We start from the raw sequence: 57671 nt of genomic DNA, 5'->3' as shown, positions 1-57671 counted from the left end.
TTCAGAAATTCAACACACAGGGTGTAGAAATACACAATATCTCTGACAAAACTTCTTTATTAGCGGTTCAGGGTCCTAAAGCAGCAGAAGCTTTACAAAGCTTAACTGAAATTGACCTGGCTTCTATGGAATACTATACTTTTACTAAAGGCATGTTTGCTGGTGTAGATAACGTGATCGTTTCTGCAACAGGTTATACTGGTGCTGGTGGTTTTGAGCTGTATTGCGATAATGAGCATGCAGAGACTGTCTGGAATGCTGTTTTTGAAGCTGGTGCAGCTTTTAATATTAAACCGATTGGTTTAGGTGCACGTGATACTTTACGTTTAGAAATGGGTTTCTGTTTATATGGAAACGACATCGACGATACAACTTCTCCAATCGAAGCAGGTTTAGGATGGGTAACTAAATTCACTAAGGCATTTACCAATTCTGAAGCTTTGCTTGCAGAGAAAGAAGCTGGTGTTAAACGCCGCCTGATTGGTTTTGAAATGATTGACCGCGGTATTCCACGTCATGATTATGAAATCGTTGACGCAGCAGGAAACGTGATCGGAAAAGTAACTTCAGGTACACAATCTCCATCTTTACAAAAAGCAATCGGAATTGGTTATGTAGCTAAAGAGCATGCTAAAGAAGGCAACGAGATCTATATCAGCATCCGTAATACTTCTATTAAAGCAAAAGTAGTAAAGTTCCCTTTTTATAAATAATTAGCCGCCCTCCCTGATCATGCAAAGAAAGATAGAAGTCTGTTTAACGCCTGCCCTTATTGATTTATACGCTATTGAAAATAGTATTGTCGTAGTGATTGATATTTTAAGAGCAACCTCTTCCATAGTTTATGGAATTGACAACGGTGCACAGGCAATTATCCCGGTAGCACAGGTAGAAGAATGCCTGAACTATGCAGATAAAGGTTATTTACTGGCAGCAGAGCGAAACGGGGAAGTAGTTGAAGGCTATGACTTCGGTAATTCCCCGTTTTCTTATACCGCTGAAAAAGTTGCGGGTAAAACTATTGTCCTGACAACCACTAACGGTACAAAAGCATTGCATTTAGCAAGAAAACGTGCCAGCCAGGTTGTGATTGGTGCGTTCCTGAATTTAGAAGCTTTATGTGCCTGGCTTAAAACTCAGGAGAAAGATGTGTTACTGCTTTGTGCAGGTTGGAAAGACCAGTTTAACCTGGAAGACACCATCTTTGCGGGCGCGGTAGTAAACCAGCTCCGCAGTGGCTTTACGCATTATGATGATGCAAGTGTAGCCGCAGAAGATCTGTATCTGCTGGCTAAGGATGATTTAAGGGCTTATATCCATAAATCTTCTCACAGTCACCGTATGGTTGCACTGAATATTGAAGAAGATGTGAAGTTCTGTTTACAGACGAATATCTGTCAGACAATCCCTGTATTGGAAGGTGACCAGCTGGTTGCTTTAAAAACAGGCCTATAAATCTTCGTCCGGCGTATTAATTTCTTTTAACAATTCTTTAAAAGCATCACTGCGCTGCATAGTTTTCAGGGTTTCCTCATAAGCGAGCCAATAAATGGTTTCAGCTTTTTTCATGTCAAACGTACTGATTTCACCCATTCCCTTAGGTTCAATTAACAGGTTACAGAAAGCAGATTTTTGTTCCATATCCTTATTGACAGACATTAATCCTGCTCTGGACATTAAGGCTGTAATATTGGTCATGCTGTCTACGGGTTTCAGGTGATTACAAGAAGACCCGATAATAAAATCACAGTTATTCAGCAGGGGTTCAATTGGAAAGTTATTCAAAATTCCACCGTCTACATACATCTTTCCTTCAATCATAATCGGTTTGAAGATCCCCGGAATACAAGAGGATGCCTGAACAGCTCTGATCAAATGTCCTTCGGTAAAATAGACCAGTTTACCTTCACTAAAGTTCGTCGCCGCAATAGTTAGCGGGATATTCAGGTTCTCTATTTTATTGTCCGGAAAGTATTCCATCAGCAATTGCTCTGTGTGTTCAATGCTCACCAGTCCCAATGCGCCTAAAGATGGCCTTACGAACCGCAGCAGCCTGGTTTTGATAAAGAGATCCAATGCGTGTTCCGGATCAATTCCTGCGGCATAAAAAGCACCAACTATCGCTCCTGCACTTGTTCCGCTGATATGGCTAAAGGTAACTCCTGCATTTTTTAATGCTTTTAAAACACCAAGATGAGCAATTCCCCTGATTCCGCCTCCCGATAAAACAAGTCCTACTTTCTTCCTCATAATCTTACATTTTGGGCTTATATTTTGCCCCATTTAATATCTTCTGCGGATCTGACTCTTTCATGAGCTCCTGCAAAGTAACCTTTGGATTTTCGGTCATATATTTTCTGACCATCTGCCAGCCTATCCATACGCCCAGTTTGGGAGCAGATTCATTTTTCACCCCTAAACCCGGCGTAAAAGGTGCTTCGCTCACATACATTTGTATTTTCTGGTTGTCAGTTTCAAACAGTAATTTGTTTTCAATCAGGTAAGCCCAGATATTTCCTTCAAAGGTTTTACACCATTCCAATTGTTTTGCTGTATAACCTATTTTAAGCGTATCCGGAGTTTTGTCATCCAGTACTTTGTCCATAAAATACAGGATCTTGCCGTTCTCTACCATTTTTGCCAGCAGGGAATGGTCTTCATCTTTTTCAGGGAACAATTCTTCTCTGGCAAAAGTTTCAGTAATTCTTGGCACCACATAGTCTGGCGTGAATCTCCGCGATAAATATAGGGGAACGCTTTTAACAATGGCTCTGTAAAATTTACTGTCTTTACCTAAAAACATATCCAGCCCGATGCCCATATAACCGTCTCCTATAGGAGTTTGAACGGCAAAACCGGAGACGAAAGCAATGAACCTTGGTATCCTGGTTTTAGGGTAATAATATTTAATGTATTTAAAGGTTTGGGTCAGTTCCTTTTCTATAGGTTTCATGTCCCGGAATACGCTGTCAGCTTCCTGATTCAGATCTGTATAAGCCTGATCTTTATATAATGTCGTTAAGATTTCAGCATCGCTGTAACTTCTGTCACCGACCATTCTGTGGATATAATCGTCGTAAAAGTAATTGTATTTTTTACGCAGCATCAAATCAGCCTCTGCCAGTTTTTTGTTCTTCCCCGCATACAAATCCTGGTCGAACCTTTCGATCTTAATAGCTAGCTTAATATCATCCACATTGGGCTTCCCTGCCTGTTTACAGGAAAAAAATGTGACGACACACAGAAAAATTAGATAGATTTGGGAATGTTTAACGTTATAGTTCATTGGTAACAAATATAAACAGATCAGGGAGTAAACCAGCATAGGCCTGCTTCAAAAAAAGACTGAAACTACCTTTGCGTTGCTCTAAAACCCATTACAAACAAATATGATACAAATGAAACAAATATTGACCGGACTTTTACTGACATTTTTAACAACTACTGCTTTTGCACAACAAGGAGCTGATCCTTATTATGGCTTCAGACTGGGCTTAACCGCGCATCCGACTTTTGGCTGGGCTAAACCTGAAAATGGTAAAGGCAATGGTTTCAGTCTGGGTTTTTCTTATGGTTTACTGGCTGATCTGAATTTTGCAGAGAATTATAGTCTTTCTACCGGACTAACAATTACAACTATCAATGGTAAAACGACAGAGATAAACCCGCTTCCTTATTATGATGCGGTGGCTTATCCGAATCCGACACCTTACGATCTGAAGTACAAATTGCAATACCTGGAGGTTCCTTTAACTTTAAAGCTGAAAACAGAAAAGATAGGTGATGTTCGGTGGTATGGACAATTCGGTCTTTCTAATGGTTTTAATATCAGTGCGAGACAGGATGTATCTGTTGCCGGAAAAAGCATTGTAGAGGATGATCATATCAAGAAGAATACAAACTTTTACCGTGCAGGACTAATTATTGGCGCAGGACTGGAATATGATGTTGCAAAAAATACAAGTGTAACTACAGGGTTAACATTTAATAATGGATTTACTGATATTTCTTCTGCTCCGGGCAGAAGTGTACGTAATCATTATGTGGGTTTAAATTTCGGGGTATTCTTTTAGCAGATTATGAAGATAGCATTAGCGCAGCTGAATTACCATATTGGTAATTTTGAGAGTAACACAAAAAAAATAATAGAGCATATCCGGTTAGCAAAGGCTGGTGGGGCTGACCTGGTTGTATTCGCGGAACTGGCTGTTTGTGGTTATCCTCCGCGTGATTTTCTGGAGTTTGAAGAGTTTATTTCTTTATGTGAGGAAGCAGGAAAAGAGATTGCGGAACATTGTACGGGGATTGCTTGTATTGTCGGGCTGCCGGTCAGAAATGAAGAGGCAGCAGGTAAAGATTTATACAATGCAGCCTATTTTATAGAGGAAAAACAGATTAAGTCTATTGCGCGTAAGGCATTGTTGCCTAATTACGATGTTTTTGATGAGTACCGTTATTTTGAGCCTGCGACTTCTTTTGAATGTATTGATTTTAAAGGCGTTAAAATTGCGTTGACAATTTGTGAGGATCTGTGGAATATCAATAATAACCCGCTTTATGTTTCTAATCCGATGGATGAACTGATTAAGGAGAATCCGGACGTGATGATTAATATTGCGGCTTCTCCATTTTCTTATCAGCATGATGATGAACGCAGAGTTGTATTAGCGGATAATGCGAAAAAATATAATTTGCCTTTGTTGTATGTGAACCAGGTTGGGGCACAGACGGAAATCATTTTTGATGGTGGTTCTATGGTCTTTGACCAGGAGGGGAACATGCTGGATGAAATGGATTATTTTAAGGAGCAGCTGAAGTCCTATACTTTTGCTGACGGAAAGCTTGAAGGTCATGTTAAGGAGCATCAGCCGATGTCTGATATTGCCCAGATCCATGACGCGCTGGTATTAGGGATCAAGGATTATTTTGTGAAGTCTGGTTTTTCTAAAGCAGTATTGGGTTTATCAGGAGGTATTGATTCTGCGATTGTATGTGCGCTGGCTTGCCGGGCATTGGGTGCGGAGAATGTGATGGCGGTTTTAATGCCGAGCAAGTATTCTTCAGATCATTCTATTAAGGATGCACTGGATTTAGTGGAGAATTTTGGTTGCAGGCACGAGATAATTTCTATTGCGGACGCTGCGGATGCTTTTGATAGTATGATGGCGGGTGCTTTTAAGGGTTTGCCTTTTAATTTGACGGAAGAGAATATCCAGGCGAGAAGCAGGGGGATTGTAGTGATGGCGATGTCTAATAAGTTCGGTTATATTTTACTGAATACTTCGAATAAGAGTGAGTGTGCGGTAGGGTATGGCACTTTGTATGGCGATATGTGCGGTGCGATTGGCGTAATTGGTGATGTTTATAAGACTCAGATTTATGAGCTTGCTCATTATATCAATAAGGATGGGGAGGTCATTCCTGAAAATACAATTGTTAAGCCGCCTTCGGCGGAGTTAAGGCCGGGTCAGAAGGATTCTGATTCACTGCCTGATTATGATACGCTGGATACGATCCTTTTTCAGTTTATTGAGCTGAAGAAGAGTTCCAGGGATATTATAGCGATGGGTTATGAGGAAGGGTTAGTGAGAAGGATTATTAAAATGGTGAATGGGGCAGAGTTTAAGCGGTATCAGACACCGCCGATTCTGAGGGTTTCTCCGAAGGCTTTTGGCAGTGGCCGCAGGATGCCAATTGTTGGAAAGTATTTAGCGTAAGGTTTTTTTCTATAATTTATTGAGCTGCTTTTTGGCTTGATTTATGGGTTAAATTTGCTGGATTGCTCTGTAGCAGGTCGTTTTAATGTTTTGTGATGAATAGATTGTTTGGCGTTATTGTTTTTTTGTGCTTTACTAATGCAGGGTCTGTGGCTTTTGGGTTTGCTGAACCTAAAGACTCTGTGGAAAGTATTGTTAGCCCGGTGCGGATTAATTTAATGCCGGGACAAAATATGAAAACGCTTGGACGAAGATTATACCTTCCTATCCGATATATTGGAACCGATAGAGTAAAGCTTAAGGTTGTATTTGATACGGGCTCACAGGGGCTTATTCTGGATGCTAAACGATTACTACCGGCTTCACTCGTGGCAGACACTGGAATTGTGATCGGGGATAAGGATTCCCTGGAATTGAACGGTATTACTGTAACCAGGACTAAAACCAAATCCCGTTATGGTGGTACACGCTCGTACTATGGTAATATCGCTTATGCTTCGATTGTAATCGGGGATAAAATGGGCCAGGTCAGAACAAAGAGAATGCCTTTTATTTTAGTTTATAACGGAGTTTATGACCTTACCGGGAAGCCTGCTCAGGTGGATCAGCATTGTGATGGAATTGCAGGGGTAAGTTCAGGTGGAGAAATGAAAGCAGGACCTGTGCTGAAGCGGGAAAATGTCGTTAGCCCTTTCAATTATCTGAGTTATGGTAATCGTATAGAAGCAGGGTTTATTCTTGCACCGCTTGATCAGGTAAAATGGGAGCGGGTTTCTTCTATGGAAGGAACATCAGCAGTGCCTTTATTGACCCTTGGGATAACTGAGCAGGAAAAGGAAGGTTTTGTATTACATCCGCAGCAGACACTGAATGGCCGTTTCTATCCTTATGTAAAAGGAATTATAAGTTATAGTGGCTTAGTGATTTCGCCGTCTTATGTTTTATTTGACTCAGGGAATCCTGCCGGGGGAGTGATCTATGAGCCGGATAACAATAAGAAGGGAAAGATGAATGCGGGTGTGGGCATTCGTTTTGTGAGTGATAAAGGCACTATTTATGATTATGCCTCTAATAACAGCAATTATAAAACAACACTCGATTCACGCAAGAGCAAATCGGTGTCTATTATAGGGATCAATTTTTTTTTAGAGAATTCTTTTATGCTGAATTATGCCAGTCACACCATCGGTATCAAACCTGTCCCGTCTTTGTAAAAGCGGAGCGCAGATAGTTTTCTTCCGGGTGACCAGCAATGGTTATGCTTTTTTCTTTTTGAAGTACGTTTTATACGGAATGAATAAGGCCAGTACTAAACCAATCAAACTCAGGATCTGGGGAATTATATCTCCGCTTTTTACGTAAAACGTAAGCTGATCATTTAAATTTACATCCATTTTCAGAGCATCGCGGGTCCACCAGGTGGATTGTTTGACGATGTCTCCACGTTGGTTAATGAAACCTGATATTCCGGTGTTCGCCGAGCGCACTACCCATCTGCGGGTTTCTATTGCACGAAGTTTAGCATACAGGAAATGCTGATCTTTACCCGAAGTATTTCCCCACCAGCCATCGTTGGTGATGATTGCAATAAGCTGTGCACCATTTTTAACGGATTCTCCAATCCAGCCTCCCCAAAGGGATTCATAGCAGATTACCGGAGCTACACCTACACCATTCTGAGAGTAGAATACACCAGGATTTTCCTGCCATCCCCAGCCAGAAACTGTTCCTCCAAGACCAGCAAATACCGGGGCAAGGAAAGATAAAGCTTTTGGGAAAGGCATTTTTTCTACGCCAGGTACTAGTTTGGATTTATGATAGAACTGAACATTTGCTGAGTTCTCCACCTGCATGGCAGAATTAAAGTTATCGTAATACTGATTGTTGTCCGGATCAAATTTAGCAGAGAGCGTACTTTTATCGTTATAGAACTTAAGACTCTCTATACCTGTGATCAGCGTGCCGTTTTTGTATTTGTTCAGGAAAGATTGTGCAGCCATGTATTCTGTCGTGCTGCGGATACGATCTTCGTTCGCATAACTCGGGATGGCGGTTTCAGGCCAGATGAAATACTCGGTATTGACCTGCGCTACTGAATCTGAAAGATGAACAAGGGTTTTTAACTGCTCTGCAGGAGTGATGCCGCCCATTTTCTCATAAGGATCGATGTTCGGTTGTACCACCACCACATTGATCGGCAAAGTTTTTTCTTTATACCCGTAATATTTGATCAGGGAAATTCCCGCAGGTACAATCAGGAAGATCAGCCAGCCAAGAGCAGGTCTGATTTTAAGATAGCCTGTATTTGCTTTAAAAGCTTTATAGGCCTCAAAAGCAAGGATGTTACTCACCAGTATCCAGATTGATCCGCCATATACGCCGGTAGTTTCATACCATTGGGCAAGCTGGTGCATTCCGGCAAGGCCGTTACCCAGTGTCATCCACGGGAAAGCGAGATCCCAGGTAGCATGCAGATATTCCATACCCACCCAAAAGCTGACTAAAGCCAGGTAAGCGATACGTTTGTTGCTCACTACAGTGCTGAAACGGTAGTAAAGCCAGAAGGCGAAAGTCATGAGTAAAGCACCCAGTCCATAAGGGATCAGGGAAATGACCATGGCCACGGCCGGATTATTATAAGCACTGATTGCGTTGTATACCCAGTAAATGCAGGCCGTATTCCAAACCAGGAAAGTCAGACCTGCTGTCAGGAAAACCTTTTTGCCTGTTTTTGGCTCTCTTTTAGCTATTAAATGATCGAGTGCGATGAAAAGCGGCACCAGACCGACTAATAAAAGAGGAGCAGCAAAAGTATGCGGCGGCCATGCCAGCCATAATAAAAATGCACTTAATAGGGCAAGCAGGTAGGTTTGTATCGCTTTCATGAATGGGGTAAGCTTAAAAAGTATCTAGTATGTCGGCTTTTTTAGCCTCGTATTCTGCCTGGGTAATTAATTGTTTGTCGTAAAGTGTTTTTAGCTTCCTTAACTTCAGCGTCGTTTCATCTTCTGGTTCCTCTACAATTACAGGGGCTACATAAGCTTCCACAGGCTCTTCGGCAGGGATTTCTTCCTGATGAACAGGTACTTCTGCAGGCGGAGTAACAGCGGCTGCCGGAGCTGGTTGCTGAGCTCTTTTTTCTTCCAGTTCAGCTTGTCTTTGCTGTTCCTTGAAAGCTTCCAGTTGCTCATAAGCAGCCTGGTATAGTTTTCTGGCCTGTACCTTAGGGATATATTCTGTAATGATATTTTCTCCATGCTGCGGTACACAGATGAATTTAGAACCAAATATTTCTTCCTTGAAAGAGATCTCTTTAATGCTTTTCCAGGAAATATCCTTGAAGTTCATGGTGATGCCGAAATTTGCAGGCTCACAATAAAAGATGCGTTTATTGCTGACTACGATACAATCAGGAAGAAGATTTACTGCAGGTCTTTTTTGTACCGCAAGGTAGATCAGTTCCTCATTAGTCGTCAGCATATCATTCAGCTTGCCTAAAACTTTTTCAACAGCTTTAGGATCTTGCTCATCGCTCAAAAATCTATCTATTAAAATCATATTATTTATTTTAAGCTCTTTAGGATTAATCCTTTTCGTAAGAGCGCTTTTCTTTTTTAGTTTCTTCTTTACCAGCTACACAAATTACAAACTCACCTTTTAAAATATTAGTTTCAAAGTGTGATTTTATTTCTACCAGTGTACCTCTAACGGTTTCTTCATACATTTTAGTCAGCTCCCTGCTAACTGAGGCTTGTCTTTCTTCCCCAAAAAACTGGGCGAATTCTTCCAGTGTTTTTAATAAGCGGTGCGGACTTTCATAAAGGATGATAGTTCGCTCTTCATCAGCCAGCTTCTTTAAACGGGTTTGTCTGCCCTTTTTAACTGGAAGGAATCCTTCAAAGACAAATGAATCTGTAGGTAAACCAGAGTTAACCAGTGCAGGGACAAAAGCAGTTGCACCCGGTAAACATTCTACGGGCAAATCATTTTTTAACACTTCTCTGACCAGAAAGAAGCCCGGATCAGAGATCGCAGGTGTTCCGGCATCCGAAATCAGGGCTACATTTTTACCTTCCTTCAGAAACTTAATAATCTCTGAGGTTGCCTTATGCTCATTGTGCTGGTGATGCGAATAAGCTTTTTTATCAATGCCGAAATGCTTCAATAAAGGCGCACTTGTACGGGTATCCTCAGCCAGGATAACATCTGCTTCCTTTAAAACGCGGACAGCCCTGAAAGTCATATCTTCCAGATTACCGATTGGTGTAGGAACCAGAAATAGTTTACCGCCTATAGTATTCTCCAAACTCTTGTTATATTTGTTAAAAAAATTAAATAATGCTGCAAGTTAACTATATCCGCGAAAATAGAGAGAAAGTTTTAGAACGCTTAGGTGTCCGTAATTTCAAACAACCTGAACTGGTTGATGAAATTATCAAATTAGATGAAGAACGCAGACAGACTCAAACCTCGCTGGATAACTTATCTGCTATCGCAAATGCCAATGCTAAACAGGTTGGTGAACTCATGCGAAGTGGTAAAAAAGAGGAAGCTGAAGCAATTAAAGCAGAGACTACTTCTAATAAAGAACATATCAAAACCCTTTCAGAGCAACTGAATGTGGCAGAACAGCATTTATACAATGCACTGGTACAACTGCCTAACTTACCTGGTGAACTGGTTCCTGCGGGCGCTACACCAGAGGAGAATGAAGTCGTACTGACGCATGGTGCTCCTGCTGAACTGCATGGAAAAGCTTTGCCACACTGGGAACTGACTTCTAAGTATGATATTATAGATTTTGAACTGGGTACTAAAATTACCGGTGCAGGTTTTCCTGTGTACAAAGGTAAAGGAGCCCGTTTACAACGTGCACTGATTAATTTCTTCCTGGACCGTGCTACTGAGCAGGGATACAGAGAAATGCAGGTGCCTTTAATGATCAACGAAGCTTCTGGTTTCGGAACAGGTCAGCTGCCTGATAAAGAAGGACAGATGTATCATTCTACCGTTGATAATCTTTTTCTGATCCCTACTGCTGAGGTTCCTGTAACGAATCTTTACCGTGATGTAATTTTAAAAGAAGAAGAATTGCCTGTTAAAAATACGGCGTATACTCCTTGTTTCCGTCGTGAGGCAGGATCATATGGAGCACACGTACGTGGTTTAAACAGATTACACCAATTTGATAAAGTAGAATTGGTACAGGTAGTACATCCTGATAAATCTTACGAAGTACTGGAAGAAATGAGCGCTTATGTACAGTCTTTATTGAAAGATTTAGGCTTACACTTCCGCGTATTGCGTTTATGTGGTGGTGATATGGGCTTTACCTCAGCAATGACTTACGATATGGAAGTATGGAGTGCGGCACAACAACGCTGGCTGGAAGTTTCTTCTGTTTCTAACTTCGAATCTTTCCAGACTAACCGTTTGAAATTAAGGTTCAAAGGAAATGGCGGAAAAACTCAATTAGCACACACTTTAAACGGTAGCGCTTTAGCTTTACCACGAATTGTTGCTGCAATCCTGGAAAATTATCAAACAGAAGACGGTATTATCATTCCAGAAGTTTTAGTAAAATATACAGGATTTGATCGTATAGATTAACCCTTGCATAAAAGCTTTAATCAGCTTATAAAAAGCCGCTTTATCTTAAATGATGAGGCGGCTTTTTGCATTTGTTAAGCTATATTTGAGTATGAAATTATCGTTTTCGCTGATTCTGATCGCGCTCGCTTTATCGGCCCGGAGCCAATCCGGTAAATATGAGCTGGTGATCAGCCATGCGAAAGTATTAGACGTTAAATCAGGAAAAGTATTAAATGATCAAACGCTGCTGATCAATGCTGGAAAAATTGTGGATATAATCCATACTTCGAAAGAAATTGCCGGAAAAAAGAATATCAATGCTAAAGGCAGATTAGTTACACCTGGTTTTATCGATACACATATACATCCTACAGATGTTTTTGGAGATTACGATAAGGCCCCTGAATTTCTGGCGCTGGACTCCCTGGGATATCTGCACCGTAAACTATCAGACGCATATCTGCCTTATGGTACTACTACAGCTTTAATATTAGGCCAGCCTGAAAAGTGGTTAACGCCGATTCTTGACTGGCAAAAACATCCTGATCCTCAGTACACCGACTTTTATACGAGTGGGGCTGCTTTAATTTCTGATGAAGAACGAACGCCCTATATCGGGCATGCAGAACTGGAAAATCCGGCGAAAGCCAAAGCTAAAATACTCGAATATCACAGGTTGGGTATTAAACATATCAAATTATATTACCGCATAAGAAAACCTGAAGCCGAAGCTGTTTTAAAGACAGCTGATAGTCTTGGAATGATAACTTATGGCCATATCGGAGATTTTGGTACACATCACCTGCATATAATGCAAGCTTTGAAAATGGGCCTCACCAACTATGAACACCTTGTGACATTGGGGACAGGTATTCTGACAGAAAAGGAATACAGGCAATTTGAAAAAGAATTTACTTCGAACTACGGTCCGGCAGACACAGAGTCCAAAGTGCTGGAAATGTTCCTGGAAGCATTCAGCTATATCGATCAGCATGAAAAACATAAAATGGAAGTCTTAATAGATAGCCTTGCCAGCCAGCATGCTACCTTTTCTACCACTATACAAAGGATGTACGAACAATTTCAGCCTACTTACTTTACACAGCCTGCCGATAAGCTTCTGACCGCAGTACAGCTCAAACGATGCAAAGACAACTTTGCTATATTGATGAAATATGCAAAGCTGATGAGTGACAAAGGAATTAAGCTGCGTATTGGTACTGATGGGGTTAACGGTGGAAAATCCCTGATTTCTGAACTGATTATTATGACAGAATATGGATTTTCAATAGCTGATGTTTTTAAAATAGCCACTTACAATGGGGCAGAGGCTATAGGAATTGCCGGTCAGGTGGGCACTGTTGAAAAAGACAAACAGGCAGATTTAATTATCTGGGATAAAAATCCGTTTGATGATCCCGCAAACTTCAGCGCAGCAAGAACAATTATAAAAAGCGGTGTGGAGTATAAAAACCAGGGAGCAGCAAATAAAAAATCGGGTATTTCAATAAAGAAATACCCGATTTTATTAAAGTTAACCTTGATTTGATTATAAAATCAGGATCAATAATAAGATAATGATAATAATTGCACCAACAGAAAGATAAACACCTCCACCCATAGCACGGGCTTCTTTTTTCATCGTTCTTAACTCTTTGCGCAATTCTTTTTTCTCAGCTCTTGACAAATTAGATTTGTCCATCGCTTTAATTTCTTCCACACGGTTAGTGATTCTTTCTAACTGAACTTTTTGCTCAGTAGTCATTTCAACTTTGTCCTTAACTGTGGCAGCAGATACTGTGTTAACACTTAATCCTACAACGAAGATTAACAAGAATGAGTAGATTAATTTTTTCATGGTTATAATTTAAATTGTGTGGTTATTGACAGACTCAACTTATAACAAAAAACCTACCAAAATGTTGGTAGGTTTCCCGTCTATTCCTGAATAGATGATTATTAATGTATTATCTGAATCGACAACAATTAAAAAACAATAAATAGGTAGTCAGATTTTAAGATACTGTATACAGTAATAGTCACTATTTAATTTCGAAAACAGTATTCATTACATAGCTTAGTTTAATCTTTTTGAAGTCGATTTCCGGTGCAGAACCGCCAGCGTCTTCAGCCATAGCAGACTTCATCATCATTCCGCTTGCACGGTAAACAGGGAAGTTCTCATTACCTTGTTCCTGAATATCAATTACGCTACCCAATTGATTGCCTAAAGCCTCAACCAGGTAAGTCGCTTTTGTTTTAGCAGCCTGTAACGCTTTAATTTTTAAATCTTTCTTTAAAGCTTCAATTTTAGAATAATCATAACTATCAATATTAGTATAGGCTACTCCCTTAGGATCTACCGAACCAATGATTTCATTCCATTTGTTCAGATCAGTAACCTTCAAACGATATTGTTTGCTTACTAAGAAATCAGGATTTTTCTTTTTCTCTGGTGCAGTATTGAAACTTGATAAGCTATTGATCATTAAATTTTCCTTAGGAATACCAGCAGCCTGAATAGCTTTATATAACTGGTTCTCTAAATCAGTAATCTCCACTTTTTTCTTGCTGTTACCATCTTTCAGATACTCTTTCAGCGAAATGCTCAAATAAATAATATCCGGGGTAACTTCCGTTTCGGCTGTTCCGCTAACGGTGATCTTTTTGCGTAAATCTACTTGTTGAGCCATAGCACTAACACTGATTAAAGTAACAAAGGCAAAGACGAATAACTTTCTCATAATAATTTTCAATTTGTGTGTATTTACAGATTAGATGTAAAAACCATGCCGATTCCATAATAATAATGGAAGAATTATAATTTCCTGCAAATTAAGAATATTCCCCCAGCCCGCCTTTATTTATTTTGTTCATAAAAATCCACTGTAAATCAGAGGTCTTTATATCATCACCACGCTGCTTTTACTTATTCCATACTCCGGAAAAAGATTCACAATTAATTATTATTCTTTACCTTGAATCAATAAATACAAGAATAACATTGGAAAATACCAGACAACCGGCCCCCAGAGAATTAATCACGGCAAGTATCACAGCAACTCTGCTGGAACCCTTAACCCAATCCGGATTTACATTTTCCAAAAATCCCCTAACTTTCAAAAGAAACTCCGGTGATTTCACCCAGACCATTACCTTCCAGCTTAACCGCCACAACGAAACCGGTATATCAGCAGAATTCTGGACAATATGGAGCATAACTTCAAAAGCATACTCCAGGTGGTACAGAGCCAAGTACGGAACAAAGCCCCTGAATGACCACTTATTTACCGAACCGGATTGGAATATCGAAAACTGGGAATTCCCGTTAATCAATAACCAACAAGAATATCATTTCCAAATCATTGAAGAAACGCAAAGGCCAGAAGTATTGACTATGCTAAAGAACAACATCCTTAACATTGGAATACCTGCCCTGAACCATTTCTCTGACTGGGAAAATGCTGCCAATAACTTGCTCTCAAAAAACAGCGGCCACCACAAAGCCAGTGATTTCTTTCAGCTTGCCGGTAACCCCGAAAAATCCCTTCAGGCATTGCAAAAAGGCCTGGACTATTGGAAACAACATCCAAACGCCTCAAACTCCGAAGACCTGGACGAAATCCATAAACGTCTTTTTTAACACCTCTAAAACATCCAGCTATTCACCTGATCTTTCTTTCTGTTTTCTTTCTCCAACCAACCACCAAACAAAATACCTTTTCAACCTGATTCCATCTTTCAAGAGCAATGCCTTTTTAATCTCCAGCAATGTGTGATAAATCAAAAAAAAGGCTTCCCCTTTCAGGAAAGCCTTTCAATTAGTTTAAAAGTATTTAATCTTCAACGACCTCATTATTCGGTCCGATCTCTTCCTTTACCTCTTCCTTAAAATACTTTTTCTGGAAGATCAGAATAGCGATTACCCCGACAGATATGGCAGCATCTGCAACGTTGAACACCGGTCTGAAGAAAATGTAGTCTTCTCCGCCCCATACAGGCACCCATTTAGGGAAGATGCCTTCCAGTATCGGAAAGTAAAACATATCCACTACACGGCCATGAAACAGTGTAGAATAGCCATATATCTTGCCATAAGCTACAGAGTCAATGATATTGCCCAATGCACCTGCAAAAATCAGCGCTACATTCAGGACAAGTCCTCTGTGATACTTATGCTTGATCAGGTGATGCAGACCATAACCAATTGCCGCTACTGCAGCAATTCTGAATAATGATAAAGCCAGTTTCCCGAATTCACCACCAAACTCCATTCCGAAGGCCATTCCATTGTTCTCCGTAAAATGTATAATGAACCAGTTGCCAATAATTTTGAATTCCTGACCCACATACATATTAGTTTTAATCCAGGTCTTCAATACCTGATCCACTAAAAGGACCAGGAAGATAACCAGCAAAGGTTTAGAATAGCCTTTCATTATGCTTGTTTCAATTTGGCTTCCATGCTTAAAGTTGCATGAGGTACAGCACGTAAACGTTCTTTTTGGATTAATTTACCAGTTTCGCGGCAAATACCATAAGTTTTGTTTTCAATACGTACTAAAGCAGCTTCTAAATTCTCAATGAATTTTTTCTGACGTGCAGCTAATTGATTTAATTGCTCTTTCTCCAAAGTGGCCGAACCATCTTCCAAAGTCTTGTAAGTACCAGAAGTATCTTCTGTACCATTAGAATTCGGACTGCTCAAAGAATTCGTTAAGTTGAGAAATTCCTCTCTCGCCATACGCAGTTTATCCTGGATTAGTTCTTTAAATTCTTGTAGCTCGTTATCTGAGTAACGGGTTTTTGTAGGTTTTTCCATGTTAATTATTGTTTTGCAATCGAAATCAGTAATTCAACCTCATCGATTACGATTGTGTTTCCTTTATCTAAATTAGTTATCAAATTAATATCATCCGCTAATATTTCAGCGCAAATGTATGCTTTATTCTGTGCTACCGCTGCGGCGATCAAATTATCGTTTTGTAAACTCACGGTAATGCGATCAGTCACTTCGAAATTAAGCTCTTTTCTTAAATTCTGGATTCTGTTGATCAGCTCACGCGATAAACCTTCCTCTTTCAATACGTCGGTTATCGTAACATCCAGGGCAACCGTAAGGTTTCCGATATTTGTTACCTGCCATCCAGGAATGTCTTCCGCAATGATTTCCACGTCTTCCAGTAAAATTACATAGCTGGTACCCGGTACAAGATAAGAACCTTCAGCTTCAAATTTGCTTAAATCTTCCGCACTCATCCCACTAATTGTTTCAGCTACCGATTTCATGTCCTTACCCACCTTTGGGCCCAGAGCTTTGAAATTAGGCTTGATCTTTTTCTTGATGAAACCAGCAGTGTCAGTGATGTATTCAATATCCTTGATATTAGTCTCAGATAAGATGATTTCCTTCACCAGTTCTATTCTTTCCTGGAAAGTTTTGTCCAGAACAGGCAGTAAAATCTTAGCCAGCGGCTGACGCACATTGATGCTTGATTTCTTCCTTAACGAAAGCGCCATCGAAGAAATATTCTGTGCAAGCTCCATTCGCTCGTTCAATTCTGTGTCGATCAGTGAAGTATCACCCTCTTTCCACAAGCTCAGATGCACTGATTGTTCAGCAGTCTTTTTATTAACTGATAAGTTTTGGTATAACCAATCCGCGAAGAAAGGTGCAACCGGAGACATTAACTGAGATACACTCATTAAACAAGTATACAAAGTCTCATAAGCAGCCTTTTTATCCGCAGTCATTTCACCCTTCCAGAAGCGGCGGCGTGATAAACGGATATACCAGTTACTTAAATGCTCATCTACAAAAGTCTGAATAGCTCTCGCTGCTTTAGTAGGCTCATAAGTATTATAACTATCATCCACCTCGTTGATCAGGTTCTGTAACAGCGATAAAATCCATCTGTCAAGCTCAGAACGATCCTTTACAGGCGTTTCATTTTCTTCATCGATCTCAAACTTATCAATGTTCGCGTATAAGGCGAAGAAAGCATAAGTATTGTATAACGTACCAAAGAACTTACGTCTAACCTCATCCAGGCCTTCAGTACTGAACTTCAGGTTGTCCCATGGAGAAGCATTGCTGATCATATACCATCTGGTTGCATCAGCACTGTAAGTATCAATCGTATGGAAAGGATCAACGCCATTGCCTAAACGTTTAGACATTTTGTTACCGTTTTTATCCAGTACCAATCCATTGGAAACGACATTTTTATAAGCAATGCCTTTATTGCCGATACGCTCATTTACTGCTTTGATCTCTTCGCTGGTTTCGCTTAACATTACCGCAATTGCATGTAACGTAAAGAACCATCCGCGGGTCTGATCTACACCTTCAGCAATAAAATCTGCCGGGTAAGCATTCTCAAACTCTTCCTGGTTTTCAAAAGGATAATGCCATTGCGCATAAGGCATCGCGCCACTATCAAACCATACATCGATCAGGTCCAGTTCACGGGTCATTTTCTCTCCTTTTGAAGAAGTCAGGATCACATCATCCACAAAAGGACGGTGCATATCTTTCAATTCAAAAGCAGCTTCCATAAAACCAGCTTCCACAGACTTTTTGATCTCTGCATTCAGTTCTGCGATAGAGCCAATACATTTTTCTTCCGTACCATCCTGAGTTCTCCAGATCGGTAAAGGAGTTCCCCAATAGCGGGAGCGTGATAAATTCCAGTCTACCAGGTTTTCAAGCCAGTTACCAAAACGGCCTGTTCCTGTAGCTTCCGGCTTCCAGTTGATCGTCTTGTTCAAGGCTACCATTTTATCTTTTACAGCTGTAGTTTTGATAAACCAGCTATCCAGCGGATAGTATAAAATAGGCTTATCAGTTCTCCAGCAATGCGGATAACTGTGTTCGTATTTTTTAACGTCAAACGCTTTGTTCTCTTCTTTCAGTTTAATAGCGATCAGCACGTCTGTCGGCTTGAAATCAGGAGCTTTACGTTCCTCATCACTATAATATTCTTCTTTCACATAATAACCAGCGAAATCAGTAACCTCGTCAACGAATTTACCTTGTTTGTTAACTAGCGGAAGTTCGTTGCCCTGTTCATCTTTCACCATTACATATGGCATGTCGTTCTCTTTGACAACACGAAAATCGTCTGCCCCAAATACAGCTGCAAGATGCACGATACCCGTACCATCTTCAGTAGTTACATAGTCAGCAGGGATTACACGGAAAGCTTTAGCTTCTAATTCAGCGTTTGTTACATAAGGCATCAGCTGATGATAAACCACACCAACCAGATCTTTACCTGTAAACTCGGCCGTGATTGTCCACGGAATCAGTTTATCACCACCTTTATAGTCTTCAAAAGAAGTATCTTTTGCTTCAGCTTTAAAGTGTTTCCCGACTAAATCCTTCGCTAATATTACACTGACCGGTAAGAAAGTATATTGATTGAAAGTTTTAACTTTTACATAATTGATCTTTGCGCCAACCGCCAGTGCACCGTTAGACGGTAAAGTCCATGGTGTAGTTGTCCAGGCGATAAAAGAAGTATCTTCTGTATCATTTTCAAATATAGAAGACATCGCCGGGTGCTGCTGCTCTCTTTTGATAGCGAACTGCGCAGTGATCGAAGTATCTTTTAACATTTTGTACGTACCTGGCTGGTTCAGTTCATGAGAACTTAAACCTGTTCCTGCAGCAGGAGAGTAGGGTTGTACGGTATATCCTTTGTATAAAAGCCCTTTGTCATAAAAGGTTTTCAATATCCACCAAAGAGACTCAATATATTCGTTTTCGTAGGTGATATAAGGTTTCTCCAGATCTACCCAATAGCCCATTTTTTTCGTCAGGTCATTCCATATATCGGTATAACGCATTACTTCTTCACGGCAGGCTGCATTGTATTCTTCCACCGTAATTTTGATTCCGATGTCAACTTTTGTGATACCCAGTTTCTTCTCTACAGCAAGCTCAATAGGCAAACCATGCGTATCCCAGCCACCTTTACGTTTCACCTGGAAACCTTTAAGAGTTTTATAACGACAGAAAATATCTTTAATAGCACGAGCCATGACGTGGTGAATACCAGGCATGCCGTTAGCTGAAGGCGGGCCTTCATAAAAAGTAAATGGGTTAGCTTTTGAACGGGTAGAAATACTTTTTTCAAATATATTTTCTGCCTTCCAAAACTCTAGTATCTCTTCGCCTATCTTAGGTAGTTCTAATTGTTTAAATTCCCTATACATCAATCCAGTATCTTAAAAAAATGAGGATGCAAAGTTAAGGATTAAGAATTAAAAAAAGGTAGGTATTCAGGAAATACATTGATCTTCAAAAACTTAAATTGGTTTGGTTTTTGATGCTGATATTTTAAAACGATTTTAATCCGGAGGATAAAAATATATCAAACGGATTTTTAGCGCTGTAAATCATATAAATTAACAATAACAATCTCAGAAAAAGTCATGATTAAAGTAATGAAACTTCAGAAGGCGGTACTTGCCTTGATCCTAGCTATAATCGCTCTTGTCACTTATTTGATTCTGGGTGCTAATGAGGTAGCATGGAGTAAATATGTATTGGAGGCTTCGGGATTATTCCTGATGCTGAGTGCTCTTCTTTTTCTTTACCCTATACTTTTTGCAAGAAAAGATAAAGAAGGATGTGTTGAATTAGATCCGGAAGCACCAGTGGAAGCTGCAGAACCTGTGAAAGATTAGGAATTTGAATTCTACTACTATAAAAAAGCGGCTGTATCTTTTAAGATACAACCGCATTTATCATATAGAATTAGCTTACAAGCCTAGTTTTTTCTTCAATTCTTTAGTCAGTGCAGCTTTTGGCAAGACTAAACTCACTGTATTAATCGCAAAATAAGGTTCTGAGACTTCCAGGTATCCTTTGAATGGGCCTACTTCACCCCATGAATTTTTAACTTTAAAGAAGGATTTTCCATCCGCTGCCTGCTCTAAACCAATCAGGTGCATTAAATGATCATCGTTAGTAGTTAAGTTCTCATATAACTGCTGACGTAATTCCGGAGAATAAGCCAGTTCTTTTACTGTTGGGTTAAGAACAGCTGCATTTGCATCAGTGGTATCCGCAAATAAAATCGCATAACCTTTTTTCTGCTGGAAGTTTTTGTTGCTCACATCGGCATCCCATGTCACTGTATAACCTTCTTTTAAAGCTGTTTTGGTCAGTCCGATCATTTCCTCTAATGGCAGGTTATAAAAAGAACCGTTTGCAAAATTATCAGGAACTTCTAAAATGAACTGTGAATAATAAGGATGGTGGGTAAATGAAGTAACGCTTATATAATCATTTGCATCAAATTTCAGTACGTCTTTAGCAAAGGTTTTTGCGGTATAGTTCTTTCCTTTATAGTCAAAATTAGCGGGTGGATTACCTACTTTTTCATTCAGGATTTTCTCAAAGCCTTGTTGCCAGTTTGCTGCAACAGGACGGTTTTTAAGGACTTCATCAAGGTATGTTTTTAAGGTATCCATCAAGCCCGAATGGTTAGGGATTTCACCGGTAACACCTTGAAAAGCTTCTTGTGGCATAGCGCCGTAAAGTGAAATACCACGCACCAGGTCATGCCCGAGGCCGCCTTCACTGAATTGCGCTTTACCCTGACGCAAGATATAGTTCTTCGCTTTTTCTACATAGATGTTGCGCGCAATGTACATTTCTGAGAGATTAAATTCGCCGAGTCCTTTACGCAGACTTTCTGATTCAACTAATGAGGTGGCCGAGTAATCCCAGCAGGTTCCGGTTTTCCCCTGGCTTTTAACCACAGTGGCCGCATTAACTTTAATAGTTTTTAAAGGGCTTTGCTGAGCTTGTACGCATAAGCCTGCACCAATTCCAATAGTAAGAAATAGAATTCTTTTCAACATATCAATTATAGGTTTTTGATTAATCTTATTGTGGATGCTAAAATATGAAAAATCTTAAGCATAAAAGCGGTCGTATCACTTAAGATACAGCCGCTTTTTATAGTTATAAATAGAACATATTATTTACCCGTAAACAATTTCATAATCTTTTTAAAAATCTCATTATTCGGATAAGTTCCTGTAAAATCTCCTGAATGTGGCCCATAAGCATAAACAGGCACCATGATATTGGTATGGTCATTCGTGCTAAACTCTCCCTGAATCCTGCCTTCGGCAGCTGAAGCATCCAGTAAAGTCAGTCCTCCGGTTTCATGATCTGCAGTAATTAAAACCAGTGTTTCCCCATCCCGGTCAGCAAAACGTAAAGCCTCGCCTACTGTCTTATCAAAATCATGAAGCTCAGTGACTACATACTTTAAATCATTGACGTGGCCGCCATAATCAATCTGGGCACCTTCAGTCATGATAAAGAAACCCTTTTTATTAGCTGATAATAACTTGATAGTATGTTTCAAAGATTGCGTTAGCATATCTCCTCTGCCATCTTTTACCGGACGTGTTGTGGAATCTGGTAATAAAACCAATTGCTTACCACTGCTTTTTTGTTTGAAATCTTCCACCGATCTGCTCAAAGTATAACCTTTACCTTCCAGTTTTTTCATTAAATCAGTATCCGGATTTTGCAGGAAGCTCTTTTGATTAGAACCCACTAAAATATCTACATGGCTATCCAGGAAATCTTTCGCTATCGCTTCACTATAAGAACGGTCTAACTGATGCGCATAAAATACAGCAGGCGTAGCATCCGTAATATCGCCTGCACTGATAATCCCGCTTTTTAAACCATAACCAGCCAAAGTATCTACCAGGTTTGTACGTTTCTTGTCGTCAGGGCCCATACCGATATAGCGGTTATTTGTTTTCTCACCCATAGCAATTGCCGATCCGCCAGCCGCAGAATCCGTATTTCCAGAATTAGAAGCCGCAGTCTGAGAAAAACCACTATTGCGGATCATCGTAATATTCAGGTTGCCATGATTCGCAATCCAGCCCGCATGGATCTGAGCTAAGCCCATTCCATCGCCAATCAGCAGAATCACGTTTTTCACCTTTTTAGCTGAACCATCAGCTTGATAAGTTGGTTGATAAACAGGATAGGCAACAGAATTTGTATAAGTCAGTTTATCTTTCCGTAAATAAAAATCACGCAAATGCTCGGGCGCATCCGTATTGATCCAGTCTACTCCGAATTTCTCCAGTTCTAACCAGGTATTCGGACTGTCCTGTGTTGCCCAGAAACGGAAAGGCTTATTCTGCTGATGTGCTGCATGGATCACCTTTAAAAGCTTGTCCTCATCAATTTTTGTCGGCGTTCCTTTGCCATTCCAAACCGTATAATGCTTTATATCATCGCTGATCATTGCTATTCGTTCCAGCTGCTCGTCGGTATAAACCGTAGCCGGGCGGCCGTCAAAAGAAATCAAAGCAGGATAATTTTTAAAGTTTTCAGGTGCTGGTACATCCCCGCTGATTACAATACTTACCGCATCCGGATTAATCGGTTTGTTTACCATATCCTGAAAAGGTTTAAGCTCTTTCAGCAGCTGCGGTAAAACATGCTGGTAATCTTCCTTAATATCAATTACCAATTGCAATTTTAACTGATGATTCGCATAAGGATGATTTCCGTTTTCCTTATACAACCGGTATAAAGGCTCCAGATATTGTTTCAAAAGTGTTGCTCCCGGCTTAATCTCCTTTAATTCATGAGCCACGAACAGCTGGCCATCCTTCAAAAAAACATCAGCTTCAATAGAGCCCATTCCTGCGTAATAAGCGCGCAGCAAAGGTATATCCTGTTTATAATCATTGTGGCTATGCCCTGAATTAAATGATAGCGGTGTCTGTGCAATGGCCGCTAATGAAAATAAGGTAAAGGCAGTAGCGCAAAGTAGTTTCTTCATGAGTTTAAATTTATTTACCAGCCGGCGTTTTGTTTAATTACACCGCCACTATTATCAATTTCTTTTTGTGGAACTGCCCAGACATCGTTTACCTGGGGATTGAACTTTCTTGCAGGCCATACCGTTGCTCCGCTGAATCCATGAGCAGGTTGTGCATAAGCAGCTTCTGCATCGCCCCAGCGTACCATATCGCGGTGTCTGTCTGCCCATTCACCTGCCAGTTCACTCCGGCGTTCTCTTTTCAGGTCTGTTAGCGTCATTCCACTTACAGCCGCAAGTTTTGCCCTTACCCGGATTCTGTTTAATTCTGTATCTCCTGCACCAGCACCGCGCTGCATGATCGCTGCTTCTGCTTTGATCAATAACACTTCCGCAAAACGCAGTAATGGCAGGTTTAAGTCTGTTGTCGGGTGGTCACCACTTGGACTGATATGTTTCCCTACCGGATCTGCAAAACTGAACGGGTCCATATATTTCCTGAACTGGAAGCCAGATAAACTATTGACAGAAGCATAAACATTTTCCTCCCCGAAGAACATAAAGTGATCTCCCGGTTTTAAAATCGTTGCCTCACGGCGGATGTCACCTGTTTGATAAGAATCATATAATTCTTTGGTAGGGACATAATAACCCCAGCCATTGTATTTCCCCCAGCCTTTATTTTCAAGCATTACACCCGGAAGAATACTTCCCCAGCCACCCGCGCCAGCAGGCGTAGAAACAGCCGACCAGATATATTCAGGCCCCCAGTTATTTGGTGCTTTAAATACATCGGCAAAATTGGGCATCAGGTCACGTTTACCGAAATTGATTACAGAATCTGCATATTTTTCTGCGTTAGGATAATCTTTTTTATATAAGAAGGCTTTAGACAATACTGCCCAGGCAGCTACTTTATGCGGACGGCCATAATCTGCGGCACCCAGCTGATCAAAATAAGGAAGGTAATTCGCAGCCTGTTGTAATTCGCTGATCAGGTAATCATAGTTCAAATTCACATTTGCTGCCCTTGGTGTCGGGTTAGGATCATCCATATTGGCCCTGGTTACCAGGGGTACTCCTGCTTTCGCATTACCATAATTGGAAGCTAACTGGAAATACATATAACCACTGGTAAAATATGCCTCACCAATCAATCTCTTTTTCAAAGCCGCATCCATATCAATCGAAGGCACATAACGAATCACATCATTTGCCCTTTTAATAGTTGCATATCTCATTTTCCATTGTCCTTCGGTGTAATCTCCACCAATATAAGCAGAGTTGAAGTCTCTTACATTATCGCCCTGCGCTTTTACACGTCCGGTAACCATGTCATCACTGGCGTTGATGAACCAGAAGAAACCACGGCCGTAAAAGTTCTCATCGTCGTATAATTCGTACATCGCATTGGCACCTTTCACCGCATCAGTACTGGTTTTCCAGAAGTTTCCTTTCGAGGGAGCACCTTCAGGGGTAATATCTAATTGTTTTTTACAAGAGCTGATGGTAACAATGGCTAAACCAGCTATCAATATGTGAAGTAAATTCTTTTTCATTTTTGTTGATTAAATACGCGTTAAAAATTCAGACTTGCACCAAACAGGAAAGTTCTTGCTTGTGGATAACGGCCTACGTCTACACCATACTGATCCATTCCCACTTCAGGATCGAAACCAGAATATTTGGTAATCGTAAACAGGTTATTAGAAGTCACGTAAAGGCGCAGATTACTTATTCTGGCTAATTTTAAAAGGTCTTTAGGGAAGGTATAACCTATGGTTGCGCTCTTTAATCTTAAATAAGAGCCGCTTTCCAGGTAGAAATCTGATGTAGTAGAGAAGTTCCCGTTCGCATCACTTGCCGATATACGTGGCAGGCTGCTCCCTGTATTGGTTGGGCTCCACGCATCTAATACACCTTTCAGTAAATTGTAGTTCTGGCCACTTCCTGCGTTCAGTCCTGTGTATTTTAACGCGTTAAATAACTTGTTCCCTTTTACACCTTGTGCAAATAAGTTAAGATCAAATCCTTTGTAACTCGCATTGAAACTAAATCCATAAGAGAAATCAGGATAAGCACTGCCTCTGAAAACCCGGTCATTGTTATCAATTTTACCATCATTATTGCTATCTACGAAACGAAAATCTCCAGCTTTAGCATTAGGCTGAATCATATTTCCGCTCGAATTTTTATAGTTTTTAGCCTCCGCATCCGATTGGAAAATTCCTGCTGTTTGTACCACATAGTAAGAATATAAAGGCTCTCCAACTTGTAAACGAACAGGGGTAAGCGTACCACGCACATTAAAATCTACCGCCTGACTTGTTAAACCTGCTGGCAAAGAAACCAGGTTGTTGTTCATTTTAGTGAAGGTTGCATTAATACTGTACTGGAAGGCTGCTTCAGGCTGATTGTTATAATTCAGGCCGACCTCAATTCCTTTATCTCTGGATAAACCGCCATTTTTCCATTGCCCATCCACACCAGTAGTTCCGGATAAGGGCTGATAGATTAACATATCCTTCGTATCCTTAATGAAATAATCGGCAACCAGGTTTAGCCTGTTTTTAAAAATACCAAAGTCAAGGCCGATATTGGTTTGTTTAGATTTTGCCCACGTTAAATCAGGATTAGACAATACATTTTCATAATAGCCTAACAGTTGTCCTGGGTTCTGACCCATATAGATGGTTGTTTTAGAAAGGGTAGGGTTCACCGCCTGGCTGGTTACACTGGCCAGGTTACCCAAAAGACCGTAACTAGCTCTGATTTTTAAATTGCTGATCCAGTCTGCTTTGCTCAGAAAATCCTCTCTGTTAATTACCCATCCTGCAGATGCAGAGTAATAATTAGCAAAACGATTTTGTGGAGCGACCAAAGAAGTCCCATCCCTTCTTCCGATTAAAGAAAGCAGGTATTTGCTTTTGTAATCATAATTTGCACGGGCGAAGAATGAAGTCAATGTTTCATTGGATACATTACTTTCAGGTAAGAAAGGCTTGGAAGCATTGACCATGTAACGGTATTTTGGGGATTCGTCATCAAAACCTTGTGCAAAAACAGACAGGAATTCTGAATGTCTGTTTTGATAAGAGAAACCACCAATTACGTTGAGGTGATGCGAGCCGAAATACTTGTCGTAAGTCAATACCTGTTCTGCTAACAGATCATTGCTCGTATTGGAAGTTTGCGTCAGCTGGTTAAAGTCGAAAATCTTACCAATTTCAGGAACCTTGCTCTGAAAGGTTTTAGAGTCATTAATCCTTTTAGTGAAAGACAGGTTGGAACGGAATTTAAGCCCTTTCGCTAAATCAAGCTCTGCATAAGGATTTGCTACAATAGTATTGACTGGATTGTTGACATCCAGTCTTTGCAAATAAGCTACGGGGTTGATAATATCTCCGTAAGCACCTGCATAAGCTAAAGGCAGGCCTGAAAACCCTCCTGTGGAAGTGTATGGTGCAACATTTGAAGGATAAAATATAGCGGAAATAATTGTTCCTGTATAAGCACTTTTCGTATTTGCCCCGTTGATGTTTGGTGCGTTAGAATTCGACCCGTTCCCATTGGTATAGTCGTAGAATAAGTTCTCTCCAACTTTCATCCACGAATTAATGCGGTGTTCAGAATTGATCCTGAAATTATAACGGTTTCCATAAGTATTTAATAAGGTTCCTTCTGCTTTGCGGTAATTGAAACTCAGGTAGAAGCTTGATTTGTCATTTCCACCAGTGATGCCCATATTGTAATCCTGGATCAATCCTGTTCTGAAAATTTCGTCTACCCAGTCTGCACGGGTAATTTGTCCGTCAGGATATTTTACGGCATCGAAAGCGTCTTTTCTTGGGATACCTGCATTATCGGCAGCCAGATTTGACACGTCTGCAAATTCTTTTGCATTTAATGATTTCAGCTTTTTCCAGGCAGTTTGTGTACCCACTTTAGCGTCAAAAGTGATATTTAACTTCTGGTTGGCCCCTTTTTTAGTCGTGATCAGAATGACCCCTCCAGAGGCTCTTGCGCCATAAATTGCTGCTGCCCCATCTTTCAGTACAGCAATAGATTCGATGTCATTTGGGTTCAGGACTGGTGTACCGTAAAACAATGAACCGTCAATTACATATAAAGGGTTCTCTCCATTGATACCACCTTGTCCGCGGATATTTACTTTGGCAGTGGCAGTTGGATCTCCACTTTCACTTACTACAACTACCCCCGGAGCTTTTCCCTGTAAGATGCTGCCGATGTCGTTTACTGATCTTGAATTTAATTTATCCAAGGATACTTCTGCTACTGCTCCCGAGACAGTGATTTTCTTTTGCGTACCGTAACCGACTACAACAACTTCATTTAATTGTGAATTATCTTCTGTTAAAACAATGTTGATCGTACCTTTTCCTTCAATTTTTACTTGTTGCGTTTTATAACCAATCATGGAGAAAATCAGCGTAGCTTCTTCAGGTGCCGAAATACTGAATTTTCCATCAGCATTTGTGGTAGTTCCTAAAGTTGTGCCTGATACTTTTACCGACACGCCCGGCATAGCCAGACCAGTGGAATCTTTTACTGTTCCGGAAACTGTCCGGTCTGCTTTTTTAACAGGTGCTTGCTTCAGGATCACATAGTCCCCTTTTTCCAGGTATTCAAACCCTAACTTATGTAAGACTGTTGCTACTTTCTCTTGTTTAAAAGTTTCGTTCAATGCTTGTTTGTTGATCGACAACTGATCCTGGTTGTAAACAAAATGAAGGCCTGTTTTGGCTTCTATTTCTTTCAGAATAACTTGTTGTGATTTGTCTTTGGTGATCGTGAGCGATACCAGGGCACGGTCTAATTTCTGAGCCATTGTGACAGAAGCGAAGAGTGTTCCGCAGAAGGTGCAAATGACCGTGAAAATTAATAAAGAATACTTCATGGCTTTATAAAGGGCTGTTAACCTCTTATAGGAGGGTGTTTTCATCTTGTTAATGGATTGATTTAGCGCGTTAATTGAATGATTAATTTTTGGGAGTGACTGAGCTGAGCTTGCCGTTTGTATCAGTGTTTCATTGTTTATAGATTTTAAATGATTGATGGTCTGGGGTAGTATCATATTTAAGATTGTACAGGCTGCAAATGATATTCAGAATTTCTTCTGGTTTTTGCTTGCTGTGGAAAGTTGCGGTACAGCCAAGATTTCCTAAGGAAGCTGGGTTCAGTTCAATTTTTATGGAGTAGATATAGGCTAGTTTTTGCAGCGCCTGACGGAGGTTTATCCCTTCAAACACAATCCTGGTATCGGGAACGGGTGTCTGGCTGATGATTGCTGTTTCTTTGTTTTTATCATAGGTCATTTGCTGACCTTTGACCAGCGTGCCGAATACCTGGTTTTTATTTCCTACGGCTACTTTGCCGGTGCTTACGGAAATATTCAGGGCATTAGAGGCCTTAAATGCGCGGATAGTAAAAGAGGTGCCGAGTACTTTGGTATAAAGTTTTCCGGGTAACTGCACGTTGAAAGGACGTTTTTCGTCATGAGCGATTTTAAAGAATGCTTCACCTTCTTCTAAAGAAATTTCCCTGAATGAAGCGGCGAATTTTGCAGGGTAGGATAGTCTGCTGGATGGGTTTAACGTGATTTCTGAGCCATCAGTTAAGGTAATTGTTTTTTTCTCGTTTGCCTGAGTCCTTGCAATTAATAGGGGCTGCTGTGTTTTTTGCTGCGGATGTGGTCTGGTTTTCAGCCAGAATAAGCCAATGCTGCAAATTAGGAGTGTAGAGGCGGCAATTTGAAGAAAAGTATTATTACGGATGATGGCTGTTTTAGCTTTAGGCCTCTGCTGGATGTGCTGTTGCAGGGTAATCAACATCCGGCGTTCTATAACAGCTTTCTGGCTTTGACTTAATGTTTTGTTTTTTCCTTCATAGGAATTGTACCAGTTTTCAACCTGTTCAATTTCTTTAGGGGTCGCTTTAGCGTCTAAATATTTTTTCAGCAGATCTTCTGCAAGCCTTTTGTCTTCCATCTACCAACAAGTCAGCTTCAGCGATAAGTCGTACCGGGTGATGGTGTTAAGATTAGGTTACGGTTTTGTTAAAAGAAGAACAGGGTCAGGTAGGCGAGTCTTTTCCTGATAATTTTTAGTGCTGCGGTGAGTTGGTTTTTAACAGTTTGTATGGAGAGGTTAAGTTCTGCAGAGATTTCATTGTTTGTTTTTTCCTGTTTCCTGCTCATGGAAAAGATCTGGCGCATACGTTCCGGAAGTTCGGCTATTGCCTGGTCAAGTTCTTTGTGAATTTCTTTGACTGCCAGTTCGTTAGCGGGGTGCAGGGGGGACGTGTTACCGATTAAAGCGTATAGGTCTTCTGTGTATTTTTCTTTAGTGAGGTTTGCTTTGAAGTAGTTGATGACACGGTATTTTACACAGGTTAAAAGGTAAGAGGAAAGGGTTTCTCTGATTTCGAGGGTTTCTCGTTTTTCCCAAAGGGAGATGAAGATTTCCTGGGTGATGTCTTGTGCAATGTCTTCTGTACCAACACGTTTGTAGGCAGCGTCAAATACTTGCTCCCAGTGTTTTTTGTAAATGGTGTCCATTGCGGTTTGATCACCTTGTTTTAAGGAAGTCATCGGGTCCATTGGGTGGGGTTTTTCGCAAAGATATTGGAAGGGTGTTGTCTTAATGTTACGTTAAAAACAAGCATAGCATCTTTTTGCCGACGTTCCCGGAAAAGGGAACAAGGTCAAAAATATACTATGCTTGTTTTTAACGTGCGTAAAGGGGTGGTGGGTGCTTGTTTGGTGGAGAAAGAGGATAGTTACTTGTTGGAGGAAAAAGAGGATAGTTACTTGTTTGGAGGAAAAAGAGGATAGTTACTTGTTTGGTGGAGCAAGAGGATTGTTACTTGTTTGGTGGAGCAAGAGGATTGTTACTTGTTTGGTGGAGCAAGAGGATTGTTACTTGTTTGGAGGAGCAAGAGGATTGTTACTTGTTGGAGGAGCAAGAGGATTGTTACTTGTTGGAGGAGCAAGAGGATTGTTACTTGTTTGGTGGAGAAAGAGGGTTCTGCTTGAGTTGTGGCTAGTTTGTCTTGGAGTCTGATACGGGTCAAGGTGTTTCAAACCCGTATCAAAGGCACTTTAAACCCCAGCACTACTGTATTAAAGATCCAGTTTGGCAGCTATTTGTCTATACTGAAATTACTTAGGGTCATGTCCCTTATTGAATAGGATTACGGACTTGCTCAAATTAGCTATCGGGAATTTATCAAATGACTGATGTAACAGGAGAGTAGCGAAAGATTAACTTTTATTTGATAAATTTGATCTTATAAACAATCAGATATGTTCGCCAAAGAAGTCTACCAGGAAAGAAGAAATAAGCTTAAAGCAGATATAGGGGAAGGAATTATCCTTTTGCCAGGAAATGGAGAAAGCGGGATGAATTTCAGGGATAATACTTATCATTTTCGTCAGGATAGTTGTTTCCTTTATTTTACAGGGATCAGCAGACCGGATTTGTGTTTGATCATTGATATTGATAACGATCAGGAGATTTTATTCGGGGATGAACTTACGGTGGATGATATTGTATGGACAGGGGCATTGGAAACTATAGAAGCTCAGGCGGAAAAGGCGGGTGTTGCTTTTACAAGAAAGAAAATTGAGGTGGGTAATGCTTTGACTGGTAACAGGAAAGTTCATTTTCTTCCGGTTTACAGAGCGGAAACTTCTTTGAAATTGATAGATTGGGGATTAACCGGAGAAGCTTCAGTACCGTTAATTAAAGCAATCGTTGCACAACGTTCAATTAAGAGTGATCAGGAGATACAGGAAATAGAAAAAGCAATTACCATCAGTACGCTAATGCAGCTGAAGGCACAGGAAATTGCACGTCCGGGGGTTACCGAAAATGCAGTTGCCGCGCAGTTACAGGCAGTCGCTATTGCCAATGGCGGCCAGCTTTCTTTTCCGAGCATCCTTACGGTAAATGGTGAGATTCTGCATAATCATGCAAGTAATACTGTTCTGAAGGATGGACAAATGGTTTTATGTGATTGCGGTGCTGAGAATGATCTGTTTTATGCAGGAGACTTAACACGTACTTTTCCGGTTGGTAAAACTTTCACTTCTTTGCAGCAGGATGTTTATAATGTTGTTTTAAATGCTCAATTGAAAGCTATCGAAGCGCTTCAGCCGGGTGTGCTTTATAAAGATGTGCATTTGCTGGCCAGTACGCATTTAGTACGCGGACTTACTGATTTAGGACTGATGAAAGGTGATCCTGAACAGGCCGTTGCTGAAGGAGCGCATACTTTGTTTTTTCAATGTGGTCTGGGCCATATGATGGGGCTTGATGTGCATGATATGGAAAATCTGGGAGAAGAGTATATAGGTTATACAGCTGAATTGAAAAAGAGTAAAGAGTTCGGATTGAAGTCGCTGCGTTTAGGTAAGGCACTTGAACCGGGTTTTGTCGTGACAGTTGAACCAGGATTATATTTTATACCTGTATTGATAGATTCATGGGCTGCTGAAAATAAGCATGCTCAATTTATTAATTATGAAAAAGTGAAACAGTTCAGAGATTTTGGCGGAATAAGGATTGAGGATGATTTCCTGATTACCGCAACGGGAAGCCGTCTTTTAGGCCCCCCGCTGATTAAAACTGTAGCAGATTTGCACGCTAACCGATAGGAGTCAGAATTGCGGTATAGCCGCCGCCTGCTGCCATATCAATATGCAGGATCTCTCCTGCGGTTACTTCCTTACTGATGATTTGATAGTCGGCAGCATGTTTGCCGACGTTAATTCCATCTTGAAGGATTTCAATTTTATACTTTTTGCCATCCAGGAAAGTCAGGGGTATATCAAAACCCCTTGCATCCCAGTTGGTCATCCCCCCGATATACCAGTTGTTCCCATTTTTACGGGCGACCACTGCGTACTCCGCTATTTTACCTTCCAACGCAATTGTTTTATCCCAAACGGTAGGGAATCGGGCGATATAATGGGTATAAACTGGCTCTCTTAAATAATTGGAAGGATTGTCACATAACATTTGCAGCGGACTGTCATACAACACATACATCGAGGTCTGATGAGCTCTGGTTCCTCTGCTCATCGGGGAAGTCATACTCACATGGAATTCATCTTTATTCGAGTTCAGCATCGCCCCTGGTGTATAATCCATTGGCCCGGCAACCATTCTTGTAAAAGGGAGTGTTGTATTATGAACAGGCGTAATGGTTTCTTCCCACTTGTTATTTTCCATTCCTTTGACTCCCTCATAATTAATTACGTTAGGATATTCCCGGTTAAGTCCCACAGGTTTATAGGCTCCATGCAGGTCCAGCAATAGTTTGCGCCTGGCGGTCTCCTGAGCCGCTCTTTCATAGAAATTGACCATATACTGGTCGGCTCTTGCCATGAAATCAACTTTTACTCCTTTCACGCCCCATTTCACATATTGATCCAGGATGGCTTCCATGTTCTGGTCCAGTGGTTTCCAGAGTGCCCATAAAATTACCCCTACCTTTTTGGCGGCGGCATATTTAACCAGCCCCTCCAGGTCGAGTTGCGGATTTGGAGCCAGCAGGTCGGTTGTTGCTTTTGACCAGCCTTCATCAAGGATGATATATTCCAGGCCATAAGCGGAAGCAAAATCTACATAGTATTTATAGGTTTCAGTGTTAATACCCGATTTGAAGTTTACACCATAAATATTGTTGTCATTCCACCAATCCCAGGCTACTTTACCCGGTTTGATCCAGTCTGTCTGAGTCAGTATGTTGGGCCGGGCCAGTTTGTAGACCATTTCATTTTCCAGTAATTCCTTATCCGAAGAAGTAATGATAACCGTTCTCCAAGGGAAGGTCCTGTTTCCGGTTGTTTTTGCATGATAGTCCGCTTTTTTGACGATGATCTCCGCACGATCCGAATTTGGCTTTGGGGTAGCCTCCAGAATAACTTTAGGGAAACGGCCTGTTAATGTTTGTGTGCCCGTTCCATATAAAAACAGGTTAGGATAGTCATGAAGATCGGCTTCTGTAATGACCATTTTAGTTCCTGCCGGGGTAGCGACGTAAAGGGGCAGATAACCATATTGTTCAGCGGGTATTTCCTGAAGTTTCGCTGGCTTAAAATCACCTTCATAATGCGATTGCAATTCGGGATTATTTTCTTTAGGGAGATAGATCTGGCAGTTTTCCTGGAAATTGAAAGCTACTTCTTCATAGTTGACTTCGATCGGCTGTGGGCCCAGGTCAGTTACAAAACGGTAAGCAACGCCATCATTATAGGCTCTGAATTCAACGGCATAGTTGCCCTTCATCTGCAGCTTCAGTTCGTTATAGACTTCGGGAATCAGCTTGTTGCGAACCGGTATGATGGAGACAATAGTCTGATTGACGGCTTTAGTGGTTGCTTTAGAGACAACAGGTATAATGCCGGGGTTTCTGCCATCTTTTAAAACCATACTCATGGCGCTGGGTTTGATCAGCACTTCCTGATTTTTGAGAACAGACCAGGCTATACTTTTACCAACCGAAATATGGATCGTGATTTTTTTATCCGGTGACTGTAAAACATAGTCTTTTGAAAATGCTGCGGTCTGAAAGAGCAGCACAAAGCATAAAATCGGGATTATTTTTGACATAGCAGAGTTGATTGTTGAGGTGCGTAAATTCTTAGCTATTACTAAAACATATTAGCTTATAGTGTTGATAATTAGCTAAATATAATTATTTATCCGAAGGAAGGAAATGTTTAAATCGGGCGGATAAAGACTTTTTTTATTGCTGATAGCGCACTTGTGATAAAAGAAGATCAGACTATTGGTTTGTTCAAAGCAATCTCCTAACTTAGCTATGCTTAAACGTTTTATCTAATCAAACATTCTGACGGATATTATCAAAAAGCAACCAAATATTTAAACAACAATTAATCATCTACCAAATTAATTAGTATGAACAAAAATTTTAATGCAATCTTAAAGAAGACTGCAATTACTTCGGTAAGTCTTGTCCTTTTAATGGCTACAGCTTGTAAAAAGGATCAGCCAGTTAATCAAACTCCTGATCAGAATCTTTCAGCCAACCAAACTAATGCCATAGGCCAGGCCGGACCTGTTGGGGTTTGTTATGTTGAGGTGAACAGCAATGATATGTTAGAGGTTGGTAAATACAAACTGGCAAATGGCAAACAATTATTTGATATTGGAATAATCTTCGCCGCCAATATTAACTATAACACCACGACAAAAAAAGCGGAGTTGTTTTTTAATCCACAAGTTACCAGTGTTTTGAATAATAAAGCTACCAAAATTAAGCCGTTACAGGATAAAGGCATCAAAGTGATGCTTTCTGTTTTGGGTAATCACCAGGGTGCTGGTTTTGCTAATTTCCCTACTCAGGCGGCAGCTCAGGATTTTGCACAACAATTAAGCAATGCGGTAACGACTTATGGTTTGGACGGAATTGACTTTGATGATGAGTACTCAGAATACGGGAACAATGGAACGGGACAACCAAATTCAAGTTCTTTTGTCTACCTGGTTACTGCGCTTCGCCAGTTAATGCCGAACAAAATTATATCATTCTATAATATCGGCCCTTCTGCCTCTAACTTATCTTATAATGGGGTAACTGTAGGCTCTAAAGTGAACTATGCGTGGAACCCATATTACGGTACTTATTCTGTACCTAATATTCCTGGTTTGACTAAAAGTCAGTTAGGCCCTGCTGCAACTGATATTATGGCGACCAGTGTGACTACTGCAACAACCAATGCGACCAGAACTGTGAATGAAGGATATGGTGTTTATCTGTACTATAATCTGACTGGTACGAATAAAAGCACTTACTTATCAAGTATATCAAAAGCACTATACGGTGGACAGGCTACAACCTATACTCCATAGTATTCCGATAATACACACCATGAATGAGGAGAGGGGCGCTATTAAGCGCTCCTTTTTTTATACCGCTTATCTTTTATCGGTGTTCTGTAAAAATTGAATTTGTTTAAAACAAATCAGGCCTGGCGATCGTAGTAAAAGTATCACCATAAATACTTAAAAATGGATTCGAATCTTAACATTGAAGAATTAGCAATTAATACTGTACGTACCTTATCAATTGATGCTGTACAGAAAGCCAACTCCGGACACCCTGGTATGCCAATGGGGGCCGCACCAATGGGGCACGTATTGTATGCGCATTATATGAAGTATAACCCTAAAAACCCGGATTGGGCTAACAGGGATAGATTTATTCTCTCGGCAGGACATGGTTGTATGTTACAATACAGCTTATTGCACCTTACTGGTTTTAATGTAACTATTGATGATCTTAAGAATTTTCGCCAGCTGAACAGTAAAACTGCTGGTCACCCTGAATACGGTTTAATCGATGGTGTAGATGTCACTACCGGGCCGCTGGGGCAAGGATTTGCAAATGGTGTTGGTTTCGCCATCGCACAAAAGCACCTTGCTGCAAGATTTAACAGACCGGGATTTGATTTATTTGACTATAAAATTTACGCCATCTGTAGTGATGGTGATATGATGGAGGGAGTAACTTCTGAAGCTGCATCTTTAGCGGGGCATTTGGAGCTGGGCAACCTGATTTATTTATATGATGACAATCATATCTCTATCGAAGGAGATACTGATATTGCATTCACAGAAGATGTTACTAAACGTTTTGAAGCTTATAACTGGCATGTACAGGAAATAAGTGACGGAAATGATATTACTGCAATTATCAATGCGGTAAGGAATGCTAAAGCAGAAATCCATCGTCCGTCGTTAATTAAAGTCCGTACGCAAATCGCTTACGGTAGTCCGAATAAAGCGAATACTTCAGGTTCTCACGGATCTCCGCTGGGTGCTGATGAGATTAAACTGGTTAAAGAATTCTTTGGCTTTGACCCTGAAAAATCATTCTTTGTTCCGGCAGAGGTTGATGAGTTCTACCAGGCTGCGGGTAAAAAAGGAACAGAGGCCAATGAAAAATGGGATGAGTTATTTGCTCAATATAAAGTAGCACATCCTGAACTTGCGGAAGCCTACGAACAGGCATTTAAAGGTGAATTACCAAAAGACTGGAAAAAATCATTACCTGTATTCGCACCTTCTAAAGATAAAATGGCAACCCGTCAGGCTTCAGGAAAAGTATTGAATGCAATTGCTGCCAGCTTACCGGGATTAATAGGAGGGTCAGCAGATTTGGCCCCGTCCACAGATACTAACCTTAAAGAATATACTTCTTTTACACCGGAAGACCGTACCGGACGTAATTTCCACTTTGGTATCCGTGAACATGCAATGGGTTCAGCTTTAGTAGGAATGGCTTTAACCAGGGGGGTAATTCCTTTTGGGGCAACTTTCCTGATGTTCTCAGAATATATGCGTCCGCCGATCCGTTTGGCAGCCATCATGAAAATCAGACCTATCTTTGTATATACTCATGATAGTATCGGTTTGGGAGAAGATGGAACTACACATCAGCCGGTGGAACAACTTATTTCACTGCGGTCTATACCAAATATCACTTTAATCCGTCCTGCAGATGCAAATGAAACAGCTCAGGCGTGGAGAGTAGCGCTGGAGCATAAAGACGGACCGGTTGCGTTAGTCTTTACCAGACAAGGCTTACCTGTATTAGATCAGGAGAAATATGGCAAAGCAGAAAACCTTGAAAAAGGAGCTTATGTGCTTTCTGAAGCTGAAGGTACAACAGAACTTATCCTGATTGCAACCGGTTCGGAAGTTGCTTTAATTCTGGACGCACAGGCGAAACTAAAAGAAGAAGGAATTGCTGCCCGCGTAGTAAGTATGCCATCATGGGAGCTTTTCGAAAAACAAGATGCTGCTTATAAAGAAAAGGTTTTTCCGAAAGCTATTCGTAAACGTTTAGCTGTAGAAACTGGTTCTCCATTAGGATGGCATAAATATGTAACTGACGAAGGAGATATTATTGCTATGCACACTTTCGGAGAATCTGCTCCTGCAGAAGAGCTTTACAAAGTATTCGGTTTCACGATTGATAATGTGGTAGCGAAAGCAAAAGCATTGTTAGGTAAATAACAACCTGCTGGACAAATAACAGGAACGTGTTCACTTTTTGCCAAAAAATGAACACGTTCCTGTTATTTGTCCATTTTTCGTTAAAATATGAACATGAGCTTAAACCGTAGAACTATTTGTCCCACCATACTCTGGATGTGAGTAAATCTCCGCCTGGTAACCTGCTCACCGCGGCCTTGTAATTATCTGTGTTATTCAACACTTCTGTCGATAAATAAATCAACCTTCTTGGGATTGTACCATTGGTCACGTTTCCAGGATAATTAACCGGAACAAGTGCCGGATAACCTGATCTTTTCCAATTCATCCAGCTTTCAATAAAATTGAAACAAGTACCCGTACTCACCCAATACTGTGTATTAATCATTTCAAAAGACTTTTCCTGACTTGATTCATCCAGTGGATGCTTCGTCACATAAGCACTAATTACCCCATCCGGTATTGCCGCTAATTGATCCAGCTGTGCCATAGCCTGCAAACCACCTCTTAAACCATTGGCATAATGTTCTGCCGCAGTACCAGGAATATTCCAGCCCCTTACTTTCGCCTCGGCCTTTAACAATTCAATCTCCGCATAGGTCATCACAAAATTAGGCCCTCCCAGCTTCAGATAAACCGCAGTCCGGGGCCTTGAATATTTCCCGAGCGGTGCAAAATCAGCGCCTGTTCCTGTTCCACCCGGATACCCTGCATACTTGCTGATATCAAACGTGCCGCCAGACAGATCATAGCCATTCGGCAAACCGATTTGTACAGCTGTATCCGTATTTCCCGCCAGGTTTTCATTGACATTGTTCGCTAAACCATTTTGAGGAACCTCAGCAATAACTCCCAATCGCGGATCATCATTTTTTCTCAATTCGTCAATCAGTGTTTTGCTCCAGCGTACCTCCCTATAATCAGATACCGTTCTCAAAGCCAGGGAAGTACCATTCTGACCATCCAGATTTGACTCATCAGTAATCACTATCGCATTATCATTCGTATCAGAAAATGTTCCCGCTGCTGCTGCTTTTTCTACCCAGGGCCTTGCCAGATCAGGAGAAATCTTTGTTAAACGCATCGCTGCCCTTAACATCAATGAATAGCCAAACTTCTTCCACTTCACAATATCGCCCCTATAAAACAAATCTGCAGTTGGTTTCGGTTTCGCCGGATCTAAACCCGTAATTGCCTGATCCAGATCGGACAGCATAGCTTTATAAACATCCTCTTGCCGATCATAAACCGGAGATTTAATTCCTTCTCTTGCTTTCGATGCCTGTGAATAAGGGACATCACCATAAGTATCGGTAATCCGCTGTAAAATCAGGACAAACATAATATCACCAATATTAATCAGGTTGGAATAAGCGGCAGGGTCCTTGTCTTTAGCAAGACGCTGCATTTCTCTGATGGTAGAAGCATCCGCATAACCTTCCTCAAATATTCTGCCTTGATAATCTGTAAAACTTCCCGCGTTTACATATTTATCTCCATTGTTATAATAAAGATAAGTAGAAGCGAGCTGCTGCATCATTGTACTTTGATAAAGCAATTGATAGTATCCTTTATTGGAAGATTTGAACTGTGCTGTCGAAAGTAATTCATCAGGATTATACAATTCACCGGGCAATTTTGTCGGATCAGTATTGATCTTATCCAGCTGCGCCTTGCTGCAGCCAAACTGGGTGACAATTAAAAAACTAAGCAGCAGGGTACAGTACTTCTTCATGGTTTCTTTCCTTGTTGAAATTTAAAATTGACATTGATACCGAAAGTCCGGGTAGCGGGAAAAGATGCCCCCTCAATTCCGGCGTAGTTTAAGCTGGAGGAGAACTCAGACTCTGGGTCGATATTTTTGGTATACTTGACCAATGTAAACAGATTTCTGACTACTAAATCAATAGAAATTGCGCTGAAAGGTGTTCTTCTTAAACTATTCGAAGGAATGGTATAACCCAGGGTAACTTGCCTGATTTTGATGAAACTGCCATTCAGCACCGATAATGCCGAGATATTAGTGGCCAGCTGCGGATAATAATTATAAGCAGGTACATTGGTTGTATTTACGGTACCATCCGGGTGTACTCCGGGAGCTACAATACCTGTTTCTCTTCCTTCCAGTGTGGCTTTATTCAAGCCAAACACATAAGAATAATTCTCTGTTGCTGACAGGATCTTGTTCCCGTATTTAAAATCAATCAGCATAGAAAAATTGAAATTCTTATAATAGATATTGTTGCTGAAACCGCCATAAACATTGGGCAGCGTACTTCCCATAGGTTTTAATTCTCCCCGTACTGGTATACCATCAGAACCAATGATCATATTGCCATTGGCATCACGCAGATAATCATAAGCCATAATCTGTGTAACGGGTTTTCCAACAACCATAGCTGTGTAAGCATTTAAAGGTCTGTAAGTGCCTGCCAAAGCATATTTATTGGACCCGTCAATAGCTAATAAACGGTTATCAATATGACTCACATTAAAACCTGTTTTCCATTTGAAGTCTTTGTGATCAATAACTATTCCCTGTAAAAGTATTTCGACCCCGGTATTGCGGGTTGTTCCTAAATTGACATAGGCAGAAGTAAAGCCGGATGTGACAGATTGTTTGGCATTGATAATCTCATTATTCGTGATCCGGTGGAAATAATTGAAGTCAAAGAACAAGCGGTTATTGAACATTTTTAAGTTAATCCCGGTTTCAAATTCATTTAAGGTGAAAGGACGGAGATTATAATTGGGCAGATCTCTGGAAAAATTACCCAATGGAATTCCGTGTACATCGCTGGTTGTTGAATAATAAGTTTGTGTAGTATAAGGTTGTATAGGTTCTCCGCTGGTTTTGGCAAAACTTGCTCTTAACTTCCCATAATTCAGCCCCTTTAATTTCAGCAGATCAGAAAAGACGAAACTTGCTGAAACACCGGGAACGAAAATGCCCCTGTTGTTGCGGGGAAGGGTGGAATAAACATCATACCTGCCCGTTGCAGATAGATTCAGGTAGTTTTTGTAATTTAAATCAGCGGTATAATAGGCCGATTCTGTGACTATTTTAGCGTAAGTATTGTTGTTGATGACAGTGATCAGATTAGAAGCCGTATACAGGTAAGGAACAATAAATCTGGAGCCCATTAAGCCCGCTGATTCAACTTCTCTTTTGCGGAAATTGGTCCCCACAGAAACATCGAGGTTTAGATCTGGACTCAGATTTCTGTTCGCTGCCAGTAAAAAGTCACTGTTTAATTCAGAAATACTGGATTTTTTTAAGGAATTAATCCCGCCTTCTCCGTTCACAGAAAAAGCTGCGCCTGTAGGAATAACACTCAGAATATCGTCATCACTTTTATCATAACCCAGTCTGGCCTGCAGATAAATCCATTCGCTGAATTTGTATTTGGCAGAGGCCGAAGAAATAAAGCGGTTACGGCTTGAATAATCTGCCTGTTTACTGAGGATGAAATAAGGATTGGTTTTGTATTCATCGTCATTCCAGGGAGTCTCAGCACCCGTTTTTAAATTATATCCAGGAGATAAAGTTGCCTGGTTTATGTTTGTGGCCAGCGCAGCAATTCCATAATTTGCATTTAAAGGCCCATCACTCAGATAAGACCTATTTTTATTGTACTCGCGGATATAATTTCCGTTAAAAGTGATACTTAATTTTTTTGTCAGGTCATGCGTCGTATAAAGATTAACCGTTTTCCGGTCTAAATTGCTGTTTCTGATAGTGGATTGCTGATTAAGATTAGAAGCTGATAAGTGAACGGAACTATTTTTACCCCCATGACTTATCGAAATGGTATTGGTAAAAGCCGGGGCGGTGCGATAGAATTTTTGAATATTATCTTTTACTGCGGAGTAAGGGTGATTATTGCCGTCGAACTGAATGGTAGGCTTGCCATCCAGTCTTTCTCCCCAGCTGTACAAGCCAGAGGCTACGGCCGCGGCAACAGTTTCTGGCCGTTTGTTTTGTGTACCCTGTCCATATTCATATTGAAAGTCAGTATTGTTAATTACTTTATCAAAAGATAGATTGGTGTTATACTCTATGGCTGTGCCTGAGTTTTTCCTCGCGCTTTTAATCGTAATCAGGATCACACCATTTGCTGCGCGCGCACCATAAAGTGCTGAAGCTGCGGAGCCTTTTAAAACGGTGATCGTTTCTACATCGTCCGGATTGATATTACTGATTCCATCCCCGTAGTCCGGTCCTCCATATTCATTGGCACTGCCGCGTTGTGTATTGTCAATGGGAACTCCGTTGACTACAAACAGGGGAGATCCGGCAGTCATACTGGCTGCTCCGCGGAGTAATATTCTGGCCGATGAGCTGGGACCACCATTCACGCCGCTGATATTCAGTCCGGCTACTTGTCCTTCCAGCGCATTGACAATATTTGATTCTCTTGCTTTTGTCAGCTCATATCCGCTTATGGCGGAAATGGCATAGCCGATTTTTCGTTCATCTTTCGGAATATTCAGCGCAGTAATCATGACCTCATCCAGATCATTCTGCAAAGGACGCATGGAGATTTGTACTGAGCGCTGTTCCTGTACTGGAAATTCCCGGTACTGATAACCTACCTGGCTGAGTGAAAGAACTGAATTGGGGGCTGTAAGGATAGTAAATTCGCCATTCTGGTCTGTCTTGGTACTCAGCTTTGTTCCCTTAACCATAACAGAGGTTCTAGCCATAGGATTTGCATTTTCATCGGTTACTCTCCCTTTAATCAGTATACTGGTTTTGCCTTCCACTAACGGCCGGATGGCAATGAGGTTATTTTCCAATAATTTATAGGCGAAACCGGTGCCTTTTAAGAGCTGATCCAGTACAGTGAGAACTTCTTTTTCACGAACTTTCAGCGTAATTTTCCGGGTTGGGAGCTGCGCTGCGCTATAAATAAAATGATAGGGAGTTTGATTTTGTAAGGCATCAATGACCTGCTCAAAACCGGCAGATTTTAATTTCAGTGTTACCTTAATTTGTGAATAGGCATTCAGGGTAACCTGCAGCACAAAAAAAATCAGCAGTTTGACTACGGTCTTCATCTATAACATTTACGCGTCTGTTAGCTATATCGCTTTAGCGGTATTACTTCACAGGGTAAAGATAGATAGTTTTTCCTTGTATTTTGTAGTCGAAAGGGGTAATGAACTGTAACGCCTTCAAGGCTTCTGACAGGCTCTCTTTTTCAAACTCTCCGGTAAATTTATAATCCTTCAGTTTATCGGACTTAAAGACGAAATCTACGCCATACCATCTGGATAAACGCAAACTCAGCTCTGAAAATGACTCGTTTCTGAAAAGGAGTTTATTGTTCATCCAGGAAGTTTCCAGAATAGCATCCTTATCGTCTTTGTAATAAGTGAGTGGTGTGATGCTGTAAATATCTCCATTCAGGTGTTCAACGGCTGGAGTGGCAGCATGCTTTAACGTGAATTTCTCTGCAGGATTTAACAGAATATGCTTTTCAGGTCTTTTGTTGAGTGTAATTTCTACTTTCCCTCTAAGCAGCGTGGTTTCTGTTGCATGGTCATTTGGGTAAGACTTTACATCAAATGCAGTACCGAGTACTTTGATGCTGATATTTTTTGTATGTACGATAAATGGGTGCGTATGATCTTTAGCCACATCGAAAAATGCTTCACCAGTTAAATAGACTTCCCTGGTCTGCCCTTTAAAGGATGCAGGATATTTAATTTCACTTGCAGCATTTAAGGTCACCCTACTGCCGTCGGCAAGTAAAATAGTAGAGGTTTGCCTGCCTGGGGTATATGATTTCTTCCAGGCCATAGTTGCAGGAAGACCGGCTACATTTTTTGCCTTGAAAAACTGGTAAGCGAAAAAGGTGCAAAGGCCAAAAATGAAAATAGCTGCAATACGATACCATTGCTTAAATGAGCGTTTTTCTGCTGCTGGTTTGAAAATCGGTTTAGGGTTTGCACCAACAACGTTGATCCGCTCTTTGATCTGTTGAAATACTATATCTATGTTCTCGTAAGGTTGTTCTTTACGTTGAAAATAGGCGCTTAAAGATTCATATTCACGCCTGTAATCTTCATTTGCTGCAAGCATCGCCATAAAACCCTGATCATCATCGGCGGAGATTTCACCCGATAATTTTTCGCTAAGTAATTCAGTGAATTTTTGATCAGTCATTGGACGTTATTTATTGCTTTATATATAGTAGTACCCTTTTTTGTTAAAATTGCTTACAAGAAATGAAAAATATGTAAAAAAAATATTAAAACTGTTAAATTGACAGCATTATCGTCAGGCTTATATTTTGTATAAATAGCATGATAAGCCTTAAGACTTACTCTTAATTTATCTATCGCCCTGAATAATTGTGTTTGTACTGTCCTTGGTGAAATCTCCAGAATTTCCGCAACCTCTTTGTACTTCATCCCGTTTTCTTTAATGAGCTTAAAGATGATCCGGGCCTGCTGCGGAAGCTTGTCAATCGCCTGGTCTAATTTATGATGCAATTCTTTATTTTCCAACTGTTTTTCAGGATCAGTATTATCCATCATCCGGAATTCATTGGCAGGCTCAATTTCTACCAGATGAACATTGGCGTTTTTCTTAATATACTTCAGGGACTGGTTTCTGACTGCTGTAAAAAGATAAGTTTCCAGGTTGAGGATAACTGTTTCTGCTTTCCTGTTTTCCCAGCACCTCACCATGATGTCGGAGATAATCTCTTCGGCTACTTCTTTTCTGCCCACATAATAGATGCAGAATTTGATCAGCTTGTTAAATAAAAGATAATATAAAGCTTCAAAAGCTTTAACATCATCCTCTACGCAAACCTTTGTCCATAAAGGAGATAAGTCAGGTTTCAAAGCCTTTAGCAGTTAATTGATTAATAGAATAGTTATAAGAATGGGCAAGTTAAATAATAAAAACAATTTTCTTGTAGGCAATTCCCGCTTAAAAGGGGTCTCTACCTTAACGCGTGTTTTTTTTATAAAAAATACCGGGTTTGTCCTCACGGATTTCTGAAGACAAAAGAGCTAACCAAAATATTTAACTGTAATCAGCAAAAATGAAAAAAACATTACAATTGACGTGTTTACTACTTTACGCTTCGTCGCATGCTTTTGCAACGGTAAAGTCAGACCATCCTAAACTATTAACTCCTTTAATGAACATTCCAGGTTTCTCTGCTGCCGATGAGGTGAAGGGAACAGTGCGCGATGCAACCGGAACAACTTTGCCAGGAGTATCAGTGCAGGTTAAAGGAACCAAGCTGGTTACGCAAACCAATGCGTCCGGACAATATGGTATCACTGCTAAGGCAGGTGATATTATCGTTTTCTCCTATATAGGCTATGATAAACAAGAAATCACGGTTGGCACTCAGGCTACTGTTGATATTGTGTTGAAATCTAGTGCACAAGAATTGAATACGGTAGTGGTTACAGCTTTAGGTGTTAAGAAATCAGAAAAATCACTTACTTATGCTACGCAGCAGATCTCTAATAAAGATCTGACGACGGTGAAAAGTGATAACCTGATGAATTCACTAAACGGAAAAATTGCCGGGGTAACAATTTCACCAAGTGCTTCTGGTGTGGGTGGCTCTGCAAAAGTAGTTTTGCGCGGAAACAGATCAATTGCCGGAAACAATCAACCTTTATATGTGATTGATGGTGTACCGATGTCTAACAGCGCTAACAGTAACAGTCAGCCAACGAATACAATGGGTGGAAATACCAATGTAGACGGTGGTGATGGGATCTCCAATCTGAATCCTGACGATATTGAGAGCATGAGTGTACTAAAAGGTGCTTCTGCTTCTGCTTTATACGGAAGTGATGCAGCGAATGGTGTTATTATAATTACGACTAAAAAAGGAAAGGCTGGAAAGGCAATTATCAATTATTCCAGCTCTTTACAAGTAGATAATGCTGCTTTCAAGCCAGAGTTTCAAAATAATTATGGCCAGAGCTCAGCAGGATCAACTGATAGTTACGGACCTAAAATTTCTGGCGGAAGTCAGGACAATCTGAAACAGTTTTTTCAGACCGGAACAAACTTCACCAATTCTATCAACCTCTCAGGAGGATCTGAAAATGCGCAAACGTATGTATCCTACGCAAATACTGCTGCCAGGGGAATTCAACCTGGAAACAAGTTAAGCAGACATAACTTCAATTTGCGCGAAACAGCACGGTTCCTGGATAATAAGTTGACTGTAGACGGAAATATCAATTATATCGCACAAAAAATTGATAACACACCTGGTCTTGGACTATATTTCAATCCATTGACAGGTCTATACCTTTTCCCAAGAGGAAATGACATCACGCCTTATAAAAATCAATATGAGCTAGGTGATCAGCAAGGTTATAACAGACAGAACTGGTTTGTGCTAAAGAATGATGTGCAGCAAAATCCATGGTGGGTAACTAACCGCAATTTAAACTTCAGTAACAGAAACCGTATTTTATTGAACGGTAGTGTTAAGTATGAGGTGAACAGCTGGTTAAACCTGCAGGTTAGAGGAAACTTAGACAGAACTACTGATAGCTACGAACAAGATCTTTACTCAGGTACTACTGGTGTCCTTTCTAAAGAAAATGGACAGATGATCTTAAATAACCAGACAGTAGAACAAAAATATGGTGACTTCCTGGCTACTTTTACGGCACCTGCAATGGGTGACTTTAAGCTTGACGGAATTTTAGGTACAAGTATTAAAGATATTCGTACTACCGGTGTTACTATCGGAGCCGGACAAGGTTTAAATACACCGAATCTTTTTATTACACAAAATACAGTGCTGAACTCTACAGTGAGTAATGCAAAAACTTTGCCTGCAAATGGAAATCAATTGCAGTCCATCTTTGGAAATGCAAACCTTTCTTATAAAGATTGGGCATTTTTAACAGTTACAGGTAGAAATGACTGGTCTTCGAACCTGGCATTTACACCAAACGGATCTTATTTCTACCCATCTGTTGGTCTTAGTTTTATTTTAAACCAGATGTTCCATCTGCCAGAAGTAATTTCTTATGCTAAAGTAAGAGGTAGTTATGCAGAGGTTGGTAATAGTGTTCCACAATATGTGACTAACCCGGTTAACTATACTGATGACAGTGGTTCAATCGTGGTAAGTACGGTAGCACCTTTCCCAAAGTTGAAACCTGAAAAGACTAAATCCTGGGAATTTGGTGCTGATATGAGATTTTTCGAGAATAAATTAAGCTTAAGCTTCAGTTATTACAAGTCAAATACTTACAACCAGTTTATTCAGATTGCACCTTCTGTTGCTACTGGTTATTCTATTGGTTATGTTAATGCTGGTAATGTACAGAATACTGGTTTCGAGTTTATGCTGGGCTATAATGCGATTAAAACCTCTGATTTTGAATGGAATACTTCATTCAATGGTTCAAGGAATAAAAACGTAATTATAGATGTGGCTTCTAAAGAAGGTATCAATGAATTTATAATGACCGGAAATTATAACAATGGTTATGAGTCTCACATTACTACTGGTGGATCTTATGGCGATATTTATGGAAAGACATTAAAATATGATGCGCAGGGACGTATTCTGATTGGTTCAAATGGCACACCAATAACCAATAATGATTTTAGTTATGTAGGTAATTCCAACCCTAAATTTCAATTGGGATGGAGCAACAATTTTAGCTATAAAAACTTTAACCTGAATTTGCTTGTCGATGGAAAATTCGGTGGCCAGGTGATGTCGATCACTCAGGCAATGCTGGACGAATATGGTGTTTCAAAAGTAAGTGGCGAAGCACGTGACCGTGGTTTTGTGGAGATTAATGGTGTTGATCCAAATGGAAATGCGGTTACTCAGATTGACCCTAAATTATGGTATAAAACCATCGGTGGAAGAAGTGGTGTAACAGGACAGTACATGTACAGTGCTACGGTAGTACGTTTGCGTGAGGCTTCTTTAGGTTATACCTTCCCGATCAAGGACAAGTTTGTTAAAAACTTGAAACTGGCAGTGACGGGAAGAAATCTATTGTATTTCTACAAGAAAGCTCCATATGATCCTGAACTTACGCTTTCTACTGGAAACGGACTTTCAGGTGTTGATGTATTTAATCAGCCTGCTATCCGCAGTCTTGGTTTTAACCTTAACGTTACTTTCTAAGAACCATTATTAAAATTTAAACACATGAACACGAGTCATAAATTAATAAATAACAGCAGCCTGACTAAAGTTGCCCGTTCTGGTGCGGTCATTTTATCTGGTTTATTATTGCTTACTGCGGTAGGCTGCAAAAAGAATTTCGAAAAAGATGCAACTGATGGAACAGGTATTCCTGACAGTGAAATTAAATTGCCTACTCTACTTCCGCCTTTACAATCATCTATCTTTAGAAACTACCAGATTGCACAGAATTTAAGTGCAGATGGTTTCTCTGGATACATGATGTCTCCAAATCCTTTTAAGGCGAATTATGACCTGAACTATTCTCCGGTTGATGATTGGGATAAAACAGGATTTAATGATCAGTATACTTATGTAATGGCCCCTGTTAATAAAATGGCTAGATTAGGACTGAGAACTGCTAATCCTGATTTATGGGCAATTGCCTTAATCGTGAAAGTAGAAGCGATGCACAGGGTTACTGATAAATTTGGCCCGATTCCATATAGTGCTGTTGGTAAAACGTTGACCAATACGCCTTACGACACTCAGCAAAGTGTATATAATCAGTTCTTTAATGAGCTTGATACCGCGGTTAACAACCTGCAGACTTTTCAGACTGCAAACCCTGGTGCAAAGCCTTTCACAGCTTATGACAGGATTTATGGGGGTGATTATTCGAAATGGATCAAGTTTGCCAACTCTTTACGCTTACGTTTAGCAATGCACATTGTTAAAGCAGATCCTGCAACTGCAAAGTTACAGGCGGAGAAAGCAATGAGTGCAACGGGTGGTTTATTGACTGATGCTACTGATAACGCGGCTATTGCAGTGGCCCCAGGTTCGGTTAATGATCTTTTTCAGTTGACAAATGATTATAGCGATAGCCGTTTAGGTGCTACACTGGCAACCTATCTGCTGGGCTACAATGATCCAAGGTTAACATCATTTGCCAGTCCTGCAACTGATGCTGCTTTTAATGGTCAGTATATTGGAATCAGAATTGGTTCTAACATCCCGTCTAAAGGTGATTATACTACTTATGCAAGTTTAAATACAGTTAAAACATTTAAAATTATGGCCCCGCAGCAAATTATGACTGCTGCTGAGGTTTGGTTTTTAAAAGCAGAAGCTGGTTTAAGAGGCTGGGCTAATGCAGGAGATCCTAAAGCAAATTATGAAAAAGGGATTACTGTTTCCATGTCACAGTGGGGAGTTACCGATGCAACTGCCTATATCAATGATGCAACTAGTAAACAAGCGGATTATGTAGATCCAAAGAATGCTGTAAATAACATTAAGGCTGTTTCTACGATGACCATTAAATGGGATGATGCTGCTGCTAACGAAGTGAAATTAGAACGTATCATGACGCAGAAATGGCTGGCTGTTTTTCCTGAAGGACAAGAAGCATGGACAGAATTCCGTCGTACAGGTTATCCAAAGTTATTCCCTGTAGTTAACAATACAAGCAATGGATTGATTGATACACAAATTCAGATCCGCCGTTTACCTTATCCTTCTAATGAGAAAACCTCAAATGGTACAGAGCTTGCAAAAGCTGTACAATTAATTGGCGGGCAGGATAATGGTGGTGTCAGAGTATGGTGGGATATAGCGAAAGGCAATTTCTAACACAATAAAATTACACACACCGGTCTTTTTATCGTCTGTTTCAGGCATAGAAAGGCCGGTGTTTTTTTATTTTTACAAATTATATAAGTAAAATGAGTAGAAGAAAAACAGGTCTGATCTTTATTTGCAGTTTCATTTTTAGTCTTAATCTGAGCGCGCAGAATAAATTAAGTCAGTACGTAGATCCGATTATTGGTTCGGATGCACACGGGCACGTATTTGTGGGTGCGAATGTTCCTTTCGGAGCAGTTCAGTTAGGCCCAACAAACATTTTTGAAGGTTGGGACTGGTGCAGTGGTTATCATTATTCCAGTAATACCATCGTAGGTTTTACCCACACGCATTTGAGTGGTACCGGAATTGGTGATTTGAATGATGTACTGATTATGCCGGCTACCGGCAAAGTACAATTGGATAAAGGGACTAAAACCGATCAGAAGAACGGCTATGTTTCTACTTTCTCTCATGCCAATGAAAATGCTAAAGCAGGCTATTACAGCGTTATCCTGGATAAATATAAAATTAAAGCAGAGCTTACTGCTTCTGAAAGAGTTGGTTTTCACCGGTACACATTTCCTGCAAAACAAGATAATCCGCATGTCATGCTCGATTTGAGTGATGGAATAGGCTGGGATAAGCCTGTGGAAACTTATATCAAACAGGTAAACAGTACAACTTTGGTCGGTTACCGTTTGTCTACAGGATGGGCTAAAGATCAGCGCTTATACTTTGCCGTTAAATTATCACAACCTTTAAGCAGTATGTCACTTTATGACAGTACACAAGTAGCTAAAGGTATTGAAGGAAAAGGCAGAAAAATGAAAGCGGTGTTGAATTTCAAAGCTATAGCGCAGAATGTCCTGCAAATGAAAGTAGGTCTTTCTCCGGTAAGTTATGAAAATGCACTGGCGAATATAACTGCTGAAATTCCAGCCTGGGATTTTGCTAAAGTTGTGGCATCGGCCGATGCCAAATGGAATAAAGAACTGGCTAAAATTCAGATTGAAGGAAGTAAAGAAACTAAAAAGGTTTTTTATACTGCTTTATACCATACCATGATCGCCCCTACGTTATTTAATGATGCGAATGGAGATTATCGCGGAACGGATAAGAAAGTTTATCATAAGCCCGGATTTGATAACTATACCACTTTCTCACTGTGGGATACCTACCGTGCTTTTCATCCTTTGTTTACGATTATTCACCCGGATAAAGTATCGGACATTATCAATTCATTCCTGGCTATTTATAAACAACAGGGCAAATTACCTGTATGGCACTTAATGGGCAATGAAACGAATACAATGATTGGATACCATGCCGTGCCGATTATTGTGGACGCTTATTTGAAAGGTTACAGAAAGTATGATGTAGAGCTTGCTTACCAGGCGATCAGACATTCTGCAATGCAAAAAGAAGACGGGATAGAATATGCACAGAAACTGAAATATATCCCTGCTGATAAAGTAAATGAAGCTGTTGCAAAAGGGCTGGAATATGCAATTGATGACTGGTGTATCGCCCGTATGGCAAAAGCAATGCACAAGGAAGAAGATTATGTTTATTTCAGCAAAAGAGCAAAGTTATATGCAGAATATTTTGATCCGCAGATCGGATTTATGCGTGGTAAACTTGCAGATGGCAGCTGGCGAAAACCTTTTGATCCGGTAGCTTCAAAACACCGCGAAGATGATTATACGGAAGGAAATGCCTGGCAGTATACCTGGCTGGTTCCACAAGATCCTGAAGGATTAATTCATTTATTTGGTGGTGAAGCGGGTTTTACAAGAAAACTGGATTCTTTATTCAGCATCAGTTCTGTGGTAGAGGCAGGCGGATCTCCGGATATTAGTGGTTTGATCGGTCAGTACGCACAAGGGAACGAACCTAATCACCATACACCTTATTTATACGCTTACGCAGGGAAACCATGGAAAACTGCACAGGTAGTACGTCAGATTACAGATTCATTATATACTTCTAAACCTGATGGCCTTTGTGGTAACGAAGACTTAGGACAGATGTCATCGTGGTATGTATTCTCGGCTTTAGGATTTTACCCTGTTAATCCTGCTAACGGAGCCTATGTATTTGGTTCTCCATTGGTAGATCATGCAATTATTAATCTTCCGGGTGCAAAGAAATTCGAAATGAAAGTGATTGGTAACAGTCCTAAAAATAAGTATATCCAGAAAGCTGTTTTAAATGGCAAACCTTATACTAAAAATTACCTCTTGCATGCGGCTATTGTTGCAGGCGGGGAGCTTACCTTGTACATGGGCGATCAGCCCTCTGCGACCTGGGGGGTGAATTTAGAAGACCGGCCTAAATCTGGCGGAGCTGAATAAGCTTTACCCATTTAATAAAAAAGGCGACCCTTAACAGGTCGCCTTTTTTATTAAATGATATTTATCAACTGGCTATTTTGCTTCATGATAACTGATCTTCAGTTTTTCCAGTTCAGCCGCTGCAACAGTCCCTTTTTCTATATAGATATTAAAGACAGCTTTATTTCTGAAGTCTTCCTCTCCCGGATAATTAGGTACATTGTCCCATTGCTCAGCTACTTCATTCAATAAACCCAGTAAATTGGTCTTTCTGGCCGGATTCTTTTCCTCACATAAGAAAAAGGAATAATTACGGACTACAATCGCAAACTGGGTTTCTTTCAGCCAGCTTAAATCATTCAGTAACTCTTCCAGTGAATCCAGGCTGCTGCTATAATAATCCGGAAAGTCCAGTTGTCTGGCTAACTCGTGAATAAATTCATCCACAGTTACAATTTCACGTCCATCTATATTTACGATACGTGTATTGTCTTTAATCAAATCCTTTTCTTTTCCAGCTTCAAAGAGGCAAAATCCGTTCATATCTTTTAAAATTTTGTAAATGTTTTATAGTGGTCCCCGGTATAATAGCGGACACCATCTGCGCCAATTATAATTCTTTCCGCCCCTCTGTTCTGTCCCTGAACTTTCGGGTTAATATCATATTCCTTATAAGCTACGCCCTGCGGCAATAACCCTTCCCGGTTCTTGAAGACTGTTCCGCCAACATACCCTTGCGGAGCTTTGTTGTTTTTAGCCACATAGGCTGCCACGGTATAGGCCTTTTGCGGAACACCCGCTACCTTCACATTATCTTCACTATCTGCATCTGTTGACGATGAACTATCAACAGCTGTTTTTTCCAGTTGGGTTGTTGTCTGCTCTGTTACCGCATGAGATCCTTTACAGGAAAAAAGCAGGAAACAGCAGGTAATCAGGCTAAGTAAAATTCTCATAATTTAAACAGTCTCCTTAAATATCAGTGATTTATATGATAAATTTATAAGATTCTTAAGAATTAATAGAATGATAATCTCAATAAAACATTTATAAAGTGATACTTAATTTACATCAAACCAAAGTTTGGTCGTTAAAGCATCTGCTCCCTGATGTGCAACTGCTGCTTTATAACCATCAGGATTTAAAGACTGCTCGTTTCCAGGGTAAATAAACCTTACAGGTATTTTACCATTCAATGCACCTGCAACCGAAGGGGTAAGTATTGGATAATCCAGTCTTCTCCATTCTGCGAATGCTTCCAGACCCTGACCAAACAAGGCGATCCACTTCTGGTTTCCTATTGACTTTTTGTAATTTGACGCATCATACTGAACATCTGCTCTCGCTTTATAAGTGGCAATATCTGCAGTAGAAATACCGTATTGCAATAAAGAAGCTTCTATCGCCTGGTTGTAAAGTGATGCCGCATCTTCACCCGTAAATCCTCTGGCAGCAGCCTCCGCACGATCAAACAATATTTCTGCATAACTGATAATTACAGCGGGTGCTGTTGGCGCAATAAAATAAGCACCAGGTTTTGAAGTACTGGTTAAGCCCAACGCCGCAGCATCACCCGTAAGCAACCCATTAGGTACGCCGGTATAAAGTTGTGTTTTCACCGCTTTGCTTGCAAACACAGGCAGGCGGGGATCGTTTAAGGCAGTTAACTGATCAACTACTGTTTTACTGACGCGGTAATCATCACGGGTATCAAACAGGTTGCTGATTGGATTTTGGTTCGGAGAAGCTTTATAGTTCAATTGTGCATTTTCAGCATTTGAACTGATATAAGTTCCGCCTTCTGCTTGTATATCGGCAATCACCTGTTTCGCTAAAGCTGGTTCGCGGTCCGAAATACGCAAAGCAATTCTTAAACGCAGAGAGTTGGCAAACTTTTTCCAGCTGGCAATTGAATTTGCATAAATAACGTCACCTAAAATTGCTTTTCCAGCAGGATCTAAATTAGTTTGTGCAGTTTTCAGATCATTTAATATGCCAAGATATACGTCTCTTTGCGCATCATATTTTGGGGTCAGGAATTCACTTATATTGCCCGATTGTGAATAAGGAACATCACCATAAGCATCAGTTTCCAGTGCGAATATCCATGATTTCAGCACCAGTGCAACACCTTTATAGTTGGTGTTTCCCTGCGCATCTGCCAGTTTAATCAGCTGATTCAGGTTGACAATTCCCAGGTGGTAACCAGTTGTCCAAAGGTCTTGAAAAGCGGTGTTGCTGAAAATATATCTGTCCGGATCTGTATATTGAATTTTTGCCCAGTGTTGTACAAACAATAAGCTTGAATTCATATTATTGGTGGTACCCCAATAAGTATCGGAGGTATTTTTAATGGCTGCCGTTAACAGGAATTCAGGTTGTGCATTCTGTGAGGCATTGGGGTCTATATTTGTATCAGTCAGATCTTTCTTGCAAGAAGCAGCAGTGATCAGTAATAAACCAGATAATAAAAGAGGTATATATTTTTTTCTCATGGAAATTAGAATTTGAAATTAAGATTGAAACCAATAGTACGTACAGTTGGCAGGCCAAGATCTTCTAGTCCTTGTCCGTTGCCTGTGTTAAATGCAGACTCAGGATCTATATTAGGTACGTTTTTATGCAAAATAAATAAGTTTCTGCCCACTGCTGAGATCGTTGCGCTTTGCAGGCCAATAGATTTTATCCATTGATCAGGCAGTGTATAGCCTAATTTGATTTCTCTCAGTTTGATATACGTTGCACTGTAAACAGATGCTTCATCTATATTATTGAAGGCTTTATAATATTGACTGGCAGGAATAATGGTATTGTTTTGTGAGCCATCTGCTAAAGAACCTTTGAAGATCATACCATCATCATAGATGGTTGACCCTGCAGGAGCAGCCACGCCAGGTGTAATTTGTACGGCTTTACCAGCAGCATTCTTGTAATAAGTCAGTCCGCCGTTTTCAGCACCACGTCCTGGAAGGGTAGAAGCCAGTACGCCAGTATAAGTTCCGGTAGCATTGGTCCCAGAGTAAATTTTACCGCCAATATGCGCATCCACCAAAACACTTAAATTAACTCTTTTGTAAGTGAAACTATTGGTAATACCACCTAACCAATCTGGTGTATATTTTCCAAGGATCTTTTTGGTAGGACTTGCCTGAGGAGTTCCGTCTGCGCCAACAATAATATCTCCGGCAGCGTTCCTGTCGTAAGCAGTTCCGAAAATACTACCGTAAGGCTGTCCGACAGTCGCCAGAATCTGAACTGATCCGTCAGATCCCAGTTGATAACTTTGTACACCCTGATAAAGATCTTTTACCTTACTGCGGTTCATTGAATAGTTTACATTAATATCCCACGTAAAGTTTTTAGTTTTAATAGGGGTTACTCCAAACTGTGCCTCAATTCCTTTATTATTAATTGTACCCCCATTTACCAGTTTCTTAAGGAAACCAGTTGTCGGGCTTACATCCAGACTTAAGATCTGGTTGATACTATTGGTATTGTAAACACTGAAATCAAGACGAACTCTGTTTTTAAATAAACCAACCTCAAAACCTGCTTCCGTAGATTTAGTCATTTCCGGTTTCAGATTAGGGTTCAGTTCTATATCTCCCAGGTTCTGCTGAGGATTACTATCAAATGGGGCAGTGAAAGCGTAATTATTGATCAATTGATAAGGGTTCGCATCCTTACCAACCTGTGACCAGCCACCGCGAAGTTTCGCAAAGTTCAGCACGTCACTTTTAATATCAAATGCTTCGGTAAGGATTAAACTCGCATTAACCGAAGGATAGAAATAAGAGCGGTTTTGAACAGGTAAAGTCGATGACCAGTCATTTCTGGCCGTGAAGTTCAGGTAAGCATAATTTCTGAAGCCCAGTTGAGCAGATCCGAAGGTACTATATACCCGTTGTCTGTTGTAAATATTAGAAGAAATCAGCGGATCACGTGAATTACTTAGCGTATAAAGATTATTTACGGCCAGTTTAGGTGCTTTCTGATCATTGTTCTCGAAAGTAGTCGTTCTGATGTTTCCACCTAATAAAAGGTCAATATTAAAATCCTCATTTACTTTCTTGGTATAAGCCAATCGTCCTTCGGTGTTGTTCTCACTAAAAGTATAAGCATCTTCTTCATAAGAGCCGAATGGAGTACCATTGGTTCCATAAGCGATTTTTATCTTTCTGCGGTCGTTATAATAATCATTACCTGTTCTGAAGTTTGCAGATAAACCATCGATGATTTTGTAGTTCAGTTCTGCACTTCCAATCAACCTGTTACGTACCTGGCCTACTGTGTTTTCATAGGCAACAAAATATGGATTACTGTAATAGCTGTTGTTCCAGTTGATGTCTTTTCCGTTCGCATCTTTGTAGGTCTTTAATTGGTCTACATCAACCTGACGGCCAAACCATGTGAACTGCAGCATGGTGCTGCTTGCTCTTTTTCCTCCTGAACCAGGCAGGTTAGCATTGGTGTTTATATAGTTCGCTGAAGCATTAAAAGTCAGCTTTGGCGTTATTTTATAAGTTGCATTCAGTAAAAATGAATTTTTTGATTGAGAAGAGTTCGGAATGACACCCGTCTGATCCAGGTTGTTATAAGAAAAACGTAAATCATATTTATCTCCTGAACCTGAAATTGCAATTCCATTATTCAATGTGCGGCCTGTATTAAAGAAGTCACGTACATTATTTGGATGTGCGATAAAAGGTACAGCTACTCCGTTAGAGTTAAATTGCGGGATTAAACGACCGTCTAATCTTGGGCCCCAGCTTTCATCTACTCCATCATTCAGGCCTCCGCCTTTACCATCAACATAACTGAATTGACCATTAGCACCTTGTCCGAATGAATTCTGGTAGGATGGAATAGTTAACAAAGTAGAGAAGGTTGCATTGGAGTTGACACTGATTCCCAGACCTGGAGAGTTCTTCCCTTTTTTAGTTGTAATCAGTACCACACCTGCCGCTGCACGCGAGCCGTAAAGTGCCGCCGCATTAGGGCCTTTCAAGACACTCATAGATTCAATATCCTCCGAATTGATGTCAGAAATCGTATTAGCAAAATCCCGTGACCCACCTGTACCTAAATTTTGTGAGTTATCTACTGGTACTCCATCGATTACAAATAGTGGCTGATTAACTCCCGAAATAGAAGTTTCTCCGCGGATAATAATTCTGGAAGAACCCATATCTCCCTGGCTATTGGTGATCTGTACACCGGCTACCTTACCTGAAATTGAATTCAGCAGGTTGCTTTCTTTCGCTTCGGAAATATCTTTCGATTTTAATTCCTGAACCGAATACCCTAATGATTTTTTCTCTTTGGGGATATTCAGGGCTGTCACTACAACTTCACTCAATTCATTAGAAGATTCATCTAATTGTATGGTAATCGGGTTTGTTGAAGTTACTTTGAGTTCTTGTGTGGCATAACCAATAGATACAATTTTCAGTATATCATTAGGTTTTGCAGTAATCGAAAATTTACCACTTCCATCAGTTTGTGTGCCCGAATTTGTTCCTTTAACGGAGATACTTACTCCGGGAACAGGTTGCCCGTTAGATTTCTCGGTGACCACCCCGGTAATTTTAGCGGTTTGCGCCGCTGCGGTCTGTACGATGATAAAGGATAGCAGGATCCCAAATAAGTATTTGTAAGTTTTATACATATTAATGGTCTAGTTATATAATTGGTGTGTTTAATTCAATTTATTACACGCAGCGCCCTTTGAACAACTCTATTTATCAGAAATAATTAAGGGAATAGATGACAGCAACCAATTTATTTTGTAGGTATATCTGTCACTTATCTTTTCCGCTTAAAGTGGATAGGAGTTAGCACCTTTTACAATTTGGGGTGTATAGGTTGCTAAGACTTCATAGGGCCTTTCCCTCGGTCTTTCTTGATAAGTAGAAATCAATGAACAGCTAATTGTCGGGCAAATATATAAATAAACTACTAAATCTATAGTATATATTTTATTAGTAGTATATTCTGATATTTGGCAGACAATTGACAGTTATTCTGCGGAGCGCTATAACACAGAAAAGGCCGCTCCTAGTTAGAGAATGGACATGCCCCAAAAAGTTAGACACTTTTTGGGGCATTTTTTATGAGTAGAAAACAGAAATACGAGTATCAATTTAAACTCGATTTAGTCAACCAGGTAATCAGAGAAGAAAATTGTGTGCATGGACTTTCCAAAGTGCATGGATTGGCAAAATCATAGTTACAATTTTGGTGTAAACTCCATGAACATCACGGAGAAAAAGGATTGGAAAACATGGTGGTTAAAAGGTATACCGCAGATGAAAAACTTGAAATCATTCGGTATTATCAGGCAAGCGGATTATCTTTGATTGACACCTGTGCGATTTTC

At 40.4% G+C, this 57671-nt stretch carries 40 protein-coding genes and 1 riboswitch (1 of these 41 running past the window's edge); of the genes, 15 read left to right on the top strand and 25 right to left on the bottom strand.

Going from position 1 to position 57671, the window contains the following annotated elements; all coding sequences use genetic code 11:
* Both gcvT and LY11_RS13350 read left to right on the top strand, forming a co-directional pair.
* Positions 1-713: the 3' portion of a glycine cleavage system aminomethyltransferase GcvT gene (gene gcvT / locus LY11_RS13355; protein ID WP_111634169.1), read on the top strand. 367 nt of this gene lie to the left of the window's left edge; the window shows 713 of its 1080 coding nt (coding positions 368-1080); its start codon lies beyond the left edge, outside the window; its stop codon occupies positions 711-713.
* 19 nt (positions 714-732) lie between these two features.
* Positions 733-1455 (top strand): 2-phosphosulfolactate phosphatase, encoded by a 723-nt coding sequence (locus tag LY11_RS13350; RefSeq protein ID WP_111634168.1) that lies wholly within the window; start codon positions 733-735, stop codon positions 1453-1455.
* Here LY11_RS13350 and LY11_RS13345 read toward each other — a convergent pair.
* Positions 1450-2250 carry a patatin-like phospholipase family protein gene (locus tag LY11_RS13345; protein WP_111634167.1) on the bottom strand — a complete coding sequence of 267 codons (801 nt, stop codon included), beginning with the start codon at positions 2248-2250 and terminating at the stop codon, positions 1450-1452. The genes LY11_RS13350 and LY11_RS13345 overlap by 6 nt on opposite strands.
* A 4-nt stretch (positions 2251-2254) precedes the next feature.
* Complete coding sequence (gene gldB / locus LY11_RS13340; protein ID WP_111634244.1) at positions 2255-3286, bottom strand: gliding motility lipoprotein GldB; 1032 nt, start codon at positions 3284-3286, stop codon at positions 2255-2257.
* 112 nt (positions 3287-3398) lie between these two features.
* Between gldB and LY11_RS13335 the strand changes: the two genes are divergently transcribed.
* The 3 genes from LY11_RS13335 to LY11_RS13325 all read left to right on the top strand — a co-directional run bounded on the left by LY11_RS13335 (position 3399) and on the right by LY11_RS13325 (position 6931).
* The gene (locus tag LY11_RS13335; protein ID WP_111634243.1) at positions 3399-4073 is read left to right on the top strand and encodes a porin family protein; all 675 of its coding nucleotides are present in this window, start codon (positions 3399-3401) and stop codon (positions 4071-4073) included.
* A 6-nt stretch (positions 4074-4079) separates the two neighbouring features.
* A complete protein-coding gene (locus LY11_RS13330; RefSeq protein ID WP_111634166.1) occupies positions 4080-5717 on the top strand; it encodes an NAD+ synthase in 1638 nt (545 codons plus the stop codon).
* A 95-nt stretch (positions 5718-5812) separates the two neighbouring features.
* Complete coding sequence (locus LY11_RS13325) at positions 5813-6931, top strand: hypothetical protein (protein ID WP_111634165.1); 1119 nt, start codon at positions 5813-5815, stop codon at positions 6929-6931.
* A 42-nt stretch (positions 6932-6973) separates the two neighbouring features.
* Here the strand turns inward: LY11_RS13325 and lnt are convergent, their stop codons facing one another.
* The 3 genes from lnt to rsmI are packed head-to-tail and all read right to left on the bottom strand — an operon-like array spanning position 6974 to position 10011.
* Entirely contained in the window at positions 6974-8602 is a 1629-nt protein-coding gene (gene lnt, locus LY11_RS13320) for an apolipoprotein N-acyltransferase (protein WP_111634164.1), read from the bottom strand.
* Between the two features lie 13 nt (positions 8603-8615).
* Positions 8616-9275 (bottom strand): PH domain-containing protein, encoded by a 660-nt coding sequence (locus LY11_RS13315; protein ID WP_111634163.1) that lies wholly within the window; start codon positions 9273-9275, stop codon positions 8616-8618.
* A gap of 25 nt (positions 9276-9300) precedes the next feature.
* The gene (gene rsmI, locus LY11_RS13310) at positions 9301-10011 is read right to left on the bottom strand and encodes a 16S rRNA (cytidine(1402)-2'-O)-methyltransferase (protein WP_111634242.1); all 711 of its coding nucleotides are present in this window, start codon (positions 10009-10011) and stop codon (positions 9301-9303) included.
* Between the two features lie 44 nt (positions 10012-10055).
* Between rsmI and serS the strand changes: the two genes are divergently transcribed.
* Together serS and LY11_RS13300 are read left to right on the top strand one after the other, a co-directional pair.
* Positions 10056-11327 carry a serine--tRNA ligase gene (gene serS / locus LY11_RS13305; RefSeq protein WP_111634162.1) on the top strand — a complete coding sequence of 424 codons (1272 nt, stop codon included), beginning with the start codon at positions 10056-10058 and terminating at the stop codon, positions 11325-11327.
* Positions 11328-11418: 91 nt separating this feature from the next.
* The gene (locus tag LY11_RS13300; RefSeq protein ID WP_170132680.1) at positions 11419-12858 is read left to right on the top strand and encodes an amidohydrolase family protein; all 1440 of its coding nucleotides are present in this window, start codon (positions 11419-11421) and stop codon (positions 12856-12858) included.
* Here LY11_RS13300 and LY11_RS13295 read toward each other — a convergent pair whose 3' ends face one another.
* Together LY11_RS13295 and LY11_RS13290 are read right to left on the bottom strand one after the other, a co-directional pair.
* Entirely contained in the window at positions 12859-13167 is a 309-nt protein-coding gene (locus LY11_RS13295; RefSeq protein ID WP_068403813.1) for a hypothetical protein, read from the bottom strand. It abuts the gene before it with no gap.
* 184 nt (positions 13168-13351) lie between these two features.
* Positions 13352-14053 (bottom strand): SIMPL domain-containing protein, encoded by a 702-nt coding sequence (locus LY11_RS13290; protein ID WP_111634160.1) that lies wholly within the window; start codon positions 14051-14053, stop codon positions 13352-13354.
* A gap of 260 nt (positions 14054-14313) precedes the next feature.
* Here LY11_RS13290 and LY11_RS13285 point away from each other — a divergent pair, with 260 nt between their 5' ends.
* The gene (locus tag LY11_RS13285; RefSeq protein ID WP_111634159.1) at positions 14314-14952 is read left to right on the top strand and encodes a DUF4304 domain-containing protein; all 639 of its coding nucleotides are present in this window, start codon (positions 14314-14316) and stop codon (positions 14950-14952) included.
* Positions 14953-15145: 193 nt separating this feature from the next.
* Here LY11_RS13285 and LY11_RS13280 read toward each other — a convergent pair whose 3' ends face one another.
* Genes LY11_RS13280 through ileS form a run of 3 tightly spaced genes read right to left on the bottom strand, consistent with a single transcriptional unit; the run spans position 15146 to position 19529 of the window.
* On the bottom strand, positions 15146-15748 hold the full coding sequence (locus LY11_RS13280) for a lipoprotein signal peptidase (RefSeq protein ID WP_111634158.1): 603 nt from the start codon (positions 15746-15748) through the stop codon (positions 15146-15148).
* A complete protein-coding gene (locus tag LY11_RS13275) occupies positions 15748-16131 on the bottom strand; it encodes a TraR/DksA family transcriptional regulator (RefSeq protein WP_041885291.1) in 384 nt (127 codons plus the stop codon). The genes LY11_RS13280 and LY11_RS13275 overlap by 1 nt, the downstream gene beginning before the upstream one ends.
* A 5-nt stretch (positions 16132-16136) precedes the next feature.
* Positions 16137-19529 (bottom strand): isoleucine--tRNA ligase, encoded by a 3393-nt coding sequence (gene ileS, locus LY11_RS13270; protein WP_111634157.1) that lies wholly within the window; start codon positions 19527-19529, stop codon positions 16137-16139.
* 231 nt (positions 19530-19760) lie between these two features.
* Here ileS and LY11_RS13265 point away from each other — a divergent pair, with 231 nt between their 5' ends.
* On the top strand, positions 19761-20003 hold the full coding sequence (locus tag LY11_RS13265; protein WP_245952754.1) for an isoleucyl-tRNA synthetase: 243 nt from the start codon (positions 19761-19763) through the stop codon (positions 20001-20003).
* 75 nt (positions 20004-20078) lie between these two features.
* Here LY11_RS13265 and LY11_RS13260 read toward each other — a convergent pair whose 3' ends face one another.
* From LY11_RS13260 to LY11_RS13235, 6 genes are all read right to left on the bottom strand, one after another.
* A complete protein-coding gene (locus LY11_RS13260) occupies positions 20079-21185 on the bottom strand; it encodes a C1 family peptidase (protein ID WP_245952752.1) in 1107 nt (368 codons plus the stop codon).
* A 119-nt stretch (positions 21186-21304) separates the two neighbouring features.
* The gene (locus LY11_RS13255; RefSeq protein ID WP_245952750.1) at positions 21305-23149 is read right to left on the bottom strand and encodes an alkaline phosphatase; all 1845 of its coding nucleotides are present in this window, start codon (positions 23147-23149) and stop codon (positions 21305-21307) included.
* Positions 23150-23163: 14 nt separating this feature from the next.
* The gene (locus LY11_RS13250) at positions 23164-24687 is read right to left on the bottom strand and encodes a RagB/SusD family nutrient uptake outer membrane protein (protein WP_111634155.1); all 1524 of its coding nucleotides are present in this window, start codon (positions 24685-24687) and stop codon (positions 23164-23166) included.
* 20 nt (positions 24688-24707) lie between these two features.
* Positions 24708-28091, bottom strand: a complete 3384-nt coding sequence (locus LY11_RS13245; protein ID WP_245952748.1) for a SusC/RagA family TonB-linked outer membrane protein — start codon at positions 28089-28091, stop codon at positions 24708-24710.
* Positions 28092-28176: 85 nt separating this feature from the next.
* Positions 28177-29136: a FecR family protein gene (locus LY11_RS13240; RefSeq protein ID WP_111634154.1), complete on the bottom strand. Its 960-nt coding sequence runs from the start codon at positions 29134-29136 to the stop codon at positions 28177-28179.
* A 68-nt stretch (positions 29137-29204) separates the two neighbouring features.
* Positions 29205-29747 (bottom strand): RNA polymerase sigma-70 factor, encoded by a 543-nt coding sequence (locus LY11_RS13235; protein WP_111634153.1) that lies wholly within the window; start codon positions 29745-29747, stop codon positions 29205-29207.
* Between the two features lie 705 nt (positions 29748-30452).
* Here LY11_RS13235 and LY11_RS13225 point away from each other — a divergent pair.
* Positions 30453-31805, top strand: a complete 1353-nt coding sequence (locus LY11_RS13225; protein WP_111634151.1) for an aminopeptidase P family protein — start codon at positions 30453-30455, stop codon at positions 31803-31805.
* Here LY11_RS13225 and LY11_RS13220 read toward each other — a convergent pair.
* Positions 31795-33765, bottom strand: coding sequence for a glycoside hydrolase family 97 protein (locus tag LY11_RS13220; RefSeq protein ID WP_111634150.1), 1971 nt, complete (start codon positions 33763-33765; stop codon positions 31795-31797). The two genes, LY11_RS13225 and LY11_RS13220, sit on opposite strands and share 11 nt — an antisense overlap.
* A 309-nt stretch (positions 33766-34074) precedes the next feature.
* Here LY11_RS13220 and LY11_RS13215 point away from each other — a divergent pair, with 309 nt between their 5' ends.
* Together LY11_RS13215 and tkt are read left to right on the top strand one after the other, a co-directional pair.
* Entirely contained in the window at positions 34075-35028 is a 954-nt protein-coding gene (locus tag LY11_RS13215) for an endo-beta-N-acetylglucosaminidase H (RefSeq protein ID WP_211321548.1), read from the top strand.
* A gap of 159 nt (positions 35029-35187) precedes the next feature.
* On the top strand, positions 35188-37197 hold the full coding sequence (tkt, locus tag LY11_RS13210; protein ID WP_111634149.1) for a transketolase: 2010 nt from the start codon (positions 35188-35190) through the stop codon (positions 37195-37197).
* A gap of 112 nt (positions 37198-37309) precedes the next feature.
* Here tkt and LY11_RS13205 read toward each other — a convergent pair whose 3' ends face one another.
* The 4 genes from LY11_RS13205 to LY11_RS13190 are packed head-to-tail and all read right to left on the bottom strand — an operon-like array spanning position 37310 to position 44034.
* Entirely contained in the window at positions 37310-38911 is a 1602-nt protein-coding gene (locus LY11_RS13205; RefSeq protein ID WP_111634148.1) for a SusD/RagB family nutrient-binding outer membrane lipoprotein, read from the bottom strand.
* Positions 38908-42237, bottom strand: a complete 3330-nt coding sequence (locus tag LY11_RS13200) for a SusC/RagA family TonB-linked outer membrane protein (protein ID WP_111634147.1) — start codon at positions 42235-42237, stop codon at positions 38908-38910. Before LY11_RS13200 ends, LY11_RS13205 begins: the two co-directional genes overlap by 4 nt.
* Before the next feature lie 43 nt (positions 42238-42280).
* Positions 42281-43348 (bottom strand): FecR family protein, encoded by a 1068-nt coding sequence (locus tag LY11_RS13195; protein ID WP_111634146.1) that lies wholly within the window; start codon positions 43346-43348, stop codon positions 42281-42283.
* Between the two features lie 53 nt (positions 43349-43401).
* On the bottom strand, positions 43402-44034 hold the full coding sequence (locus LY11_RS13190; protein WP_170132679.1) for an RNA polymerase sigma-70 factor: 633 nt from the start codon (positions 44032-44034) through the stop codon (positions 43402-43404).
* A 203-nt stretch (positions 44035-44237) separates the two neighbouring features.
* Between LY11_RS13190 and LY11_RS13185 the strand changes: the two genes are divergently transcribed.
* The 3 genes from LY11_RS13185 (at position 44238) to LY11_RS13175 (ending at position 51313) form a co-directional block, all read left to right on the top strand.
* Positions 44238-47330 (top strand): SusC/RagA family TonB-linked outer membrane protein, encoded by a 3093-nt coding sequence (locus tag LY11_RS13185; protein ID WP_111634144.1) that lies wholly within the window; start codon positions 44238-44240, stop codon positions 47328-47330.
* A gap of 24 nt (positions 47331-47354) precedes the next feature.
* Complete coding sequence (locus LY11_RS13180) at positions 47355-48965, top strand: SusD/RagB family nutrient-binding outer membrane lipoprotein (RefSeq protein WP_111634143.1); 1611 nt, start codon at positions 47355-47357, stop codon at positions 48963-48965.
* 92 nt (positions 48966-49057) lie between these two features.
* Entirely contained in the window at positions 49058-51313 is a 2256-nt protein-coding gene (locus tag LY11_RS13175) for a GH92 family glycosyl hydrolase (RefSeq protein ID WP_111634142.1), read from the top strand.
* A gap of 72 nt (positions 51314-51385) precedes the next feature.
* On the opposite strand, the gene LY11_RS13170 is transcribed toward LY11_RS13175, so the two are convergent.
* The 4 genes from LY11_RS13170 to LY11_RS13155 all read right to left on the bottom strand — a co-directional run bounded on the left by LY11_RS13170 (position 51386) and on the right by LY11_RS13155 (position 56960).
* On the bottom strand, positions 51386-51835 hold the full coding sequence (locus LY11_RS13170; protein ID WP_111634141.1) for a barstar family protein: 450 nt from the start codon (positions 51833-51835) through the stop codon (positions 51386-51388).
* Between the two features lie 5 nt (positions 51836-51840).
* The gene (locus LY11_RS13165; RefSeq protein ID WP_111634140.1) at positions 51841-52248 is read right to left on the bottom strand and encodes a ribonuclease domain-containing protein; all 408 of its coding nucleotides are present in this window, start codon (positions 52246-52248) and stop codon (positions 51841-51843) included.
* A gap of 105 nt (positions 52249-52353) precedes the next feature.
* A complete protein-coding gene (locus LY11_RS13160) occupies positions 52354-53787 on the bottom strand; it encodes a SusD/RagB family nutrient-binding outer membrane lipoprotein (protein ID WP_111634139.1) in 1434 nt (477 codons plus the stop codon).
* 5 nt (positions 53788-53792) lie between these two features.
* Positions 53793-56960 carry a SusC/RagA family TonB-linked outer membrane protein gene (locus LY11_RS13155; protein ID WP_111634138.1) on the bottom strand — a complete coding sequence of 1056 codons (3168 nt, stop codon included), beginning with the start codon at positions 56958-56960 and terminating at the stop codon, positions 53793-53795.
* A gap of 134 nt (positions 56961-57094) precedes the next feature.
* Positions 57095-57204: riboswitch (SAM riboswitch) on the bottom strand.
* Positions 57205-57671: the final 467 nt, after the last annotated feature.

It is taken from the genome of Pedobacter cryoconitis, assembly GCF_003259615.1.
GTDB classification, from domain to species: Bacteria; Bacteroidota; Bacteroidia; order Sphingobacteriales; family Sphingobacteriaceae; genus Pedobacter; species Pedobacter cryoconitis.
Note: the sequence above shows the minus strand (reverse complement) of the source record. Positions and strands in the feature narration are given on the sequence as shown.

Excerpts from the sequence above, each read along its gene's own strand:
- LY11_RS13245 (WP_245952748.1), bottom strand. The coding sequence starts at position 28,091 with ATGAAAACACCCTCCTATAAGAGGTTAACAGCCCTTTATAAAGCCATG.
- LY11_RS13255 (WP_245952750.1), bottom strand. The coding sequence starts at position 23,149 with ATGAAGAAACTACTTTGCGCTACTGCCTTTACCTTATTTTCATTAGCG.
- lnt (WP_111634164.1), bottom strand. The coding sequence starts at position 8,602 with ATGAAAGCGATACAAACCTACCTGCTTGCCCTATTAAGTGCATTTTTA.
- LY11_RS13335 (WP_111634243.1), top strand. The coding sequence starts at position 3,399 with ATGAAACAAATATTGACCGGACTTTTACTGACATTTTTAACAACTACT.
- LY11_RS13295 (WP_068403813.1), bottom strand. The coding sequence starts at position 13,167 with ATGAAAAAATTAATCTACTCATTCTTGTTAATCTTCGTTGTAGGATTA.
- LY11_RS13330 (WP_111634166.1), top strand. The coding sequence starts at position 4,080 with ATGAAGATAGCATTAGCGCAGCTGAATTACCATATTGGTAATTTTGAG.
- LY11_RS13325 (WP_111634165.1), top strand. The coding sequence starts at position 5,813 with ATGAATAGATTGTTTGGCGTTATTGTTTTTTTGTGCTTTACTAATGCA.
- LY11_RS13345 (WP_111634167.1), bottom strand. The coding sequence starts at position 2,250 with ATGAGGAAGAAAGTAGGACTTGTTTTATCGGGAGGCGGAATCAGGGGA.
- LY11_RS13220 (WP_111634150.1), bottom strand. The coding sequence starts at position 33,765 with ATGTCAAAAATAATCCCGATTTTATGCTTTGTGCTGCTCTTTCAGACC.
- serS (WP_111634162.1), top strand. The coding sequence starts at position 10,056 with ATGCTGCAAGTTAACTATATCCGCGAAAATAGAGAGAAAGTTTTAGAA.
- ileS (WP_111634157.1), bottom strand. The coding sequence starts at position 19,529 with ATGTATAGGGAATTTAAACAATTAGAACTACCTAAGATAGGCGAAGAG.
- LY11_RS13170 (WP_111634141.1), bottom strand. The coding sequence starts at position 51,835 with ATGAACGGATTTTGCCTCTTTGAAGCTGGAAAAGAAAAGGATTTGATT.
- LY11_RS13350 (WP_111634168.1), top strand. The coding sequence starts at position 733 with ATGCAAAGAAAGATAGAAGTCTGTTTAACGCCTGCCCTTATTGATTTA.
- LY11_RS13165 (WP_111634140.1), bottom strand. The coding sequence starts at position 52,248 with ATGAGAATTTTACTTAGCCTGATTACCTGCTGTTTCCTGCTTTTTTCC.
- LY11_RS13300 (WP_170132680.1), top strand. The coding sequence starts at position 11,419 with ATGAAATTATCGTTTTCGCTGATTCTGATCGCGCTCGCTTTATCGGCC.
- tkt (WP_111634149.1), top strand. The coding sequence starts at position 35,188 with ATGGATTCGAATCTTAACATTGAAGAATTAGCAATTAATACTGTACGT.
- LY11_RS13235 (WP_111634153.1), bottom strand. The coding sequence starts at position 29,747 with ATGGACCCGATGACTTCCTTAAAACAAGGTGATCAAACCGCAATGGAC.
- LY11_RS13265 (WP_245952754.1), top strand. The coding sequence starts at position 19,761 with ATGAAACTTCAGAAGGCGGTACTTGCCTTGATCCTAGCTATAATCGCT.
- LY11_RS13180 (WP_111634143.1), top strand. The coding sequence starts at position 47,355 with ATGAACACGAGTCATAAATTAATAAATAACAGCAGCCTGACTAAAGTT.
- LY11_RS13240 (WP_111634154.1), bottom strand. The coding sequence starts at position 29,136 with ATGGAAGACAAAAGGCTTGCAGAAGATCTGCTGAAAAAATATTTAGAC.
- LY11_RS13290 (WP_111634160.1), bottom strand. The coding sequence starts at position 14,053 with ATGAGAAAGTTATTCGTCTTTGCCTTTGTTACTTTAATCAGTGTTAGT.
- LY11_RS13260 (WP_245952752.1), bottom strand. The coding sequence starts at position 21,185 with ATGTTGAAAAGAATTCTATTTCTTACTATTGGAATTGGTGCAGGCTTA.
- LY11_RS13280 (WP_111634158.1), bottom strand. The coding sequence starts at position 15,748 with ATGAAAGGCTATTCTAAACCTTTGCTGGTTATCTTCCTGGTCCTTTTA.
- LY11_RS13275 (WP_041885291.1), bottom strand. The coding sequence starts at position 16,131 with ATGGAAAAACCTACAAAAACCCGTTACTCAGATAACGAGCTACAAGAA.
- LY11_RS13225 (WP_111634151.1), top strand. The coding sequence starts at position 30,453 with ATGTTCGCCAAAGAAGTCTACCAGGAAAGAAGAAATAAGCTTAAAGCA.
- LY11_RS13195 (WP_111634146.1), bottom strand. The coding sequence starts at position 43,348 with ATGACTGATCAAAAATTCACTGAATTACTTAGCGAAAAATTATCGGGT.
- LY11_RS13155 (WP_111634138.1), bottom strand. The coding sequence starts at position 56,960 with ATGTATAAAACTTACAAATACTTATTTGGGATCCTGCTATCCTTTATC.
- LY11_RS13160 (WP_111634139.1), bottom strand. The coding sequence starts at position 53,787 with ATGAGAAAAAAATATATACCTCTTTTATTATCTGGTTTATTACTGATC.
- LY11_RS13205 (WP_111634148.1), bottom strand. The coding sequence starts at position 38,911 with ATGAAGAAGTACTGTACCCTGCTGCTTAGTTTTTTAATTGTCACCCAG.
- LY11_RS13185 (WP_111634144.1), top strand. The coding sequence starts at position 44,238 with ATGAAAAAAACATTACAATTGACGTGTTTACTACTTTACGCTTCGTCG.
- gldB (WP_111634244.1), bottom strand. The coding sequence starts at position 3,286 with ATGAACTATAACGTTAAACATTCCCAAATCTATCTAATTTTTCTGTGT.
- LY11_RS13175 (WP_111634142.1), top strand. The coding sequence starts at position 49,058 with ATGAGTAGAAGAAAAACAGGTCTGATCTTTATTTGCAGTTTCATTTTT.
- LY11_RS13315 (WP_111634163.1), bottom strand. The coding sequence starts at position 9,275 with ATGATTTTAATAGATAGATTTTTGAGCGATGAGCAAGATCCTAAAGCT.
- LY11_RS13215 (WP_211321548.1), top strand. The coding sequence starts at position 34,075 with ATGAACAAAAATTTTAATGCAATCTTAAAGAAGACTGCAATTACTTCG.
- LY11_RS13250 (WP_111634155.1), bottom strand. The coding sequence starts at position 24,687 with ATGAAAAAGAATTTACTTCACATATTGATAGCTGGTTTAGCCATTGTT.
- LY11_RS13200 (WP_111634147.1), bottom strand. The coding sequence starts at position 42,237 with ATGAAGACCGTAGTCAAACTGCTGATTTTTTTTGTGCTGCAGGTTACC.